Origin of the sequence: Pseudomonas sp. B14(2022), assembly GCF_012030485.1 — a bacterium.
Classification (GTDB): domain Bacteria; phylum Pseudomonadota; class Gammaproteobacteria; order Pseudomonadales; family Pseudomonadaceae; genus Aquipseudomonas.
The window spans coordinates 1-41,462 of the sequence record NZ_JAAUVM010000036.1; the positions used below are offsets into that span (position 1 = coordinate 1).

43 protein-coding genes and 5 pseudogenes are annotated in these 41,462 nt (G+C 58.9%); 27 read left to right on the forward strand and 21 right to left on the reverse strand.

Annotated features, from left to right (window positions below):
- Window positions 1-476: 476 nt before the first annotated feature.
- The gene (locus HCF10_RS29815) at window positions 477-1,226 is read right to left on the reverse strand and encodes a transporter substrate-binding domain-containing protein (protein ID WP_167656978.1); all 750 of its coding nucleotides are present in this window, start codon (window positions 1,224-1,226) and stop codon (window positions 477-479) included.
- 144 nt (window positions 1,227-1,370) lie between these two features.
- Between HCF10_RS29815 and HCF10_RS31585 the strand changes: the two genes are divergently transcribed.
- The 7 genes and pseudogenes from HCF10_RS31585 to HCF10_RS29840 all read left to right on the forward strand — a co-directional run bounded on the left by HCF10_RS31585 (window position 1,371) and on the right by HCF10_RS29840 (window position 4,813).
- Complete coding sequence (locus HCF10_RS31585; protein ID WP_237683206.1) at window positions 1,371-1,973, forward strand: hypothetical protein; 603 nt, start codon at window positions 1,371-1,373, stop codon at window positions 1,971-1,973.
- 270 nt (window positions 1,974-2,243) lie between these two features.
- Complete coding sequence (locus tag HCF10_RS29825) at window positions 2,244-2,984, forward strand: NAD-dependent epimerase/dehydratase family protein (RefSeq protein WP_167656979.1); 741 nt, start codon at window positions 2,244-2,246, stop codon at window positions 2,982-2,984.
- A 244-nt stretch (window positions 2,985-3,228) separates the two neighbouring features.
- A pseudogene (locus HCF10_RS31590) lies at window positions 3,229-3,473 on the forward strand (GNAT family N-acetyltransferase); the annotation flags it as partial.
- Between the two features lie 55 nt (window positions 3,474-3,528).
- The gene (locus HCF10_RS29830) at window positions 3,529-4,008 is read left to right on the forward strand and encodes a hypothetical protein (RefSeq protein ID WP_131699819.1); all 480 of its coding nucleotides are present in this window, start codon (window positions 3,529-3,531) and stop codon (window positions 4,006-4,008) included.
- A 12-nt stretch (window positions 4,009-4,020) separates the two neighbouring features.
- The gene (locus tag HCF10_RS29835; RefSeq protein ID WP_167656980.1) at window positions 4,021-4,263 is read left to right on the forward strand and encodes a hypothetical protein; all 243 of its coding nucleotides are present in this window, start codon (window positions 4,021-4,023) and stop codon (window positions 4,261-4,263) included.
- A gap of 67 nt (window positions 4,264-4,330) precedes the next feature.
- Window positions 4,331-4,411: pseudogene (locus HCF10_RS31745) on the forward strand (hypothetical protein); the annotation flags it as partial.
- A complete protein-coding gene (locus HCF10_RS29840) occupies window positions 4,412-4,813 on the forward strand; it encodes a hypothetical protein (protein WP_237683207.1) in 402 nt (133 codons plus the stop codon).
- A 10-nt stretch (window positions 4,814-4,823) separates the two neighbouring features.
- Here HCF10_RS29840 and pdxR read toward each other — a convergent pair whose 3' ends face one another.
- Window positions 4,824-6,320 (reverse strand): MocR-like pyridoxine biosynthesis transcription factor PdxR, encoded by a 1,497-nt coding sequence (gene pdxR / locus HCF10_RS29845; protein ID WP_167656981.1) that lies wholly within the window; start codon window positions 6,318-6,320, stop codon window positions 4,824-4,826.
- Window positions 6,321-6,421: 101 nt separating this feature from the next.
- On the opposite strand from pdxR, the gene HCF10_RS29850 reads away from it, so the two are divergent.
- From HCF10_RS29850 to HCF10_RS29875, 6 genes are all read left to right on the forward strand, one after another.
- Window positions 6,422-6,634, forward strand: a complete 213-nt coding sequence (locus HCF10_RS29850; protein WP_167656977.1) for a hypothetical protein — start codon at window positions 6,422-6,424, stop codon at window positions 6,632-6,634.
- Window positions 6,635-6,761: 127 nt separating this feature from the next.
- Window positions 6,762-7,994: a benzoate/H(+) symporter BenE family transporter gene (locus HCF10_RS29855; protein ID WP_167656982.1), complete on the forward strand. Its 1,233-nt coding sequence runs from the start codon at window positions 6,762-6,764 to the stop codon at window positions 7,992-7,994.
- Window positions 7,994-8,383, forward strand: coding sequence for a hypothetical protein (locus tag HCF10_RS29860; RefSeq protein ID WP_167656983.1), 390 nt, complete (start codon window positions 7,994-7,996; stop codon window positions 8,381-8,383). Before HCF10_RS29855 ends, HCF10_RS29860 begins: the two co-directional genes overlap by 1 nt.
- Window positions 8,384-8,412: 29 nt before the next feature.
- The gene (locus HCF10_RS29865) at window positions 8,413-8,721 is read left to right on the forward strand and encodes an aminotransferase class III-fold pyridoxal phosphate-dependent enzyme (RefSeq protein WP_237683208.1); all 309 of its coding nucleotides are present in this window, start codon (window positions 8,413-8,415) and stop codon (window positions 8,719-8,721) included.
- Window positions 8,722-8,876: 155 nt separating this feature from the next.
- Window positions 8,877-10,142 carry a serine hydroxymethyltransferase gene (gene glyA / locus HCF10_RS29870; RefSeq protein WP_167656984.1) on the forward strand — a complete coding sequence of 422 codons (1,266 nt, stop codon included), beginning with the start codon at window positions 8,877-8,879 and terminating at the stop codon, window positions 10,140-10,142.
- 690 nt (window positions 10,143-10,832) lie between these two features.
- On the forward strand, window positions 10,833-12,161 hold the full coding sequence (locus tag HCF10_RS29875) for an OprD family porin (RefSeq protein WP_131699814.1): 1,329 nt from the start codon (window positions 10,833-10,835) through the stop codon (window positions 12,159-12,161).
- Between the two features lie 227 nt (window positions 12,162-12,388).
- On the opposite strand, the gene HCF10_RS29880 is transcribed toward HCF10_RS29875, so the two are convergent.
- The 3 genes from HCF10_RS29880 to HCF10_RS29890 are packed head-to-tail and all read right to left on the reverse strand — an operon-like array spanning window position 12,389 to window position 14,975.
- Window positions 12,389-13,390 (reverse strand): NAD(P)H-quinone oxidoreductase, encoded by a 1,002-nt coding sequence (locus tag HCF10_RS29880; protein ID WP_167656985.1) that lies wholly within the window; start codon window positions 13,388-13,390, stop codon window positions 12,389-12,391.
- Window positions 13,391-13,528: a hypothetical protein gene (locus HCF10_RS29885; protein ID WP_237683209.1), complete on the reverse strand. Its 138-nt coding sequence runs from the start codon at window positions 13,526-13,528 to the stop codon at window positions 13,391-13,393.
- 10 nt (window positions 13,529-13,538) lie between these two features.
- On the reverse strand, window positions 13,539-14,975 hold the full coding sequence (locus HCF10_RS29890) for an NAD-dependent succinate-semialdehyde dehydrogenase (protein ID WP_131699812.1): 1,437 nt from the start codon (window positions 14,973-14,975) through the stop codon (window positions 13,539-13,541).
- A 221-nt stretch (window positions 14,976-15,196) separates the two neighbouring features.
- Here HCF10_RS29890 and HCF10_RS29895 point away from each other — a divergent pair, with 221 nt between their 5' ends.
- Window positions 15,197-16,123, forward strand: a complete 927-nt coding sequence (locus tag HCF10_RS29895) for a LysR family transcriptional regulator (protein WP_131699811.1) — start codon at window positions 15,197-15,199, stop codon at window positions 16,121-16,123.
- Between the two features lie 74 nt (window positions 16,124-16,197).
- Here HCF10_RS29895 and HCF10_RS29900 read toward each other — a convergent pair whose 3' ends face one another.
- The 4 genes from HCF10_RS29900 to HCF10_RS29915 form a co-directional block, all read right to left on the reverse strand.
- Window positions 16,198-16,449: a DUF2790 domain-containing protein gene (locus HCF10_RS29900; RefSeq protein WP_167657003.1), complete on the reverse strand. Its 252-nt coding sequence runs from the start codon at window positions 16,447-16,449 to the stop codon at window positions 16,198-16,200.
- 284 nt (window positions 16,450-16,733) lie between these two features.
- Complete coding sequence (locus HCF10_RS29905) at window positions 16,734-17,213, reverse strand: YbaK/prolyl-tRNA synthetase associated domain-containing protein (protein WP_131699809.1); 480 nt, start codon at window positions 17,211-17,213, stop codon at window positions 16,734-16,736.
- Between the two features lie 16 nt (window positions 17,214-17,229).
- On the reverse strand, window positions 17,230-17,988 hold the full coding sequence (locus tag HCF10_RS29910) for a sulfite exporter TauE/SafE family protein (RefSeq protein WP_027603982.1): 759 nt from the start codon (window positions 17,986-17,988) through the stop codon (window positions 17,230-17,232).
- A gap of 4 nt (window positions 17,989-17,992) precedes the next feature.
- On the reverse strand, window positions 17,993-19,078 hold the full coding sequence (locus HCF10_RS29915) for a TauD/TfdA family dioxygenase (RefSeq protein ID WP_167656986.1): 1,086 nt from the start codon (window positions 19,076-19,078) through the stop codon (window positions 17,993-17,995).
- A 109-nt stretch (window positions 19,079-19,187) separates the two neighbouring features.
- On the opposite strand from HCF10_RS29915, the gene HCF10_RS29920 reads away from it, so the two are divergent.
- A complete protein-coding gene (locus HCF10_RS29920; RefSeq protein WP_167656987.1) occupies window positions 19,188-20,120 on the forward strand; it encodes a LysR substrate-binding domain-containing protein in 933 nt (310 codons plus the stop codon).
- Window positions 20,121-20,410: 290 nt separating this feature from the next.
- On the forward strand, window positions 20,411-20,905 hold the full coding sequence (locus tag HCF10_RS29925) for an SMI1/KNR4 family protein (RefSeq protein ID WP_131699804.1): 495 nt from the start codon (window positions 20,411-20,413) through the stop codon (window positions 20,903-20,905).
- A 129-nt stretch (window positions 20,906-21,034) separates the two neighbouring features.
- On the opposite strand, the gene HCF10_RS29930 is transcribed toward HCF10_RS29925, so the two are convergent.
- Window positions 21,035-21,748: a class I SAM-dependent methyltransferase gene (locus tag HCF10_RS29930; RefSeq protein ID WP_167656988.1), complete on the reverse strand. Its 714-nt coding sequence runs from the start codon at window positions 21,746-21,748 to the stop codon at window positions 21,035-21,037.
- 285 nt (window positions 21,749-22,033) lie between these two features.
- On the opposite strand from HCF10_RS29930, the pseudogene HCF10_RS31600 reads away from it, so the two are divergent.
- Window positions 22,034-22,204: pseudogene (locus HCF10_RS31600) on the forward strand (serine hydrolase); the annotation flags it as partial.
- Between the two features lie 172 nt (window positions 22,205-22,376).
- On the forward strand, window positions 22,377-22,988 hold the full coding sequence (locus HCF10_RS29935; protein WP_131699802.1) for a TetR/AcrR family transcriptional regulator: 612 nt from the start codon (window positions 22,377-22,379) through the stop codon (window positions 22,986-22,988).
- Window positions 22,989-23,007: 19 nt separating this feature from the next.
- Here the strand turns inward: HCF10_RS29935 and HCF10_RS29940 are convergent, their stop codons facing one another.
- The 4 genes from HCF10_RS29940 to HCF10_RS29955 all read right to left on the reverse strand — a co-directional run bounded on the left by HCF10_RS29940 (window position 23,008) and on the right by HCF10_RS29955 (window position 27,391).
- On the reverse strand, window positions 23,008-23,487 hold the full coding sequence (locus HCF10_RS29940) for a DUF3237 domain-containing protein (RefSeq protein WP_167656989.1): 480 nt from the start codon (window positions 23,485-23,487) through the stop codon (window positions 23,008-23,010).
- A 42-nt stretch (window positions 23,488-23,529) separates the two neighbouring features.
- Complete coding sequence (locus HCF10_RS29945) at window positions 23,530-24,633, reverse strand: polyamine ABC transporter substrate-binding protein (protein WP_145336385.1); 1,104 nt, start codon at window positions 24,631-24,633, stop codon at window positions 23,530-23,532.
- 40 nt (window positions 24,634-24,673) lie between these two features.
- Window positions 24,674-26,011 carry an alginate export family protein gene (locus HCF10_RS29950; protein ID WP_167656990.1) on the reverse strand — a complete coding sequence of 446 codons (1,338 nt, stop codon included), beginning with the start codon at window positions 26,009-26,011 and terminating at the stop codon, window positions 24,674-24,676.
- Window positions 26,012-26,128: 117 nt separating this feature from the next.
- Complete coding sequence (locus HCF10_RS29955) at window positions 26,129-27,391, reverse strand: serine hydrolase domain-containing protein (protein ID WP_167656991.1); 1,263 nt, start codon at window positions 27,389-27,391, stop codon at window positions 26,129-26,131.
- Between the two features lie 138 nt (window positions 27,392-27,529).
- Here HCF10_RS29955 and HCF10_RS29960 point away from each other — a divergent pair.
- Window positions 27,530-27,778 (forward strand): annotated as a pseudogene (locus HCF10_RS29960) (pectate lyase); the annotation flags it as partial.
- Window positions 27,779-27,868: 90 nt separating this feature from the next.
- Here the strand turns inward: HCF10_RS29960 and HCF10_RS29965 are convergent.
- Both HCF10_RS29965 and HCF10_RS29970 read right to left on the reverse strand, forming a co-directional pair.
- Window positions 27,869-29,449 carry a GMC family oxidoreductase gene (locus tag HCF10_RS29965; protein ID WP_167656992.1) on the reverse strand — a complete coding sequence of 527 codons (1,581 nt, stop codon included), beginning with the start codon at window positions 29,447-29,449 and terminating at the stop codon, window positions 27,869-27,871.
- 64 nt (window positions 29,450-29,513) lie between these two features.
- Window positions 29,514-30,287, reverse strand: a complete 774-nt coding sequence (locus HCF10_RS29970) for an alpha/beta hydrolase (protein WP_167656993.1) — start codon at window positions 30,285-30,287, stop codon at window positions 29,514-29,516.
- 88 nt (window positions 30,288-30,375) lie between these two features.
- Between HCF10_RS29970 and HCF10_RS29975 the strand changes: the two genes are divergently transcribed.
- Window positions 30,376-31,815 carry an HD domain-containing phosphohydrolase gene (locus HCF10_RS29975; RefSeq protein ID WP_167656994.1) on the forward strand — a complete coding sequence of 480 codons (1,440 nt, stop codon included), beginning with the start codon at window positions 30,376-30,378 and terminating at the stop codon, window positions 31,813-31,815.
- Between the two features lie 23 nt (window positions 31,816-31,838).
- Here the strand turns inward: HCF10_RS29975 and HCF10_RS29980 are convergent, their stop codons facing one another.
- Window positions 31,839-32,756 (reverse strand): LysR substrate-binding domain-containing protein, encoded by a 918-nt coding sequence (locus HCF10_RS29980; RefSeq protein ID WP_131699795.1) that lies wholly within the window; start codon window positions 32,754-32,756, stop codon window positions 31,839-31,841.
- Between the two features lie 107 nt (window positions 32,757-32,863).
- Between HCF10_RS29980 and HCF10_RS29985 the strand changes: the two genes are divergently transcribed.
- The 3 genes and pseudogenes from HCF10_RS29985 to HCF10_RS31605 all read left to right on the forward strand — a co-directional run.
- The gene (locus HCF10_RS29985; protein WP_167656995.1) at window positions 32,864-33,196 is read left to right on the forward strand and encodes a nuclear transport factor 2 family protein; all 333 of its coding nucleotides are present in this window, start codon (window positions 32,864-32,866) and stop codon (window positions 33,194-33,196) included.
- The gene (locus HCF10_RS29990) at window positions 33,190-33,966 is read left to right on the forward strand and encodes an SDR family oxidoreductase (protein ID WP_131699793.1); all 777 of its coding nucleotides are present in this window, start codon (window positions 33,190-33,192) and stop codon (window positions 33,964-33,966) included. Before HCF10_RS29985 ends, HCF10_RS29990 begins: the two co-directional genes overlap by 7 nt.
- A 52-nt stretch (window positions 33,967-34,018) precedes the next feature.
- A pseudogene (locus HCF10_RS31605) lies at window positions 34,019-34,177 on the forward strand (IS4 family transposase); the annotation flags it as partial.
- A 70-nt stretch (window positions 34,178-34,247) separates the two neighbouring features.
- Here HCF10_RS31605 and HCF10_RS29995 read toward each other — a convergent pair.
- Entirely contained in the window at window positions 34,248-35,903 is a 1,656-nt protein-coding gene (locus HCF10_RS29995; protein ID WP_167656996.1) for a methyl-accepting chemotaxis protein, read from the reverse strand.
- A gap of 301 nt (window positions 35,904-36,204) precedes the next feature.
- Here HCF10_RS29995 and HCF10_RS31610 point away from each other — a divergent pair, with 301 nt between their 5' ends.
- Window positions 36,205-36,744, forward strand: a complete 540-nt coding sequence (locus HCF10_RS31610; RefSeq protein WP_131699791.1) for an AAA family ATPase — start codon at window positions 36,205-36,207, stop codon at window positions 36,742-36,744.
- A gap of 151 nt (window positions 36,745-36,895) precedes the next feature.
- Here the strand turns inward: HCF10_RS31610 and HCF10_RS30005 are convergent, their stop codons facing one another.
- A complete protein-coding gene (locus HCF10_RS30005) occupies window positions 36,896-37,240 on the reverse strand; it encodes a DUF6124 family protein (protein WP_167656998.1) in 345 nt (114 codons plus the stop codon).
- A gap of 442 nt (window positions 37,241-37,682) precedes the next feature.
- Window positions 37,683-38,618 carry an alpha/beta fold hydrolase gene (locus tag HCF10_RS30010; protein WP_167656999.1) on the reverse strand — a complete coding sequence of 312 codons (936 nt, stop codon included), beginning with the start codon at window positions 38,616-38,618 and terminating at the stop codon, window positions 37,683-37,685.
- A 96-nt stretch (window positions 38,619-38,714) separates the two neighbouring features.
- On the opposite strand from HCF10_RS30010, the gene HCF10_RS30015 reads away from it, so the two are divergent.
- Together HCF10_RS30015 and msrA are read left to right on the forward strand one after the other, a co-directional pair.
- Window positions 38,715-39,296, forward strand: a complete 582-nt coding sequence (locus tag HCF10_RS30015; RefSeq protein WP_131699788.1) for a CGNR zinc finger domain-containing protein — start codon at window positions 38,715-38,717, stop codon at window positions 39,294-39,296.
- A 94-nt stretch (window positions 39,297-39,390) separates the two neighbouring features.
- Complete coding sequence (gene msrA, locus HCF10_RS30020; protein WP_167657000.1) at window positions 39,391-39,897, forward strand: peptide-methionine (S)-S-oxide reductase MsrA; 507 nt, start codon at window positions 39,391-39,393, stop codon at window positions 39,895-39,897.
- A gap of 288 nt (window positions 39,898-40,185) precedes the next feature.
- Here the strand turns inward: msrA and HCF10_RS30025 are convergent, their stop codons facing one another.
- Window positions 40,186-40,692, reverse strand: a complete 507-nt coding sequence (locus tag HCF10_RS30025; protein ID WP_167657001.1) for a hypothetical protein — start codon at window positions 40,690-40,692, stop codon at window positions 40,186-40,188.
- 290 nt (window positions 40,693-40,982) lie between these two features.
- On the opposite strand from HCF10_RS30025, the gene HCF10_RS30030 reads away from it, so the two are divergent.
- Entirely contained in the window at window positions 40,983-41,342 is a 360-nt protein-coding gene (locus tag HCF10_RS30030) for an addiction module antidote protein (protein ID WP_131699785.1), read from the forward strand.
- The last annotated feature ends 120 nt before the right edge of the window (window positions 41,343-41,462 follow it).

A 41,462-nucleotide genomic window follows, 5' to 3' on the forward strand; every position in this document is an offset into this window, starting at 1 on the left:
GGGGGAGGGTGGGGGATGCGACGGATGGACGCGGGTGTAGGGAGTTTTCCTATTATTGACAGGCTGCTTTCGGCCGATTCTGTTGAAAAAGTCGGCTATGGTTTCCACGGCAGAAAAGTACGCGCTTGAGATTGAAATCTTTACTTTGAGCAGAGGGTTCCGGGCTCGGATTTCGCGTAGCAGCGCAGCGCGCAAGAAAGGCGTTTTCAGCGGTCAATATTCCGGCAGGCTGGAAGAACCGACTTTTTCAACAGAATCGGCCAGAAGCGGTCACCGAGCGTCTACAAAATCAGGGCCGATTCACTTTGGTGAAGCATCATCTGCTCCGCAAGCTCCTTTGGCGTGGCCGGGTCAAGCCATTCCCTTGTTCCAAGGCTGATGGCTGTATGTTGCAAAAATGTTCATGGCTTATCCTCCGCATTGAGTGAGAGCAAGGCTGGATAAGCGCGAAGCGGGCTTGCGCTGGTTCCGCGCTTTCATTGCTCGATGGGTTGGTTGTATCGATCCTGGATGCGCTCCAGCTCGCCCGAGTGGCGCAGTTGCTCCAGGGCGTGGGCCCAGGAGGCTACCAGTTCGTCGTCACAGTCGCGGCTGAAGGCAATGTACAGCGATGAGCGATAGAGCTCGATGGGAATCTGCCGCAGCGTGCCGGGGGCGATTTTCAACTGGCGGCTGTAGTAAGCCACCCCCGCATCGGTGTCGCCTATGATGATATCGGTGCGCCCGGCTAGCAGCATGCGATAGAGCTGCAGGCTCTCGGTCGCAGTTTTTTCGAGGTTGTTGAAGCCCCGCGACTGCAGAGTCTCGGGTATCAGGCCGGCATGTCTCGTCGTAATTTTTGGGGCGTGCAGTAGCTGCTCTAAGGAATTCACCGGCTGCTGCGCATTGGCTAACTGATAGGGGTGAATGGACTCTTCCACGATCGGTCCGACCCACTTGTATAACGGTTCACGCTCTGCCGTGCGGAATAGTGAATACATGATGGTCTTGGGTCTGGTCTTCAATGCACGGGCGCTTCGCATACTGGGCAGCAGCACCACCTCAAAGTCATCCCCGGTCAGCGCCATTATGCCTCGAACGATCTCCGTGGCCATGCCGGTAAGCTGATTGTTCTCCTGGTAGTTGTACGGCGCCCACTCTTCAGTAACGACCTGATACTGCTCGGACCTGACGGGAGTGCCAATTAATAGGCAGAGCAGCGCGGCATTAAGTGTCGAATGTTTCACGTGTTCTGCCTGGTGGGCTGTGCGGTGATCAAGGGTGGATCTGATTAAAATGGCGAAATTAGTATAGACCCTGACACAGGTCAAACGCCTGATGCAGTCCCGTAAACCGTCACCACGGCGATTGATACATACGAACCAGTACGCATGGCGCAGGTTTCTCAAGAGCGCTTAGCGGATTGCCTCTTATCGGTATCGGTTGGGACACATAGTGACCGTCCGATTCTGGCCGATTACTGCCGGTGGAGACGGGCAGCAATCTACCCATTGCAGCCGGTCAGCACCGGCAGAAATCGGCCAGAAGCAGACGTTCGCAACCGGCTCATCCTTGTAAGGAAAGTCTTAAAACATCAGTATGAATCCACAGATATTTTGAATGGCGAACACATGCGTACTTTTATTTCAGTGCTTCTCATGGGCATAAGCACCTTTGCGGTCGCCGGTTACGATCTACATATCAGTCGCAAGGGTTTCTGGGCTGACGACTTCGGCCCCGAAATCACCTTCGAAGAATGGCAAGAACATTTGAAAATCGACCCACAGGTCGTCAGGGATGTTGCCAATAGCCCTCAGGACTTCATGGTTTCCATACCTGGAGAGTCATTTCCGCTCTGGTATCGCTCAGATCTCGGTGAGCTGTTTACAAAAAATCCGACTGACAAGGCCATCACTAAGCTAGAAGAAATTGCTCGCAGCTTGAACGCAAGAGTTCAAGGTGATGATGGCGAGTTCTACCCAGCGGCACCTTGACTACAAATGTCTGCGCAGATGTTGGTGCTGGTGAGAGGTAGTGGTTGCGTAATGGCCGCTTAGGGTCGATAGCCGCCCTGCGCGAGTGACAGCTATCAACCCAAAGCTGCCCTTTGCGAAGGGCGGCAGTCGGCCAATAGTGGCCAGGTCAACACGAAAGCATTCGGCAGCTACAGCGCTCTCTGAATTCCCGATTACTCTTATCGGAGGTTGTAAACCAACCACAAGGCTGGGAGGCTAGCGCGACGCTTACAATAAGGACATGCCGAAATGAGCTCAGGAAAAATCCTCGTCACAGGCGCAGCAGGAAAGATCGGCAAGGCTTTTTGGGAAGAGCGCGACGATAAATCCGATTTGCGTTTAGCCGATTTAGACGTAACCCAACTTCCGGACTCGGCACAGCGTTTCGCTCTCGACGTCAGGGATCAAGCCAGTTGCCTTCGAGCTTGCGAGGGTATACATACCGTCATCCATCTTGCTGCTGACCCTAACCCAGACGCGGATTTCATGGCCTCACTGCTGCCAGTGAACATCGTGGGCACTTACAACATGCTCTCCGCCGCAAAGGCACAAGGCTGTAAGCGCTTCATATTTGCGAGCAGTGCCCAAGTGATCGAAGGATATCCAACAGATGTTCAGGTCCAAGAATGCATGGCACCTAAACCAGGCAATCTTTACGGAGTCAGCAAGGCGTTTGGAGAAGCTTTGGCTTCGATGTATGCAAACGATGGACAGATGACGACCATCGCAGTCCGTATTGCCAACGTAGCCAAATTTCAACCAGGGGAAACCCACAGTCCCAGAGACGTCGCTGCCTTCATCAGTTTTAGAGATGTTGTCGCACTACTCAATAATTGCGTTGAAGCCGAGATAAGGGGGTTTCACGTTATCCATGGGGTCTCAGATAACCGGTATAAGCGTCTCTCTATTGATCAGAGCAGAAGAGTTGTCGGGTATGCTCCCGTTGATGACGGGTTTGAGATTCTGGAAGGAGGAGCTCAATCTGATTGAGCGCAAATTACCTCCTGATCCGTTAGAGGTGATCCACTGTTCCGGCTGAAATGAGGCGTTTTTGCTCGGAGCTGATTCGATATTTTTCGAATGACCGCTTTTGGCCGATTGCAGCCCTTCATGAAAGGCGGTAATCGGCCAAGAGCCGCCAGTCGACGTCCCTTAAATAAGCGCTAGGCAGGGTAAATTTCGCGATGAAAAGCGGGATAGCTAATACGAAAATTAATGCGCTGTTAGGGGCTAGCACCTATACGTGAGGCCGAGCGCGCAGGGTTTGGGGATCGGCGCGGTTGTACTCGCACAGGTTTTCGAAGCAGCGGATGCAGCTGCACTGCCGATCACAGTAGGTGCCCTCAAAGAAAGTGCCTCGAACCGTTTTACACCCGCCACGGCTTCGTGTTCGTCGAAAGCAGTGAATTCGACAATTATTATGACCGTCAGCACCTTACGCCACGCTGTGCACCTTGCCAGCCAGGTGAAATGATTTGAATCCAGCGCCCGCCTTCTAGACAATCCCCGCCTTTGGCTCGAAAGGATGCGTGCGATGAAGTTCGAAGGGACTTTCCAATACATGGGCAATCACGGGATCGTGTTCAACGTCTCGCAGATCACCCTCACCGACAGCGAACGCGGGCGGCTGCGCGAGCTGCATTTTGGTGAGGCGAAGAGCGCGCACTACGAGGTCAACCGCAAGGTCGTCGAGGTGTACGACAAGATGCTGGCCAAGAACCTGCCGTGCCTGATGATGATCGGCATCTCCAAGCCGCTGACTCGGCAGCAGGGCGATGTGCTCAACGCCCAGCGCACCAGAATCGCCAACTTGGCGGCCTCGGCCTTCGCGGGCGTCACCTCTTACGTTGCCTCCCCCTACGTGGGGGCCCCCGTCGGCGCCGGTGTGCGCATGTACGTGAATGAAACCCTGCCCACCTATCATGCAGGCGACATACTGGTGAGCATCGAGGCGCAGGTGAACGGCGGTATCGGCCCGCAACGTACCGCCTCGACACTGATCATCAAGACCTGACGGGAGAAACCCATGTCTGACATTACCCAACTGGTCGCTGCTCTGGTGCTGTTCTTTCTGCTCGATCGGTTTCTTAAGTCGTACCCGCTTCGCAAGTGGTTAGGGGTACTGCTGGTGGCGATGGGGGCGGTCGGCTGCGTTGCGGCGAGCCACATCCGCTTGCTTGGATTTGACCTGGGGTTGCTGTCGATCTTTGCCGTTGCACTGGGGGTGGGGTTGTTCCTAAAGCGGCGGCGGTTCGCGCAGATGGGGTGAAGGTGGCAGGGCTCTTCAAGCTGCTTGCTGGTAGCAGATGGCCCGCCAGGAACGCCCGCGATAGATCATCGTCGGCGCTTCGGCCTATTCACGGGCGCTGGACTTCGCGCGCTTTCGCGCAACTGCCGACGAAGTCGGGGCCTTCCTGATGGCCGACATTGCGAACGCCCAGGCCTTGTGCGGGCGTTTGGCCGAAGGCGGGTTGTCGGTGGTCTCGGGCGGCACCGACTGTCACCTTGGCGTGGTTGACCTGCGGCCGTGGGGCCTGGTCGGCAATGTCGCCGAACAGGCGCTGGAAGCGATCGGGATTACCGTGAACAAAAATATCGTGCCGGGCGAAGAGGTCAAACCCAGTGTCACCTCCGGCATTCGCATCGGCAGCGCGGCCTGCACGTCGCGGGGCATGGGCGTGGATGAATTTCGCGAGATCGGCGACATGATCCTCGCCATGCTCGGCGGAGTGCGCAGCGGCGCCCTCGACAGTCGCACCGAGCGCTCGATTCGCGAAGGCATCGGCGAACTGACCAAGCGTTTCAAGCTGCCTTACTGAGCGGTTGCCTCTAGATTTTCAGCGCATTGGCCAGGCGCAGCATGGCGGCTTCGATTTCATACGCGGTCAACGACGAGTAGCCCAGCAGCCAGCCGTATTGCTGCGGTTCGCCTGCGTACAGCTTGCTGAGTCCGGACAATTGCACGCCGGCGGTGGCCGCCTGGCGGATGGTTTTTTCTTCGCTCCAGCCCGCTTTCAGCAGACAGGGAATCTGCAACCCGCCCGGCGGCAACTGGGCGGTGACGACCTCGCCCAGGTACTTGCCAATGGCGTCATGCATGATCGAGCGGCGCCCGGCATAGAGCTTGCGCATGGCCCGCACGTGGGCGTTGTAATGGCCGTCTTCCATAAACCGCGCCAGGGTCAGTTGCAGCACTTGCGGCGTATGCCCGTCCATCATGCTGCGCGCGTAGGCAAAGGGCTTGACCAGTTCGTGGGGCAGCACCATGTAGCCCATGCGCAAGCCGGGGTAGAGCGTCTTGCTGAACGTGCCGATGTAGAGCGTGCGCTGATACTTGTCCAGACCCTGCACGCAGGCGGTGGGTTGTCCGTCGTAATGGAACTCGCTGTCGTAGTCGTCCTCGATCAGCCACTTGCCTTTTTCCGCCGCCCAGTTGATCAACTCAAGGCGCCGTTCCAGCGGCAGCGTCACGCCGGTGGGGTATTGGTGCGACGGTGTGACGTACACGCAGTTGGCGCCGCTGCGGTCGGCGTACAGCAGGTCGGTGCGGATGCCGCGTTCATCGACATCGATGGGCAGCATCTTGGCTTCAGCGATCTCGAAGGCTTTGCGTGCGCCGTAATAGCCAGGGTTTTCCAGCAGGATCGGCTTGCCGGCATCCACCAGCAACTGCGCGCAGAGGTACAAGGCCTGGCGCGTGCTGCTCAGCACCAGCACCTGATCGGGCGAACACTTGGCCCCGCGCTCTAGGTTCAGGTAGGTGGCAATCGCCTTGCGCAGCGGCTCGGCGCCTTGCGGGTCGCCGTGCAAGAGCACGTTGGCGCGATAGTCCTTCATCACCTGGCGTTGCAGGCGTTCCCAGACATACGTGGGGAAACTGCGGGTTTCCGGCAAACCGGTGGCGAAGGCCTTGATGACTTGCTGGTCGCTGACGCCGCCCGTTTCGAAGATCATCCGCCCTCGCTGGCTCAGCGCGGCGCCGGGTGCGGCGGCGTTGCTGCGCACTTCCTGGGCCTTGATGCGCCGGCGTGTGGCGCCGCGCAATTCGACGCCGACCGTGTCGCAGACGTAACTGCCGGCACCCTCGCGGCGTACGATAAACCCGTCCCGATGCAACTGCACGTAGGCGTTCTCGACGGTGTCGCGGGCGCACCCCAGTGACTTTGCCAATACCCGTGTGGCAGGCAGTTTCAGGCCGGGGCCGAGGGCGCCGTCGAGGATCAGTGCGCGCAACGCCCGCTGGATGCGCTGGTGCAAGTCCAGCAGCTGAAACTCCACGTCGTTGAGGCGCATTTTCAGGGTTTCGAGCTCGAAGGTTTTTGCCATGCGGTCTGCTCCGTCCTTTGGAATTGGCCTGTAATGGCAGGCCAGTCTATCCGTAGAATCCAGCCCTCGCCAGCCCGGCCCCCACGGCGGTTCCGCTGGAAGTGCTCGCCCAGGCACACGAAGAATTTTTTGCCGGCACCGGTATGTCGGTGATGGAGATCAGCCATCGCTCCCGCGTGTTCATGGACGTGGCCCGCCCGACAGCGCCGCGCCGCTGGTGTGTGATGCGCGCCAGCCTCTACAACGCCGTCTCGTTAACCGCAGTCGAGGCGCTGACTGACTTTATGGCTGACTTCGCACGCGCACATGGGTAACCGCCCCTGCGCGAAAAAGTGGTCTGGTCTGCTGCGCACAAGCGTAGGGGCAACCCCCACCATTCAACGGCTATAAATGACCGCCTGGCCACGGCCTGATCCATTGTCCAGCAAGGAGCCAAGTCTTATGCCCTCTACTCAATCCCAGTCGTCCCTGCGTCTGCGGGATGTGCTGCACCCGGTGGTTGCCGGGCTGATTTCGGTGATCGTCAATTACGGCGGCACCTTCATTCTAGTGTTCCAGGCCGCCAAGGTTGCCGGCCTCAGCCCTGAGCTGACGGCGTCGTGGGTCTGGTCGGTGTCGATTGGCGTCGGTGCGACCGGGTTGTTCCTCAGTCGGGTGAGCCGCGAGCCGATCATCACCGCCTGGTCGACCCCGGCGGCGGCGTTCTTGATCGTTGCCCTGGCGACCACGCCCTACGCCGAGGCGATTGGTGCGTATTTGATTTCAGCGGCAGCGTTCGTGCTGCTGGGGGTATCCGGCTATTTTGAAAGGGCTGTGCGCCTGATCCCGCCTGGCGTTGCGGCGGGCCTGCTGGGCGGCATTCTCTTGCAGTTCGGCATCGGTGCATTCGCGAGTATGACGGTCGACCCGCTGTTGGTGGGGCTGCTGATCGGCGCCTACATCGTGTTCAAACGCTTGAGCGCACGCTACGCGGTGGTCGGCATTCTGGTGCTGGGGCTGGGCTTTTTGCTGATGCAGGGGCGAGTGGATTTTTCCGGATTGGCGCTGGAGTTCGCCACACCGGTATTCACGCGGCCCGAGTTTTCGCTCAATGCGTTGCTGAGCGTGGCGTTGCCGCTTTTTTTGATTACCCTCACGGGGCAGTACATGCCGGGCATGCTGGTGCTGCGCAATGACGGCTTCAAGACCAGCGCCAACCCGATTCTCAGCGTGACCGGGCTGGGTTCGCTGCTGATGGCGCCGTTCGGCTCCCATGCGTTCAATATCGCGGCAATCACGGCGGCGATCTGCACCGGCAAGGAAGCGTCCGAAGACCCTTCCAAACGCTGGATCGCCGGGGTAGCGGCAGGGGTGTTCTACATCCTGGTGGGGATTTTTGGCGTAACCCTGGCGGCGGTGTTCATGGCCTTTCCGGCGACGTTCATTACCACCCTGGCCGGGCTGGCGCTGCTCGGCACCATCGGCGGCAGCCTGGCCAATGCCATGGCGGACGTCAAATCCCGTGAAGCCTCTCTGATCACCTTTCTGGCGTGCGCCGCCAACATCACCTTGCTTGGCATTGGCGGCGCGTTCTGGGGCTTGCTCATCGGCCTCGCGGCTTATGCGGTACTCAATGGGCAACTGCCACGTCGTGAAAAAACCGATGCGGTGACCACTAAGGGAGCGACCAACTGATGACTGGACAAGCCGAACACCTCACCACGCTCCACGCCGATCATGGTCGCTATCCGCAGGCGGTCAGCGTCGAGGACTTTCGTCGCAACCTCGCCGCTGTGCAGCAACGCATCATCGATGCTTGCCACCGCGTCGGGCGTGACCCGGCCACCGTGCGGTTGCGTGAATTGCGCGACCGCTTGCTCGCGCAGGTGCCCGAGGGCTTGTCGCTGCAGGAGTTGTCGATGGGCATGTCGGGCGACTTTGAAATTGCCATTGAAGAGGGTGCAACCGTGGTACGCGTCGGCCAAGCCATCTTCGGTGCCCGCGCCATGCCCGATGCCTATTACTGGCCCACGGCCGACGCTAGACCGCGAAACGACGACGAGTTGCCGGCGCTCGCCCCTTAACGTTGATTGATCTCTATAGGAGGCCTGCAATGTCCGCTGCACCCGCTTACCTGATGCACACCTCGTCCCGTCAGCCGGTCTCGTTCAGCCGAGGCCTGGGCGCCCGCCTGTGGGACACCGATGGCGTTGAATACCTGGATGCCATCGCCGGCGTGGCCGTGACGAGCCTGGGGCACGCCAACCCAGAAATTGCCGCCGCCAGCGGCCGACGCCTGCTGGCCGCGCTCAAGCTGGCGCTGGGCAACCATCCCGAGGTGGTGGCCATTCGTGGTATCGGCTTGATGGTCGGCGTCGAACTCAACCGCCCGTGCGGCGAGCTGGTCGACGCGCGCGCGTGAAGAACAACGCCTGCTGATCACCGTCACCCGTGGCACCACCGTGCGCCTGTTGCCCGCACTGATCTGCGATGACACACAGATCGACGAGATCGCCGCACGTGTCATTCGCCTGCTGTCGCCCGCTGTTTGAATTTGTTAACCGAGGACGCCCCACCATGTACGACTCAACGCTCACCCTGGATGCTTTCGACCCTGAACTGCGTGAGGCGATTCATAACGAAGCGCATCGCCAGGAAGACCACATTGAGCTGATCGCGTCGGAGAACTACGCCAGCCCGCTGGTCATGCAGACCCAGAGCACGCTACTCACCAACAAGTACGCCGAGGGCTATCCCGGCAAGCGCTACTACAGTGGTTGTGAATACGTCGATGTGGCCGAGCGGCTGGCGATTGAGCGGGTCAAGACCCTGTTCAACTGCGACTACGCCAACGTGCAGCCTCACGCGGGTGCGCAGGCCAACGCGGCGGTGTTCCTCGCGTTGATCAACCCCGGTGACACGGTGATGGGCATGAACCTGGCCCAGGGCGGCCACCTGACCCACGGTAACCCGGCGAACTTTTCGGGCCGGCATTACAAGATCGTGCCCTACGGGCTGGACCCGAAAACCGGTTTTCTCGACTACGACGAGATGGAACGAATTGCCCTGCAGACGCGCCCGAAAATGTTGATCGGCGGCTTCTCGGCGTACTCGCGTTACAAGGACTGGGCACGCATGCGCACCATCGCCGACAAGGTCGGCGCCATATTCTGGGTCGACATGGCCCACGTCGCCGGGTTGGTCGCCGCCGGTGAATACCCGGACCCGCTGCCCCATGCGCATGTGGTCACCAGCACCACGCACAAAACCCTGCGCGGCCCACGGGGCGGTTTGATTCTGTCGAAGGGCCAGGACGAAGCCTTCTACAAGAAACTCGATTCGGCAGTGTTTCCCGGCGTGCAGGGTGGCCCGCTTATGCACCAGATTGCAGCCAAGGCCGTGGCGTTCAAGGAGGCGCTGACGCCCGAGTTCCGCGTCTACCAGACCCAAGTGGTGATCAACGCCCGCGCCATGGCGGCGGTGCTGCAAAAGCGCGACTACAAGATCGTCTCGGGCGGAACCGACAACCACATGATGCTGATCGATCTGTCCGACAAGCCCTACACCGGCAAGGACGCCGATGCGGCATTGAACAGCGCCTACATCACCGCGAATAAAAACTCGGTGCCGAATGACCCACGCTCACCCTTCGTGACCTCCGGCTTGCGCATCGGCAGCCCGGCGGTGACGACGCGGGGCTTCGATGTCGAGGCCTGTGAGCAAGTGGCAGGGTGGTTGTGCGACGTACTCGACGCCCTGGAATATGGCGACAGTGACAAGGTCGGCCACCACGTGCGCGAACAGGTTGTCGCACTGTGCCGGCGTTATCCGGTTTATCGCTGAATGGGTTTGGGGGGGCCGTGTGGACGGCCCCTGATTCACTTCTTTGCCGATAAGGACGCTCATGCAGCCTGCTTCCAGCTTTATCAGGCGTTCGATCTGGGGGAGTGGGTGCGTCGTGATGATCTGCCGGAGACTGATCCCGGTGAGCCCGAAAGTCACAGCCCAGGGTACGTCCCAAAAAAATGATCTCGATTTGCTGGCTCACCGGGGCCTGCCGCTTCAACTGCGTGTTGGAAGTGGAATCAACTTTTCATGTGATCGTAATGGCGGGTGGTCAGGGTTACATCGTGCACGTTCGTAACGGACTGCTCTTAAAGCACTTCGGTGGTGATATTGAGAATTTGATCCGCATCCCAGAGCTGGGTAGCACACTCGTTTCACATGGGCTGTAGCTTAGGCTTTTCAAAGGAGAGGCTGAGGCCTGGTGCACTGAGCGTTTGTCTTTAGATGGGATTAGGAATATCCAAGTCTCGCTCGCGGATGGGTTTATTACGGGGGAGGGATGGTACTCACCCAAAAAAGTAGTCAGGAATGACGGGCAGTAAGCGGCTAAAAGCAGCCGCTTTCGAGTGACACTACGGCCTGTCTGGGAGCCAGGTCTGATATCAAAATATTCATTCAGTTTCATTTGTTGATGGCCTGGGCTGTTGCCCTAATGCTCCAACACGAACTCGTGCATTGGAGCTAATAATGAAAAAACGCCAACCGCTACTTCAACTCAACACCTTGGCCGTGGCACTGGCATTTGCCTTGCCGGCCATCAGCTACGCAAGCGATCAGTCCGACTCCAAGGGTTTTGTCGCGGACAGCAGTTTAAGCATTCTCAACCGCAACGTGTTCTGGAACCAGAACGGCAGCGGCAACCATACCCGTGACTGGAGCCAGGCGCTGATGGCGACCTACAGTTCGGGCTTCACCCAAGGCACTGTTGGCATCGGCATCGATGCGTTCGCCGACCTGGCGTTGCGTATCGACGGGAACACCGACCGTGCCGGTGGCCCAACCATTCCATCCGACGCCAATGGCAATCCGGATCGAGGCTATGCGAAGGCCGGTGGTGACATCAAGTTCCGTGTTTCCAACACCACGCTCAAGATCGGCGACTTGCAGCCCACGGCGCCAGTGCTCGCCACTGCCGATAACTACCTGATGCCGCAGACTGCATCGGGCTTCCAGGTCGACAGCCATGAGATCACCGGCCTGAACCTGGAGGCCGGCCATTTCACCTCAGGTACCGGAAACACCACCACCTCGCGCAGCGGCGACATTCTTGCCAGCTATGCCGGTGTGGCGGCACCGTCGGCCAGCTTCGCGGGGGGCAAGTACCAGTTCAGCAAGGAGTTCACCGCGTCGCTGTACGGAGCGCACCTGGAAGACGTCTGGAATCAGTACTACGTCAACTTGAACCTTGTTCACCCACTGACGACTGACCAATCCGTCGCACTGGACTTCAACCTCTACCGCACACTGGACGACGGCAGCGCCAAGGCCGGGACCATCGACACCACTGCAGCCTCGCTGGCGGCGGCCTACACCGTGGGTGCGCAAACCTTCACCCTGGCCGGACAGAAGGTTAATGGTGACGAACCATTCGACTATGTCGGTTTTGGAGGGACCAACGCCGGCGTCGGTGCTGGCCGCTACGGAAACTCAATCAACCTCGCTGACTCGGTGCAGTACTCCGACTTCAACGGCCCGGGCGAGAGGTCCTGGCAGATGCGCTATGACTTGGACATGAGCACCTTTGGCGTCCCAGGCCTGAGCTTCATGGCCCGTCATATCCGCGGTTCCGGCATCGACGGAACGCACACTCCCGGCAATTCGGCCTACACCGGGTTCTATGGTGCCAACGACCAGGAACACGAAACCGACGCCGAAGTGAAATACGTAGTACAGAGCGGCCCGGCCAAAAAACTGTCCTTCCGGCTGCGCGAGGCTTTGCACGATGGCGATGCATCCACCGGGGGGCACCTGGTGCAGACGCGCCTGATTACCGAATATCCGTTGAATATCCTCTAAACAAACAGGCCAGCCCGGTTGCTGGACCAACCGGGCGGGCTACCTTCTAAAAACGCTGCGGTTTTGGTTGGTAAGCGGTGTCCTGCCAATTGAGCGTAAACCGTAAGCGGGCGACGAACACAACGCGCCGAGGCCGCTCGCCAAATGCTAACCGACAGCTGCTGTTGAATTGCCGTCATACATTCGCTCGCTGAAGCGGCGGCGTTGCCGGTCCTGAGAATTCATACTTAAAGCAAGTCTTCAGGTCGCATCGTCAAAATGATTTTCCCGACGTTCTGGGAAGATTCCATCCGGCGGTGAGCATCGGCAGCCCTTGAGAGCGCAAACGTGCTGTCGACAACCGGCTCAAGGCTTCCGGCACCCTCAAAACGATCAAGCCAGTGCTCGCGGAAACGCTTGATCATCGCGTGCTTCTCCGGCTGCGTGCGCGACTTCATGACCGTACCGATGATTTGCAAGTGGCGGTAAAGAATGTCCTCCAGCGCCACCGTGACGTTTCCGCCACCGGCGAGAATCCCCACCTGAACCAAGCGACCGCCCCGTGCAAGGGACGCAATATTGCGGGCGAAGTAGGGCTGTCCGATAAAGTCGATGATCACATCGACGCCGCGACCCAGGGTTTTGTCGGCGATCACTTCAGCGAAATCCTGGGTCTTGTAGTCGATCGCCACGTCAGCCCCCAGATGCTCGACACGCGCCAACTTGCTTCCTTCGGTTGTCGCATACACCGTGGCGCCGGTGGCGTAAGCCAACTGCACAGCGGCAGAGCCGACGCCGCCAGCGGCCGCGTGAATCAACACTGAATCGCCAGCCTTGAGCCGAGCCAGATGCATCATTGCTTCATGGGCCGTGACGAAGACCTCGGGAATGGCTGCCGCGTGTACATAGTCAAGCTGCGCGGGGATGTGCATGGCCATGCGGTAATCGATGCGGGCCAACTCGGCGTAGGCACCGCCGCCGACCACGCCCATGACTCGATCTCCCACCTCGAACCCTGTCACCGCGCTCCCTTTGCCGATCACTTCGCCGGCGATTTCCAGGCCGATGATCAGCGAGTCACCGAAGTTCGGATGGCCGTACCCACCGGTCCGGTGAGTCAGGTCCGCACGGTTCACCCCGGCGGCATAGACACGCACCAGCAGGTCGTCAGGACGGACTTCAGGATTGGCGACCTCTACTAGTTCCAGGACGTCTGGCAGACCAAACTCTTTGATGTTGATGGCTTTCATTCAGTTGTCCTCCGTTTCGCTAAACGTGGCATTGGCGATAGCCGATGCGGTGATGGCGCCAGGGAAGCCCACGTAAAAAGACAGGTGCGTGAACGCGCGCGCGGCTTCCCGAGGACTTTTGAAATTGAGCTTGGACATGGCGAGTTCCTTAAACCTGGCTGATGAATTTGTGGGTGAGATAGTGCTCGATGCCTTCAATGCCGCCTTCGGAGCCGTGACCGCTTTCTTTCATGCCGCCGAACGGGAGCTCGGTTGCGACGATGCGGTATTGGTTGATCCCAATCATCCCGGCCTCTAATCCATCAGCGACATCAATGGCCGTGCGCGCGCTGGAGGTGAACGCGTAGGCCGAGAGTCCGTAGGGCAGGCGGTTGGCCTCTTGCAGTCCATCGGCTAGCTCATCGAACGGCATCAGTACGGCGATGGGACCGAAGGGTTCTTCGTGCATGACGCGGGCGTTCATCGGCACATCCGCGAGAACGGTGGGCTGGAAGAAGTAGCCTTCGCCTGACAAGGCTTCGCCACCGACCAATACCCGTGCACCTTTCTCGACGGCATCGGCGACCAGTTCTTCCATTTTTGCCAGCTGCCTTGGGTTGGCCAACGGTCCGACCTGTGTGTCCGGATGCAGGCCGTCGCCGATTCTCAGCGCTTGGGTCGCAGCGACAAAGTGATCGACAAAGGCTTGATAGGCGCGACGCTGGATCAGAAACCGAGTGGATGAAATGCACACCTGCCCGGTGCCGCGAAACCGGTTCGCGACACCTTCGACGGCGGCTTTTTCAATGTCGGCATCTTCGAATACCAGCACCGGTCCGTGCCCACCCAGTTCAAGGGTGATGGGCTTCACGCCTTCAGCAGCTCGTGCAGACAGCAGACGACCGATGGGCACCGAACCGGTGAAGGTCACTTTGCGAATGATCGGTGAGGCGATCAGATGGCTGGACACTTGGTCCGGTACGCCGAAGACCACTTGCAGCACACCCTTGGGCAATCCTGCATTGTCGAGTGCACGCGCCAGGGCCAGCGCTGTGGAAGGGCTTTCTTCACCGGGTTTGAGAATGACGCTGCAACCCGCGGCAAGTGCTGCCGAGAGCTTGCGTGCCGGGGTGATGGCCGGGAAATTCCATGGTGTGAATGCGGCCACTGGGCCGATGGCCTGGCGTTTGACCAGTTGCAATACGCCTAGCCGGTTGGACGGGACCACACGGCCATCGATACGCCGTGCGCTTTCGGCGAACCATTCGAAATACTCCGCCGCACGGGTCACTTCATCCAGGCTTTCTTTCAGCGGTTTGCCTTCCTCCAGGGTCATCTGCGCGGCAATCTGCGGTGCACGTTCGAGGATCAGGTCGGCGGCACGCTTGAGGATCTTGGCGCGTTGGTCAGGCACGGTCTGGCGCCACTGCTCGAAGCTCAGGCGAGTCACTTCAAGGGCATGATCAAGGTCGCCCGCGGTGGCGAGTGGGACGCGTCCGATTTCCCGGCCGGTTGCCGGGTTAACGACGGCGGCAGTATCGCGCCCTTCGGCACTGATCCATTCACCACCGATGAAAAGATAAAGCGGGTCGTAAGAAGTCTTCATGATGTGCCCTTCAGTTGGTTGTCGGAGATTCAGATGAAACCCGGCGCCTGTTCAGGCGGCCTGTGCAACCCAGTCTATGGAAGGAGGGGCCATTGATTTAGACGGGCCAAAGGGAATCATTGTTGTCGCCAGAGGTAATATCGAGCCGCGGGCCGAACGAGTAGCATCCGGAAAAAATGCGCGTTATCACGGGTGAGCATCAGATCTACAGGAAGGTCGCGATGGATAAGCTTTCGAACATGTCGGTGTACATAAAGGTTGTCGAGATGGGCAGTTTCACGGCCGTGGCCAATCATCTGGACTCAACGGTCGGTAACGTATCGCGTGCTGTCTCCGCGCTTGAAAACGTGCTCGATGCGCGCCTGTTGCAACGCTCGACCCGACGCCTCTCGGTCACCGATGCGGGGCGACGGTTCTATGAGCGCTGCACGAAAATTCTGGCTGATCTGGAGAGTGCCGAAGCCGAAGCCAGCAATGCCGCGCTGGAGCCTCGGGGAACACTGAGGGTGCATTGCGTCCCCGGACTGGCCCGGCATCTGGTCACCGGGGCCGTGCTGGAATACCGCCAGCAATTCCCGGAAGTGACCGTGGATTTATTGCTCTCGCAACGCATGCCTAACCTGTTGGAAGACCAACTGGATGTCTCGATTCTGATCGCCCGAGCGTTACCCGATTCGGCGTATGTCAGCCAAAAGATCGGTGTCAGCCATTGTGTGCTGGTGGCGTCGCCAGACTACCTGGCTCGGAATGCGGCCCCCGAGACGCCTGAAGATCTGCGCGATCACCAGTGTCTGCTATTGGGTACCGTTGACTATGTGCGGGATGAGTGGCAGCTGAAGAGCAAGGCAGGGGACGCGACATTTGTCCCGACAGGGCCAAGTTTCAGCGTCAACGATATGGATGCGATGGCACATGCCATTCGAGAGGGGGCGGGGATTGGCTTGCTGGCCGGGTTCACGGCCGTCGACGATTTGCGTTCCGGCAAGCTCGTGCGGATTTTGCCTGACTACCATACCTATGAGCGCAACGTGTACGCCGTCTATACCTCCCGGCAGTTTGTCGATGCAAAAATCACCCGGTTTATTGAAGCGCTGAAAGATCGGGTTGGCAGTCAACTGGCGGCCACGGCCAAAGAACTTATCGATTGAAATGCCGCAGGGCAAAAAGGTATTTGTGCCTCGATGAACACGCTTCGAGGCGCAATGATTGGCGAACAGGTTGCTTATCCCTGGCTGCAACGGCCCATGACGCTATAGGCCAGTACGTGCTGTTTGCCTTGTGAATCCTGGTAGGTCATGTGCGTCGGCACGACTGCGCAAACATCCGGCACCGGGTCTTCAGAGATGACCTTCGCGACATCAAGGTGGGTGCCGTATCCATATTGCTCAACAGGTTTAGTCTTTGCAGTACCGTCCTGTGCCGCTACTACAGAGCTGAAGCCCAAGAGTGCGACGATGATCATTGCCGTTTTCATAATGAGATTTCCTAAAGTAAGTGTGATGTTGCTGGCAGGACGAACTTTAGGCTTGGGGGTTTTGCGCAAACAGGAGCGGATCAGGGAAAGACTTTTCTTAAGTCCGAACACAATCGTGAGGTGTCTGACGATAGCGCTTTTTTTATTTGTGGCCGTCCACTTTTGGGCGATTGCGGCCCTTCGCGACAGGCAGAAATCGGCCAAAAGCGGACTCTCGAGGTCTATCGCTTTCTACCCGTAGTAACCGGTCAGCCCGGTAGACATTGTCTAGTGAAAACGTCTGCTCAGGCCTGGCTGATATCCAGCAATCGAGGCATGGCAATCGCCAGATAATCCTGCGTATCGAGCACCATCGACGCATCCAGCCGCCCCGCGTTGAAGGCTATTTCGGCGTAGCCTGTGGTCAATGCCGGATCGACGATCAATTGAATCCGCTCATCGAAAACAAAAGGAGGGATGGCGCCGATCCGGCACCCGGTCAGTTCCATGGCGGTTTCGGCCTTCACCAGCTCGGCCTTTTTCCCGCCCAGGGCCGCTCCGACTTTCTTCATGTCCAGCTTCTGGTCGCCCGGCAGTATCACCAGTGCATAGGGTCCGGCCTGACCCTTGAGGGCGCAAAGCATGGCCTTCGCGCCTTGGCCGGGCTCGGTGCCACGGATTTCGGCAACGCGCGCAGACTGGCCCTCGGCGTCGTGCATCAACACCCGGTAGGAGGCTGAGTGGGCATCGAGTAGGGCCACGAGGCGATCGAACATGGGATGCATGTAGTTTTCCTCTGGTTTACAGGAACAGGTCGTAGGACAGTTTGCTGATCAGAATCACCAGTAACACCAGGAATAGAGCCCGGACAAAGGGCACGCCTTTATGAACCGCCAGCCAGGTGCCCGTGAGCGCGCCCAGGATGTTGAATGCCGCCATGGGGATTGCGATCAGGTAGAGCACGTTACCCGTGGGAATGAAGAATATCAGTGCCGCTACGTTGGTCGCGATGTTCACTAGCTTGGCCGATGCCGAGGCATGAAGAAAGTCGAAGGCGAAGCAGCGGATAAACAGGAAGATCAGGAAGCTGCCAGTGCCGGGACCGAACAAACCATCGTAGAAACCGATGGCGCCGCCGATGACGATCGCCAGCAGTTTTTCCTTGGTGCCGATGCGCATGGGTTTGTGCAGGGCGCCGAAATCTTTTTTCCAGAAGGTGTAGATCGCCATCAGTACAATCAACACCAGCACCGCCGGCCGGATCATCGACTGGGGTACGAACGACACCGTGGCGGCTCCGAAGAAGGCCATGACAAAGGCCGCGCAGGCGGCGGGGATCACAAGACCCCAGTCGATCACCACCTTGCGCACGAAGGACCGGGCCGCGAATGCGGTGCCGCAGGCGGCCGCGACCTTATTGGTACCTAGCAGCGCCGCCGGTTGAGCGGTGGGTAGCACGTTGAACAGCGCTGGAATCTGGATCAGTCCGCCGCCGCCCACCGCCGCATCGATCAGGCCGGCGGCGAAGGCGAACACGCAAAGGATGACAATGTCGACCATGAAATCAGGCTCTGACTATGTAGGGTTGATGAGGGTCCAGCGGTAACACGCGTGCCGGATCATTGACTCCGAAGACACGCAACATCCAGCGATCACGGCCGTCGTAGCGGGGTGTAAAACCATCCCGGGCATGCAGGGTTTGCTGGTTCTTGAAGATCAGCATGTCCCCTGGTTGCAGCATTACGGGGTGCACGACATCGGGATGATTGGCGGCGGCGGCGAACAGTTGGAGGGCAAACTGCGCATTGGCGCAGGTCGCTTCGACACTCGCTTTGTTGTAGCGGCAATAAAGGCCATCGGTTGCGCTTCTGTACAGCAAGGGGACATTTTCCAGCACATTCCCCTGTTTGCCGAAGGAGGCCGGTCGGCGAACGGTGAAATTCGGTCGTGACAATTCTTCTTCGACGTAGGCCGGCAGGATGGCCAGCACCTCGTCAATGGCGACGATGCGCGTCGGCACGTCGAGCTCGCAGCGCAGGCCGGTCAGGGACAGGTACTCCGGACAGGCCGACAACTGCGAGACCGGTTCGCAGGTCAAAGGCAGGTGAGGGTTGTCGACATGCATGTCCAAATCCGCGCGCGAGCCATAGGAGCTCTTTTCGGTCTCTCGCTTGTGCTTGGGCGATACGTGACGGAACACTGTGTCGTTGCTTTCACCCTCGTACGCCAGCGGACGGGTTTGCAGAGTTTGCAGCACGGACAAAATAGCCCCGGCCAGAATCGACAAGTTCTCGATACCCGGCTCCAGGTCATAGGGCGTGGCGGGCAGTTGCGGGTCCAGCGGCAGCCCCCTGACGATCATCGCCACTTCACGGGCCTGTGGAAAATTGCGTAGCTGCTGGATTTTCTCGCTGCACAGGACACTTTCCAGCAACCGCCCCAGGATCGGCATGTGGCGGATACCCGAGGCGCTATCGGTCACGTCCAACGATGCCAGACCAGCCTGAAGTGTGCGTTGTTCTTCGAGCGACAGATGAATTTGCGGTATCTCCCGTCGGGTCGAAGTCACTGATTTTCTTTCCAGCCATTCATGCATTACTTCATCAGCACAAGCTGCGGCTTTCCCGATTACTTCATCCAGCTTCGACACGTCCTTGCGCTCCTGTCTGCCCCATCCTTCTGGGTTGAGCGGGAAGGTTAACGGAAGAGCCTTTTTTGTGTTGCAATGCCGCGTTGTGAAAAATGCAATGAGGTGGAGAGTGGCATTGAATATGTTGGGGGAACTTGAAGCCTTCGCGACCGTGGCTCGCAAGCGCAGCTTCGTCGCCGCGGCACGGACGCTGGGACGCTCCCCCAGCGCACTGACCCGCGCCGTTCAAGCCCTGGAGGAAAGTGTGGGGCTTAAGTTGTTCAATCGCTCGTCCAATGCCGTGAGCTTGACCGAAGCGGGTGAATGCTTATTGCCCCACGCGTACAAAATGCTCGACCTGCAACGTGAGGTGGATGAAGACCTGGCCGGTCTCAGCGGCCTGGCCTCCGGCTGGATCCGTTTTTCCGCCCCCGAGCTTCTCGGACACGGGGTATTGCCCCGGTTGATCGCGCAATACTGCGAGCGCTATCCAGACGTTAACATCGACGTGATTTTCACCGATGAGATCATCGACCCGGCCAAGAGCAAGCTGGACTTCTCGATTCGCGGCGCGTTTCCACAATCCAGCGACTTGATCGGCTTTGCGCTCTGGAGTTACTCACGTTACCTGTATGCCAGCCCCGGCTACCTGGAGCGCAACGGCATGCCCGATTCCATCGAGGCACTGGAGTCGCATTCGCTGATCCTGCATACGGCGCCGCGGATTCTCAAGGAATGGAATTTTCGCAGTGAGGAGCAGGCCATCAGCTTTCGGGTTCATCCAAAATTTCGTTTCAGCTCCGGTCTGGCGGTATTCCAGGCAGCCTTGGCGGGCGTCGGGATCGCCCGCTTGGCGGATTGGATGGCGGAGCCCGAAGTGGAAGCGGGGCGCTTGCTCCGGGTTTGTCCTGAGTACAAGCTCACCTCCAGCAGCGGTGAGAGCCCACAGATGCACGCGGTGTACCCGGCCGGAAATTTGCCGCTGCGGGTGAAGGCATTCATGGAGATGATCCGTGGCTTAGGTGAAAACCTCGAATGTACACGCGGCTCAGCACTCATATGAGGTTACGGGGCGTTCAGGCAGGGTCGAGAGCGGATTCTCACGAATGGCTCCTCTTGGCCGCGAGTGTCCAGGGGCTTGTCTTGGTCAATTCGTATCTTTGGGACGAGTGTATGCTGCCAATTTTGATCGTGCCAATGGCAGCAACGGGTCGTTTTTTGCCAGTCACGACTGGCCGAAATCTACCCAATGCGATCATCGGAATCGTGGCCAGTGATCCTGAATTTCACCTCAAGGTGCCTTGGACGTTACTTCGACATGCGTATGCTTGTCGAAAGTAAAGCCATCCGCTTATGAGCAGCGACGGTAATGGTGTAAAGATAAGAGTTTTAGGCAGCCTTCGGCTGCCTGCGTCACGACTGACGATAAATCAACAGAGAGCTGAAGAATTGAAAATTTATGGAGAGTGGCATAGATCACCAGGGGCTTCTGATGATGCGTTGGCCGCGTTACGAGCGGTTGCACCGCATGTGCTCCCTGATGAGTACTACCAGTTGCTGACCTTCAGCAATGGTGGCGAGGGGCCCTTACCTGTTGGTCCATTTAACTTCGTTCTCGATTCCGCGGAGGTTACGGCCGACCCCAAGCAGGTTTTGTTCTATGAGCAAATAGCTCCAGATTTGTTTGTGTTCGGTAGTAACGGTGCCGGTGAGCTTGTAGCTTTCGATCTCAGAGGAAACTCTCCACCTTGGCCTATCGTTTGTTTCGATGGGATCGCTCCAGAAGAGTCCGTGGAAAGGATTGCAAATAGCCTTACAGGGTTCATATCGCTGATAGGCAAGGCATGATTGAGCCCGGCCTAACCTGGTGCCTCGCGCCCCTTTGAACTCGAATTAAGCTCCAGCGGCGGCTTCTGGCCGCTTGCTGCCCCTCACGACAGGCAGCAATCGACCCAGAGCTGCCACTCAGCTCGCCGTTCAGACCGTTTTACACGTTAACCAGGCACCCCAGAACAGACTGCTGAAAAAACGGGTAGCGTCCCCAAACCCCGCATCATGCAAAAGCTTCTGAACAGCCGCCTCAGAATGTGGAGGGTCAGCGCCTTGAAGAATTTTCCCAAGTTTGACTTTCACTTCATCCGGACTGGCTCCGTGCTGCCGCCAACGTTGCCCCCAGGCGGCGAGGAGCAACGGCTGGCTGGCATAGGCATATTGGTTGCCGGCGACAATCAGCGGAGCCCCCGGTTTCAGACGAGCCCGAATGGATCGCAGAATCTCTCCCTTGGCATCATCCCCATCGAGATGATGGAGTACACCGATCAAAGTGGCTGCGTCGTAGGACTCATCTGCGGCCAAGTCTTCAACGTGCCCAAGGTGCACGTCCGTTCTTTCAAGCATGTTGTTGACGACTAACTGCTGTTTCGCGGTTTCCAGCATCGATTCAGATGGATCAACGGCGGTGAAGCGCCAGCCCGGCTCAAGCCTGGCCATCGCGATGATCTCCTGCGCCGTACCGCCAGCGCCGACTACCAGTATTTTTGCCGAGCGAATATTTCCAAGACTTGCCGCGAGCATGCACGCCACCAAGTCCTGACAAGCGTCATAACCTGCCAGTGCGATACGGCTCTGTCGTCCATATTCACTAGCCCGAGCATTATCAAACTTTTCAGCAGAGTTAATTGGTGAGTTCAAGGTGGTTCTCCATGTCCTTGAATCAACTTAGGTCATAAAGAGCAATAACAAAAATTAATTAATTTTATTAGTTGCATTTCTGCTGGGAATACAAAGGCGCTCTGGTATTGTCCAGGCGACAGTTAGCTTAGGGTCGATTTCAACCGGTCGTGGCAGGCAGCAATCGGCCCAGGCCAATAGCAGTCGTTCAGTGCAGTACAAACAGCTGACTTTTCACTCTGATGAAGAAGAGTGAATGAGATCTCCTGTCGAGTTGTAGATCCGCTCGACATTCCAAGGGAGCCAATGCTCAGTTCACTCGTACCAAATGGTCAGCCACAAACGCCTGACCGATTAGAACTGATGGCCTCCTGGTGGGGTTTTACGAAAACAGTCTTGGCTGCGACAGCCTTATCGTTGGTACGTGGCAGGCTGATCAGATTGGACGCCCCAATTCTTGATCAGCCTTTCACGTTAACCCCGATACAGGCACTCAACGTTATAGTGTGCCCGCCACACTTTCATGCAAACGGCAGTGGCACACGGAATGGTTGGCAATTAGTGCTTTAAAAAATTTACTCAATTAAGTATTTTGCAGCGATACCGGGGCGATAAGCGCCCCTCTTTTTACTCGTGACAAGGATCTCCTGTGAGCGGACTGCGTGAACGTCAGAAAGCCGAACGCCGGCAAGCTATCAGCAAGGCCGCGATCGAGCTGTTTGAGCGCCAGGGTTTCCAGAACACCACCATCGAACAGATCGCCAGCCAGGCCGGGGTGTCGCCGCCGACGGTGTTCAAGTACTTCGGCAACAAGCAGGAAATCATCCTGGAAATCCTGCACCACGCCGATCAACGCGCAATCACCGACACCCGCAGCCGGATCCACGAAATAGACGACCCGGTCGAGGCGCTATGCCACCTGGAACGCCTTCTTACCGGCTATGCGTTGGAAGTCATGCACCCCAGCCTGTGGCGTGAACTGCTGCCGCTGATCCTGTTCGGCGGCAGCAATGAACTGCCCGCAGGCTACCGGGCCATGAATGATGCGCTCAGGGCCGAGATCAGCGAGCTGCTGCGGGAACTGCAACGGGCCGGCAAGCTACGCCCGCAACTCGATGTGGAATTGGCCGCGTTCCTGTTGAACGACTATTCGCACCTGCAACTGTTCAGGCTGGTGAACCAGGAACACCCGGATATCGACGCGCACTCTACCCAGGTCAGGCGTATCACCGAGCTGCTGTTCTACGGCATGCAGGCCTGACAGCTTCCAGGGTCGGGCCTCAGTAAAAGCGATAGCAGCGAATCACCACCTGGTCAGCGCCCGGGTAATGCACCAGGCCGATAAAACTTGAACGGGTGAGCCAGTCCAGCCGCCCCTTGGGCACCTGGAACACCGGCGTGCAGGTGCAGCGGTACTCCGTTTCAGGAATCGGCCATTGGCCGTCGCGCTCCAGCTGGCGTCCGTACTCAGTCATGGTCAGCACGCCGCGGTTACGGATGTTGATCACCTCGCCTTCGTCGGTCCTCACGCTGTAGCGGGCATCCAGTTGACCAATGCCATCCGGGCGCAAAAGAAAGCAATCTTCTCCGCCCGCCAGGACCTGGCCGCTGATGCCGACCCCATCGAAATCCCCGCCCACTATCGGGTAATTGCAGCGCAGGCCTTCAACGCTGGCGCCCAGCATCACACCTGGCCCTATCGCGACGCGAAGGGTCAGCACCCGCTGCAAGTTGGGGGCAATGTCCATCCGTTCAGTCATGGCAAGCTCCAAGCCCGGCGCGCACGCACCGGGCCACACTGATCAGCGGTTGCTCTTGATGGCGGTCCAGGTGCGGGTACGGATGCGCTCCGCGGCAGCCGGGATCGGCTCCAGGGCGAACAGGGTCTTGCGCGCTTCGTCCGGCACATACATGTTCGGGTCGTTGCGGATGCTGGCGTCCACCAGCACAGTGGCGTCCTTGTTCGGGTTGGGGTAGCCGATCTTGTTGCTGATGCGCGCAATCACGTCCGGGCGCAGGATGTAATTGATGAACGCATGGGCCTCCGCCAGATCGGGTGCCTTGGCCGGGATCATCATCACGTCCGACCACATCGGCGCGCCTTCCTTGGGCAGTGCCATCTCGACCTTGACGCCCTTGCCAGCTGCATCTGCCAGTCGTGTGGCCAGTGCGACACCGCCGGACCAGCCCACGCCCACACAGATATCACCGTTGGCCAGGTCCATGCCGTAGCGTGACGAGTTGAAGTAACTGACGTAAGGGCGAATCTTCATCATCAGGGCCTGGGCTTGTACATAGTCCTCGCGCTTCTGGCTATTGGGGTCGAGGCCCTTGTAGTGCAAGGCAATCGGCAGGATCTCGTTGGCGGCGTCGAGAAAACCCACGCCACAACTGGCGAGCTTGGCGAGGTTTTCTTCCTTGAAGATGATGTCCCAGCTGTTCATCTGCACGTCAGGGCCGAGGGCTTTGCGCACCTTGTCGACGTTGTAGCCGATCAGCGTGGTGCCCCACAGGTAAGGCACGGCGTAGCGATTGCCGGAGTCACCTGCGGTTTCCAGGGTTTGCATGAATTGCGGGTCCAAGTGCTGCCAGTTTGGCAACTGCTTGCGATCCAGCGGCTGCACGGCCCCGGCCGTGATCAAGCGTCCCAGGTTGGCGGAGCCGGGAAACACCACGTCATACCCGGAGTTGCCCGTCAGCAGCTTGGACTCCATGGTTTCGACGCTGTCGAACACATCGTAAACCGGGCGAATGCCGGTTTCCTCCTGGAAGCTCTTGAGCACCTCGGGTGGCAGGTATTCGATCCAGTTGTAGATCCGTACGGTGCGTTCTTCAGCCAGGCAAAAACCACTGATGAGCAACGAGGCGACAGTGCCCAGCACGGTGTTACGCAAAAATCTGTTCATGATCAAAACACTCCAGCGCGGCCGCGATGGCTCGCAGCACTTAATAGCGGTAGGTGAAATACAGTTCCAGCGCACTGAACATCTGGTCGTTGCCGAACACCTGTTTGGCGGCGGCCAGTGGCTTGACCCAGTTGTAGGACAGCGACGTATAGAACGACGGCGTGGGTGTCCAGTCGAGGAAAACCACACTTTCGTCAGCAAAGCGCCGATCGCTGACCGGTGCGCCCATGTAGTTTTTCTCGTCCAGCCAGAACTGGTAGTGAATCGCGCCGAGGGTCAGGGTGTCGTTGAGGTGGGTCTTGAGTGAAAACTGCTGAACGTTTTCGTTGCTGTTGAACAGCAGGTAGTTGCCGACCACGTCCCCGACCAGCCAGGTGCTCCAGTCGACGAAGCCTTTGCTCAGTGGGTCCCAGGCTTTTTGCCGGTTGTCGGTGAGGTTGTCGTCGCCGGAAAAGCTCGCGTAGCGGTAGCCGAGGATCGGCGTCAGCGGCAGGGTGCTGAAGGCGTAGTCGGCCTGGGCGTACCAGGCGTTGGCATCGTAGTCGACGCCCTCGCCGCTGCCACGCTCCAGCGCGTACTCGGCATTCAGCGTCAGCGCCTGTACGCCGGGCACCTTGGCGTTGAGCGCCCGCAGGTTGTACACCTGCATCCCGTCCCGACGGCGCGGGAGCGTGCTGCCTCTGGGGCCAAGGGCGTTGACCTTCATGGCCATGGCGCCGAGCGTCACCTGGTCATCGAGGTTGTAATCGAGGTTGACGCCGGTCATGCGGAAATCGCCCAAGTCGTCATCGGTACGCAAGGTGAAGGCCTGAGACTTCAGCGCGCCATGATCCCAGGCCAGGATCGCCGAATCCTTGAACGCGGTTCGCGGGCCGAGCCAGTAGGCGGCATCCTTGTACTGATCGAGGTTACCGTCCATGACGATGAACCCCGTACCGATCATGTAGTTCTGGCGGCCGGCGGTGAGCTTCCACTCGCCGGCGCGAAAACCGCCGTAGAGTTCTTCGGCTGCGGCCTTGCCATCGGAGCTGCGGCTGAAGCCACCCGCATCGCCATCGCCGAAGGTGCTCGCCGCCACCAGGGAACCGCCCGCCAGCAGGCTGAAATCCGGTTGCAACGCATACTCAAGCTTGACCCCCGGCTTTACGTAGACCTCTTGCCAGTTGATCCTGGCGCCGCCGTTTTTACCGTTGCGTGCATCGACCTGGCCGCTGCCGAAGTTGACGCCACGGGTAAACAGCGTCGCCCCACCCGCCGTGAGATTGACTTCACCCTTGAGATCGCCGTCCTCAAAGGTGTAGCCCGCCAACGCGACGTGGGTGGTCAAGGGTAAGCCGAACGCTAACAGCGCTCGGGAAAAACGCTTGGTGAAAACCATAAGAAGCTCCTGTGGAATTATTGTTGTTACAGGGCAGTCAATGGCGACGCAGGGCGCCGCCAACACCTGGGCAAGCCAGGTGAATAGAACGCAAGACTCTTATTGTTTGGGCGTGGATCAGTGACTCAGGTGCGCGGTGATCGCGCGCAGCATGCGCACGCTGTCGTTATCGAACGGGCTGACCGCATCGGTGAGCGACGATTGCTTGACGATCACCACGCCGGACGGCTTGTCGATGAACAGGTATTGGCCGTGGATCCCTCCGGCCATCAGGGCCTGGCTGTGGTCGTTGAACACGTACCACTGGCTGCGATAGGACGCACCAGGCGTCCAGCTGGAGAACTCGGCATTTTGCGCGTAGATCGCCGGATCAGAACCGGCGGCGATACGGGCCACGGTCTCGGGCGACAGCAGCTCAACACCGTCCTGGCGACCGTCGTTGGCGAGCAGGCGGCCGAAGCGTGCCATGTCTCTCAAGGTGGCACTGAAGCCCGCCCCGGCAACGTTACGGCCCCAGGGATCAGCCATGAAATAACCGTCGCGGTCGCACCCCAAACGCCCCCAGATTGCTTCCAGCATCTGACTGCAGGCCTTGCCCGAGGCACGTTCCATGACCCATGCCAAGACTTCGGTGGTGGCGGTCACGTAATGGAAAAAGCCGCCGTGTGCGCCACGTTTTTTCAGTGACGGCAGGTATTGGTACAGCGATTCAAACTGGGCGTATTGCGCCGGTGCCGGCTGGAAACCGCAGGCATAACCGTACTGCGAACTCTCGGAGGCGGGATCGTCATACACCTCGCTGTAGTCGATGCCCACGGCCATATCGAACAACTGGCGCACCGTGGCATCACCAAACGCACTGCCCACCAGCTCAGGCACGTAGTACGCGGCGGGCAGCTCGGGCTTGAGCATGCCGTTGGAAACCAGTTGTTCGCCGAGGGTGCCGATCAGCGACTTGGTCACCGAGAACATGATGTGCCGGTCATCCGCGCGCTGGCCGTTGAAGTAGCGCTCGAACAACACCGTATCGCCCTGCATCACCAAAAAGGCGTCGGTCTGGCTGGCCACAAGGTGTTCGATAACGCTGATGCTCAGCCCACACTCGCTGTCGAAATACAGGCGGTCCAGCGCCTTGGGCGCTTCCTTGAGCTGACCGGCAGGCGTTGAACCCGCCGCCACATCAATCGTGGGACGCAGCCGCGCCAGATGACGGAACCCCCACTGGCTGAAGGGCGCACGCATCCAGTTGTGCCACGTTACTCGGTGATTCGGCTCGGCCGGGAAGCCCTGCATCAGCGCAGGTGCCACGCGAGTTGCAAAGGACGACTCGTTGGCCTCGACGTAAAGAGTCGCCAGTACAGAGGGGATTTTAAGACTCATCGGGATAACCCTGAAAATGACTCTGCGTGTGAGCAGATGCACAGGAATAATTATCCGATATTTTATTTTAGTCAATAAAACATTTTACTCGATATCTATTCGATCAATTGTACGACAGCAAACCAGTGGCAAGGAGGTCCCTCGAGAAACGCCCATGGCGTGGGCAAGAACGCGAAGATCTTTTCCGAGGTCAATGCCTTCGCAATCAGCGGTATCAGCCGTTGCGACACGATCAGCGTCCACCTTGACACCGGCTCAATCCTCAACGGCAGCGCATTAAGCTGCTTGTGGAGTTCAAGCATCGGCTGGAGCCTGCCGTACAGCTGCACCCCGCTGGCCGCCGATAAGGTCGCCGCCGACGTCAAGGCCAAGGCCGGCGCGAACTGAGAACACCAAGCTTGAGCGATGACGAGCAGCCCGACGGCCTCTCGGCAATCAGCGTTCGCAGCTCCGACAAGCATGATTTTCAGCTGAATGTCATTCATAACGCAGCGCTGTGGCCGCGGCTGTTACACCCTGCGCAGCGAGGATAAGATCTGCTGCTCGTTCGGCGATGACGACGCACGGCGCCATCGTGTTGCCGACGGTAATTCGCGGCATGATCGAAGCATCAGCGACGCGCAGTTTATCGATGCCATACACGCGCAGTTGATGGTCGACCACCGACATCGTATCTCGGCCCATTTTTGCGGTGCAGGACTGGTGCCAGTAAGTCACGGCAGAGTTGCGGATGAACTGCTCCATAGCGCGATGTTCTTTCGGACCGGGCACGACTTCGCGTTTGACCAGCCCGTTGAAGGCTTCGCTGTTACCGAGCGCCCTGCACAGGTCGATCGACGCATACGCCGCGATCATATCTTCGGGCGCGCTCAACGAGTTCGGCTCAATGAGCGGGACATCCAGTGGCCCGGCACCCGACAGGCGCACGCGCCCTCGACTGGCAGGCCTGGCCAGCCCAGCGAACATTGTCCAGCCCTGGTGTGGCGGCTCAATCGCGACCTCAGGCGGAGAGGGGACTGCAAATGCCAGTTGACACTGCAACAGGTCCGGGACATCCAGGCGACTGTCGCTTTTCCAGTACAAAGTGGTTTCGCATCCGCCGCTACCGACTGCCTGGGGGCGTAGATACTCCCACGTACAGCCAAAGGCGAGATGGTCCTGAAGATTCTGGCCCACGCCGGGAAGGTGATGGGTGGGTGCGATGCCGTGGTTTCGCAGTTCATCTTCCGGGCCGACTCCCGATTGCATGAGCACCTTGGGTGTCTGCACCGCGCCCATGGACAGGATGACCTCGGCTGCGGCATAGAAGCACTGCCGTTCGCCGGCGATCAGCACTTCGACACCGATAGCCCGTGTACCGATAAGCAATAGGCGGGTCACCAATGCCCCTGTCAGCACCGTCAAGTTCGGATAGTGCAACCGTGGCCGGATGTAGGAGTCGTAAACAGATTCGCGCTTGCCCTGGTTAATGCGCAGGTCGGTAATAGCGATCCCGCCCGGGCCTTCCATCATCTCGCCATTGGGACTGTCGAACCGGGGGATACCCAGACGGCTGGCCGCCTCCAACGTTGCCCACGCGAGGGGTTGAGGCGTGGCCGGCTGTTCGACATGCACGGGGCCACCTGAACCACGCCGAGTGGCATCAGGGCTGCCTTGCCAGTTCTCGATCCTGCGGTAGTAATTGAGTACCGAATCGTAGCCCCAGGCCGGGTCGCCGGACTCGGCTGCGAAATGGTCCCAATCGGAGCGGTGCCCGCGCGACCAGACCATCACATTGATGCTGGAGCCACCGCCGAGTCCCTTACCCATGCTCAGGGATAGCCGTCGACCATTGAGGTGCCGATTGGGTTGCCCCTCGAATGCCCAGTCGCGCGTTGAACCTAGGTTCATCGGCCATTGCGCCGGTTCGACAACCTCAGGGCCCGAGTACCCCTCGCCAGCTTCAATCAGCAAGACGCGTGCGCTTTGCTGATCGGCGAGACGGGCTGCGACCACGCAGCCCGACGTACCTGCACCGCACACAATGAAGTCATAGTGTTGATCACGCAGATGATTCATGCGCACGCTCCGTATCGATGCAGCGATTGAGTTTGCGGTTATCAGTGGCGTCATTTCCCTGCGATCATTTCTCACCAACGCTGTGCACTGCCTTAAGAATCACTGCGGCGACCTCGGCCGGCTGTGACTGCTGGGGAACATGGCTGGTGTGCACCTCTGCCAGGGTGGCACCGATACGCTTGGCGGCAGAGCGCTGGACGTCGGGGTGGATCATCCGGTCTTCGGTGGCTAGCAGATACCAGGACGGTTTGGTCTTCCAGGACGCGACGGTCGTTTTATCGTCGAAGGCAGATGCCTTGATGGGACCTTGCGTGGCGGTCATGACGGCGGTCTGGGCTGCCGGGAGATCCTGGGCGAAGTCCTTGGCCATGCCTTCCGGCGTCAAATAGAGAAAACCGTTGGCGTCTGCCTTGATCTGACTGATGCCAGGGGGCGTGGGCGCGCCTTTACCTTGTTCGCCGCTGGTTTGCCCGGCCTCCGGCGCGAAGGCGGCGACATACACCAGCGCGCTGACCTTCGGGTCGCCACCGGCCTCGGTAATCACGGTGCCGCCCCAAGAGTGCCCGACTAGAACCACCTTACCCTGCTGGTTACTCAAGACGCGGCGCGTAGCGGCAACATCGTCGGTAAGTGAGGTGAGCGGGTTTTGCACAACCGTAACGGCCACCCCTTGGGCTTGGAGCAGTGGCACCACTTTGGTCCAATCGGAGCCGTCGGCGAACGCGCCGTGTACGATCACCACGGAGGGCGTTGTATCCTGCGCATGACTGGCGCTTGCGATGAAGGTGCCGGCTAGGGCAAAGGCGACGGTAGCGATTTTCGATTTGAATGTTTTCATTGGATGAGCTCCTGTTCGGGAGTTCAAATTCTGCTGACTAGCCTGCAGTGTGGGCATCGGTCAATTATCCGACCCTGGGACATTTTTCATGGATAGTGTGTTGCAACTGGACATCTCCCTGGACGGGGCGCTGGCGACGATCGCCCAGATCGGTGACCTCAGCATGGGACAACCACTCGGTCATTCCCGGCGTGTTGCCGCACTGGCGCGGATGCTGGCGCGGGCTCGGCACGGCGACGGTGAGCACCTGAGGGTAGCGGAACAGGTTGCCTTGCTGCGCTGGTCCGGTTGCACCGCCAATGCCGAAGGCTTTGCGGATTTGCTGGGCGACGACGTCGATGGCCGCCGCGCGATGCTCGATTTGACGCTGGGCAATGAGCAAATGAACGCGGTGCATCAGGCAACCCCGCTTGCCGTCGTGCACTGTGAGGTGTCTGGAGCAATCGCCAAAACCCTCCAGCTCGGTGCCGCCGTCGAGGCAGGCGTGTGTCGCGTGTTCGAAACCTACGACGGCACTGGCCGGCCACTGGGCCTGACCCATGAGCACATTCCAGAGGTCGCCTATCAGGTAGTACTTGCAGGTGATCTGGACATTCTCAGTCGTGCGCACGGCCTGGACGCGGCGCTACGCTGGATCAGAGAGCAGTCGGATCGGCGCTACCCGGCGTCGCTAGTCTCGTTGCTTCTGGGGAACGCAAAGGACTGGCTGGCGGATTTGGAAACGCTTTCGAAAACGGTTGACCACGCGCATGAGCAGCGTTGTGTCTCATTGACGTTGGTGGGCGACATCATCGACTTGAAGCTCCCGTGGTTGGCAGGGCATTCGCGGCAGGTAGCGCATGTCGCCGTGGAAGCTGCACGCCTGTGGGGGCTGCGGGAGTCCACTTTGACAGAAATTGGCAAGTCCGCGCTCATCTACGGTCTCGGCCGGGCGGCCGTTTCGAACCACCTTTGGAATACCGCAGGGACGCTGCCATACGGCGCAGCAGAGCGGGTGCGCCTTGTCCCTTACTGGACGCAACAGGCGCTTAGGCCTATCACTGAACTGGCCGTACCCGCAGAGATTGCATCCCATGCCTATGAACGGCTCAACGGCAGTGGCTATTTTCGAGGCGTGGCGGGTGATGCGCTGTGTGCCGAGCATCGCCTGTTCGCCACATCGGTAGCCTGGGTCGCGCTAACGGAAGCCAGGCCATGGCGATCGGCCCACGGCGAAGCGGATGCAGCCAGGTTACTCAAACAGGATGCTGGCAGTGGCTTGTTCGACAACGATATTTGCGAAGCAGTAATTGCCGCCGCAGGGGGGGAGCGTCGCATGCGTCAACCGAAGGCTTCGGTACTCACGACTCGCGAGTGCCGCATCCTGCTGGAGATCAGTCGTGGCGCCAGCAACAAGCAGGTGGCGCGGCTGCTGGACATCAGTCCGAGTACGGTTCGCACGCACGTGGAAAGCATCTTTCGCAAACTGGAATGCTCGACCCGGGCAGCCGCTACCTTGAAGGGACTGACACTGGGGTTGATTGCCTGAGCCTGGTCCCGGTCATGCCTGGATCATGCGAGCCCGTCCTCGACGGCCTGACTGGCGCGTGCCAGGTCGATGAACGCCTTGGCTGCCGCGCAGGGGTTGCGGCGGTTCGGGTAGTACAGGCACAGCTTGTCTCTGGGCGGTGTCCAGTCTTCCAGAGTCCGCGCGAACAGTCCCGCGCGGATTTCGTCGCGAACGTCCTGCTCCATGAAAAAGCCGAGCCCCATGCCTTCCTGCACCGCAAGCTTGACCACGCTGGATTCATCCAGCGTAAGCGGCCCGCTCACGTCGAGACGAATCACTTCTGCGTCCCGCTCGAAATACCACGGGAAAATCGCCCCATTCGGTAGTCGAACGCGGATGCATTGATGCTGGAGCAGCTCGGATGGCGTTCGCGGTTTGCCGTGTTTTTCGAAGTACGCCGGCGAACCGACCACAGCGTACCGTTGCGGCTGGCCGAGAGGGATCACAATCATGTCATTGGGAACGAGGCTTGTTGAGCGCACGCCGAAATCGAAGCCGTCAGCAACGATATCCACCAGACGGCCTTCGGTCACGAGATCGATGTGTACTTTCGGATGATGCTTCAGGAATTCCATCACCAGTGGCAGGAGCGCCGATCGGGCAGCGCTGGCGAACGCATTGATACGCAGCGTGCCCGAGGGCCCGGCGTTATGTGATCGCACTGCATCGAGTGCAGTGCGCAAATCCTGCAAGGCTGGTCCCACCTGCTCCAGAAATATCCTGCCCGCTTCGGTAATGGCCACGCTACGGGTAGTGCGATTGAACAGCCGCGATTCGAGACGGGCTTCCAGTTGGGCAATGGTGTTGCTCAACGCGGTGGTGGAGACGCCGAGATCGATAGCGGCTTGCCGAAACGACCCCCTGCGTGCGACCGCGATAACAGCGTCCAGCTCACTGAGGCCTATACGATCTTGTGACATTTATTGTCCTGAATTTCGGGATAGGTCATAAAGTTAGTCCCAGTTGAGCAAACTATCCGTCAGGTAGCAAGATCGCTTCATACAACCGCATTCTGGAGAACGAACACATGACACCTCAGCTTCCCGACGTCGTGCAGACGTACTTTGCAGTCAGTAATGGTGGCGATGCGGCACAACTTGCGAGCTGCTTCTGCGCTGACGCCACGGTTTGCGATGAGAGAAAAATATACGAAGGAACAGCTGCCATCGAAGCCTGGCAGCGGGAGGCACGCAGTGCGTTCATCTATCAGGTCCAACCACTGCAGGTCCTGCAAGGGCAGGGCAGACTGACGGTCATTGCGCACCTTGTTGGGAATTTCCCCGGTAGCCCGGTACAACTGAGTTACGTCTTCACGCTGGAGGGCGGTCGAATCCGTTCCCTGGAGATCACGCCATGCTGAATCTAGGTTTGACTGGCAAGCGGGTCTTGGTCACCGGTGGCACCAAGGGCATCGGCAAGGCTGTCGTCGAGTTGTTACTGGCCGAGGGCTCGAAGGTCATTACCTCGGCCAGGCAGGTGGACGTTGAAATACCGGGCGCTCTTCTGATTGCGGCTGATCTTTCGACCCGGGAAGGTTGTGACGTGCTGATCGCCGCGATCCAACAGCGGCTGGGGGGCGTGGACATAATGATCCATGTCCTGGGTGGTTCGTCGTCACCCGGCGGCGGTTTTGCTGCGCTGGACGAGGAACAGTGGCAACGAGAGCTCAGCCTGAATCTGTTGCCTGCGGTGCGCCTCGACCGCGCCTTGCTCCCGGGTATGCTGGAGCGCAAGGAGGGGGTCGTTATCCACGTCACCTCCATCCAGAGTCGGCTGCCACTGCCGGAAGCTACAACAGCGTACGCGGCGGCCAAGGCCGCACTTTCGACGTACAGCAAAAGTTTATCGAAAGAGGTTTCGCCCAAAGGCATCCGCGTGGTTCGGGTTTCGCCGGGCTGGGTTGAAACCGAAGCGTCGGTCGCATTAGCCGAGCGACTCGCGCAGGAGGCAGGTACTGACTATCAAGGTGGTAAAGAGATCATCATGAAAGCACTTGGAGGTCTCCCACTCGGCCGCCCGTCCACGCCTTCCGAAGTTGCTGACCTGATCGGTTTCCTGGCTTCGTCGCGAGCAGCATCTATCACGGGAAGTGAGTTTGTGATCGACGGCGGAACGGTACCAACGGTTTAGCCGTCTGTTTGCAGGAAGGCGCAAAATACTGCCATAGCGGCCATCGTTTGGCAGCACGCATACCGGCGGCTACTACAAAGCACGCCAGCGCTTGCCGGTTGAAATAGTCTCCAGCTTGGTTCGACGCAGCAGCCATCTGATCAGCGCGCACTGCGCTGATACGCAACTGTGGATGGGAAGACCGGTTCGCCTGGCCGATGGCACGACGATACCTGCGTCCTGCGCCTAACCGGGGGCCATTTCTCGCAGCAACGCGGCTCGCGATGAAACGGCAACAGACCCTAGAGCTGAAAGCGCGAGATGTTCTCTCGCAATGTCACGCTGGTGCGTGCCAATCCTTCGCTTTCCTGCTGAGCGCTGCGGAAGGCTGCAGCGGATTGCTCGGCGCTTTCGCTGACGGTCACGATGCCCCGGCTGATCTGCTCGGCAACGGTACTCTGCTGCTCGGCGGCAGCGGCGATTTGGTGGTTCATGCCGTTGATCCGCTCGATCATGGTGACGATCGTGCTCACCGCTTCACCGGCCTCGGAAACACCGGACACCGACTGCGCGCTGGAGCGCTTGCAGCGTTGCATATGCTGCGAGGTCTCGTCGGCAATTTTCTGCAGACTGGCGATCAGCACCTCAATCTCTGAGGTGGCCTTCTGGGTACGCTGTGCCAGGCTGCGCACCTCGTCGGCTACCACCGCGAAGCCGCGTCCGGCCTCGCCAGCACGGGCAGCTTCGATGGCTGCATTGAGGGCCAGCAGGTTGGTCTGGTCGGCCACCGACTTGATCACTTCAAGCATGCTGCCGATATTGCCGGTTTCATTCTTCAGCCGGCCCATGGCCATGTTGGACTGTTCGATTGTCTCGGCCAGCTCGCCGATCATGTTGACGGCATCTTTGGCCTTCTGCTGGCTGTACAGGGCCGCGCTATCGGCCTCGCTGGCGGCACTGGCGGCGGATTCGGCATTGCGCGCGACATCCTGCACGGTGGCGGCCATTTGGTGAACGGCGGTGACAATCTGCTCGACTTCACACTGTGCCATGGCCACGCTTTCGGCGTTTCTCAGGCTCGACTGGCTAAGCTCCTGGCTGGATTGGGCCACGGTCTGTGAGGACAGGTTTACGCCCCTGGTCATGTCCCGCAGGCTCTCCTGCATGCTCAGCAGGGCGGCCATGATGCTGGCTTGTGGTGGCTCAAGCGTGCGCCCGCTGGCGCGCAAATCGCCCTGGGCAACCCGTTGGGCGAGCTGGTTGAGTTCACTCGGTTCGGCACCCAGCGCGCGCAGCAGGTTGCGGCTGATGACGTAGCCCAGTACCGCTGCGAGTAAGACGGCCAGCGCAGTAATGGCGAGCAGCAGGTTGCGTTGTGACAGATAGTTTGCGTCATTTTCGCTGACCTGCCGGTCTGCTTTCTGGTTGGTGTAGCGCAGGTATTCGCCAATTGCCTGGGTCAGCTCGGCCAGTAAGGGGGTGCACTGCTCGCTGACCATGCGCAGGGCCTCGTCGTTTTCACCCTTGAACAGGTGTTCGGCAATGGTGTGCGCTACCGGTTTGTAGCGGCTCTCGACCTGCTCGATGGTTGAGAACAGTTCACGTGCCTTGGGCGACACATCACCATGGCTATCAATTGCCTGGCGTAGCGCGGCGAGGCTGCTGGTCACCATTTGTTCGTTGACGGCAATCGCGCCCCGCTGCTGTCCTCTCTCGGTGACATTGCTGTTCAAGGCGATGTTACGCAGGGCAATCGCGCGCTGGGCGGCGGCGTCGTTCAGTGTGTTGGCCAGGCGGGTGCGTGCATCAACGCCATTAACGTAGAGGAAAAATTCCTTATTGCTATTAGCCAGGGCGTACAGCGAGATAGCGGCAATCAGCAACATAAACGCGAGCAGGCTGGCATAGCCGGCATAGAGACTGGTCCGTGTCGAGAGCCGGGGAGGGTGCGATGGCATATGATGTACCTGCGTAATGGGAGGAGCAATTAGAGGCACCTGCAAGGGTATGTATTCGCCCTTGGTCCGCATCCTGCGCAGGTATTCTTTTGTTCGACGGCGACGGGTAGCCGCGTTATTTCCTGGTCAGTTGAAACTTGTACAGGTTTTTATGTTTGTACAAGTCTTGTACAACTATATTGGGATGATGTCGTCATGACATCATGCAATCCCGATGAACGGTCAGTAACCTCCGGTTTCCGGCATTGACGTAAAATCGCCACCCCAAAAAATTCAGCTTGAATAGCGAGAAGGTGCTTCGATGCAACGGGTGATGATTGTTGGTCAACCTGGGTCTGGCAAAAGCACGTTGGCGCGTAAGCTTGGTCAGCTCACGGGCTTGCCGGTCGTTCATATCGACACTATCCACTGGCAGCCAGGTTGGAGAGAACGAAGCCGGGACGAGAAGACGCAGCTTTGTCTTGAGGTCGAGGCCCGTGATTGCTGGATATTCGAAGGTGGTCATTCAGCCACTTGGGACAACCGGATGGCCCGTGCAGATGTCTTGATATGGATTGATCGTTCGGCGACGCTTCGATTCTTGCGCGTACTGCGCAGAACGCTGCTCCAACGCGGTCAGTCGCGGCCTGACTTGCCGCATAACTGCCCCGAACTGCTGGCGAACCTGCCGGAGTTTTTTAGATTCATGTGGCGGACGAAAAAATCAGCGCGCGCAAAAATGCAGCAACTCGTCGCAACTGCGCCGTCGGCTTGCCGTGTGGTTTATCTGCGGTCTAATCGGGATACTAGGATTTTTCTCGCGAGCATTGGACATTCGACTGGCCAGACTCCGCGGGACTGATCGACGGCTGACGGCTTCTCTACGGAAACTGCCGATCACGAACTCGCGTTGAGACGGGTTAGGGGATGGGTCTATTCATTCCGAAAGAAAATCGCCGAGTCTTCGTAAAGCGAGTCACAAAGACTCAGCGATCTATCGAGTGGGTGGAAGGTTAGCTGCCCGCTCCAGCCGCCTCCCGCTCCATCAACTTATCCACCAACAAAACCCCCAACTCACTCAGTTGGTGAATCGCCAACGCCACATCCCGCTGCTTCCCCGTCAGCTCATCCGACAGGTCAAGCAACAACGCAGTAACCGAAGAAAAAGTCTCATAGCTATTGGCAATCAGCACTTCAGTGCTGGCATCGTCAGCAACGCTGAACAGCGTCGTCGTGGGTGGGGGAGGCTGCTCTGGCGGTTCGGCGCCCGCGTTGAGGTAGTGATCAATCGCACGGTGCGCCGCCTGATTCAGTTTCAGGTCGGGACCGTTCGGAGGGTTAGGCGTGACTTTGTACATAACGGAATTTCCCTGTCAGGGCCGACACCGTTTCGCTACTAAACAAAAGGGTGGCAGCTGTACGCAGGTTAGTAGACCGGGGAATTCCGCAAAGCCGGCGCACCCGAAGGTGCCCTGCGCACAGCCGCCATCAAGCACAGACGGGAAGTCTGGTGGATGAAGCTTGTGCACTAAGCGAAATTCGACCAAGGGCTACTAAACCCGATCACTGAGTTGTCAGCGACCGGGCCACCTTAGAGACGCCCACTCAAGCGCACAAGCCGGCGGATTCTGACGCAACTGTAGGCAACGGAGCAAGGCGCTGCAGCTTGCTGTAGGACATGTCCACAAGGTAGGCGCGAGCTTGTTTGCGAAGAATCTTGGAGCGCCGCGTGAAACCAGAGTCGGCGTTATCGTTGACGTTTTTCGCGAGCAAGCTCGCTCCTACATAGGGTTGCGCTGATTACTGGAGGTTCTTGTCCAGGAACGCCCGTATAACCGGAATGATCTCCTTGCCATGGGTTTCAAGCGCAAAGTGCCCGGTGTCATAAAAACGAACATCCGCCTTGGGAATATCGCGCTTCCATGCCTCGGCGCCGGCCGGCAGGAAGAACGGGTCGTTCTTGCCCCACACCGCGAGCAGCGGTGGCTGGTACTGGCGGAAGTACGACTGGAAGGCCGGGTACATCGCTACGTTGGAGGCGTAGTCCAGCACCAGGTCGAGCTGGATGTCGGCATTGCCTGGCCGGGATATTTGCAGCCCTTCCAGCGTGTAGCCATCGGGTGAAACCGAGCTTTTGTCGGCCACGCCTTCCAGGTACTGCCACTTGATCGAGGCAGGGGTTGGGAAGTCGTGCAGGGCTTCACGGTTTTGTTGGGTCGGGGCGTGCCAGTAGCGTTGGATGGGGGCCCAGCCGTCGCCCAAGCCTTCTTCGTAGGCGTTGCCGTTTTGGGAAATGATCGCGGTCACTCGCTCCGGATGGGCGACGGCCATGCGCCAGCCTACGGGGGCGCCGTAGTCGTGGACCATCAGCGCGTATTTATCGAGTTTGAGCTGTTCGGTGAACTGGCCGATGGTCTTCGCCAGCTGGCTGAAGGTGTAGGCGTATTCGCCGCGCGGCGGGGCTTCGGTGAAGCCAAATGCCGGCAGGTCCGGCGCGATGACGTGGTAGCGGTCGGCAAGCTCGGGCATGAGTTCGCGGAACATGAAGGATGAGCCGGCGAAGCCGTGCAGCAGCAACACGGTCGGCGCGCTGGGGTCGCCCGCCTCGCGGTAGAACACCTTTACGTCACCGACCTGCTCGTAGCGGTAATGCACTGTGTTGTCTGCATGGGCCGTGCCGCTGATCAGCAAGGAGGCGGTGAGCCCGGCAGCGGCAATGGCGTTGGACGTGGTCATGGTGTGGCTTCCTGTGTAACCGTTAAAGTTTGTGTTTGAAGGTTATGCCTGGATTTGGTAACCTGTCAAACATATTTTATTGGTTACAGGCTGCCCATGAATCCGAACAGCACTGCTTCAGGCGCACTTTTTCTGGCTGACAACCTTGCCCTCGATTTCATCAACTCCGAGTACGGGGTGGGTGATCAGCGCCATGACTGCTTCGTCGATGATCACAGCGTTATGAGCTGGCTGACCCAAGCGGGGCTGTTGCCCGAGCAGGTTGACCCGAAGGCGCCGAATGGGCTGCTGGCCCTCGCTCGCACGCTTCGCGCGAGTTCAAGGGCGGTGGTGAATGCGGCAATGACAGGCGTTCCCGTCGATCTTGCGGTGATCAACCAGGTGCTTGAAGCGGGTCGCCCGGTGAGCAGGCTGGAATGGGCGCAGGAGCAGAAGGCATTTCGGCTTGCCACGCATCCTCGGGACAGCAGCCCGGCCAGCCTGCTTGGGCCGGTGGCCGAGTCGCTGGTGGGCTTGGTCACGAACGATAAGTTTGAATTCGTCCGCCAGTGCGAGGCCCACGACTGCGTGCTGCTGTTCCATGACCTGAGCAAATCACACCGCCGCCGCTGGTGCAGCATGGCGACCTGCGGCAACCGGATGAAGGTGGCGGCGTTTCGTTCCAGGAATAAACCTTGAGTCGATAGGGGGGCAGTTTTTCTTTGATTGAACTTGGTATTGCTCAGCATTGCCCCATAACTATCCCTGTCTCCATTAACCGCAAGGACAGACCATGACCAACCCAACCGAAACCGCCATCCTCGCCGGCGGCTGCTTCTGGGGCATGCAAGACCTGTTGCGACGCTACCCCGGCGTGCTGCACACGCGCGTCGGCTACACCGGTGGCGATGTGCCGAATGCTACCTACCGCAACCATGGCAACCATGCTGAAGCGATTGAGATCGTGTTTGACCCGGCGGTGATTTCCTACCGGCAGATCCTTGAGTTCTTTTTCCAGATCCATGACCCGAGCACGCCGAATCGTCAGGGCAATGATCTTGGGCCAAGCTATCGTTCGGCGATTTACTACCTGAGCGAGCAGCAAAGGGATATTGCCGAAGATACCGCGGCTGACGTGGATGCCTCCAAGCTGTGGCCTGGGCCTGTGGCCACGGAAATTGAGCCCGCCATGGAGTTTTGGGAGGCGGAGCCGGAGCATCAGGATTATCTGGAGCGGATACCGAACGGGTATACCTGCCACTTCGTCCGGCCGAATTGGAAGTTGCCCACGCGGGCTTGAACGTGAGTAGCGTCGGGTAGGGAAGGTCAACGGCGGCAATCCAGATCCGCCTATAGCCCCCAGGTTATGGCCATTTAGGCACAGCGCTGGTTGCCGCTGCGTCTTCTGCTTGTGCAGCGATCATGTCATCTGCACTGGAGCGCGCCTGAGTAGATGAAATACACCACATGCGTACGCCATAGAAGGCTGAAGGCCAGGGAACATCGCTGTTTTATCATCACTGCCTACGTCCTTGTCGTTAGGCAAATGCCATGGCCTTTCAGGTATGAATGGCCACGTCCGGTTGACTCAAATCCCTTCCTGCTCCATCAGCCTGGCCGACAGCGCTTTCAGCTTCAAATAGGGACCTGTGAAGCGCGTGCCCCCATCCAGTGGGGTGAGCGTGATCCGCTCTGAATCGCACCGATGAAATGGGGTGAACATGCGTTTGTTCGGGTAGTAAACGCCTTCCGGCGTCTTGGAATACTTCAAGGCGAGCATCGCGTTTTGCAGTGCAGTGGGGCTGATATGCCTGGCAATGCTCGACTCGGAAAGTGCTGCGTCGTGGTACAGCCTGTACATCGCCCCTATGCATCCACCCAGGGTGCCGCCATAGAGGACGTTGCTCTTGAATGTGTCGGTTATGCCGACGCTTTGTGCAACAAACAGCATAAGAGCCGTCGTTACAAAACAGAGGAGGGCGCTTTCCAGCAGTGCCAATGCCTTGTAAGGGTCTACGGCCAGTTGGTCTTTGAGCTTAAGTCGTGTGATGGCCGTGTCGGCGTGTTTTGGCGCGTGGGTGTCAAGCGGTTTCAAGCGTTACCCCTCCTGGGTTGAGTCTTCCTGATCGAGAACGGCTCGCATTTTACGCAAAGTGAAGCGGCTGTGCAGGACGTTTTCTTTGGGCTTCATCTCTATCGTTTGCCGCCTCAGCTTGGCCCCCGATGGCGGAGTGTCAGCCACCGTGATAGCGGGCGAATGCGCAGGTGCTGAGGCATGGTGAAGGTTAGACACAGGCGCTATTAGACACAGGCGCTAATAGTATCGATCGGCTGCTTATGCGAGCGGTGGACTAGGATTTTTCTTCCGGAGTGTTCCGGACTCACATGCCGATCCTCGATCTTGATACCTCCGGTACCAGCATCTATGAAGCGTCGCGCTTCCTCGATAGCCCGGAAACCATCAGCGCTTATCTGGCGCAGAGCATGAAATCTCAAGACCCGCAGGTGCTCATGAAAGCGCTTGCCGAGGTCGCCAAGGCCCAGGGCGTGAACAAGGTGGCGGAGTCTGCGGGGGTTAATCGCGAGAGCCTATATAAGACGCTGAAAGGCGGTTCTAAAACGCGTTATGAGACGATTCAGAAGTTGATGCTGGCGTTAGGCGTGGAACTGACTGTGCAGCCGATTGCGGCGGTGGCAGTCAAGAAAACGGCAAGTGCAAGACGGGCTGGGGCCGGTAAGTCCTGACGCGCGGTTTAGCGAGCGACCACAACCCTTGAAAAATACCGAGGCCCCCTGTGGGAGGGGGCTTGCTCCCGATAGCGGAGTGTCAGTCGATATATGTCTGGCTGACACACCGCAATCGGG

What these genes read in the sequence shown, in the direction of transcription:
- HCF10_RS29835 (WP_167656980.1), top strand. Translation starts at nt 4,021, where the DNA reads ATGTCTGACATTACCCAACTGGTCGCTGCTCTGGTGCTGTTCTTTCTG.
- HCF10_RS29900 (WP_167657003.1), bottom strand. Translation starts at nt 16,449, where the DNA reads ATGAAAACGGCAATGATCATCGTCGCACTCTTGGGCTTCAGCTCTGTA.
- pdxR (WP_167656981.1), bottom strand. Translation starts at nt 6,320, where the DNA reads ATGGCAAAAACCTTCGAGCTCGAAACCCTGAAAATGCGCCTCAACGAC.
- HCF10_RS29970 (WP_167656993.1), bottom strand. Translation starts at nt 30,287, where the DNA reads ATGAAAACATTCAAATCGAAAATCGCTACCGTCGCCTTTGCCCTAGCC.
- HCF10_RS29885 (WP_237683209.1), bottom strand. Translation starts at nt 13,528, where the DNA reads ATGTCCAAGCTCAATTTCAAAAGTCCTCGGGAAGCCGCGCGCGCGTTC.
- HCF10_RS30005 (WP_167656998.1), bottom strand. Translation starts at nt 37,240, where the DNA reads ATGTACAAAGTCACGCCTAACCCTCCGAACGGTCCCGACCTGAAACTG.
- msrA (WP_167657000.1), top strand. Translation starts at nt 39,391, where the DNA reads ATGACCAACCCAACCGAAACCGCCATCCTCGCCGGCGGCTGCTTCTGG.
- HCF10_RS30010 (WP_167656999.1), bottom strand. Translation starts at nt 38,618, where the DNA reads ATGACCACGTCCAACGCCATTGCCGCTGCCGGGCTCACCGCCTCCTTG.
- HCF10_RS30030 (WP_131699785.1), top strand. Translation starts at nt 40,983, where the DNA reads ATGCCGATCCTCGATCTTGATACCTCCGGTACCAGCATCTATGAAGCG.
- HCF10_RS29860 (WP_167656983.1), top strand. Translation starts at nt 7,994, where the DNA reads ATGACTGGACAAGCCGAACACCTCACCACGCTCCACGCCGATCATGGT.
- HCF10_RS29965 (WP_167656992.1), bottom strand. Translation starts at nt 29,449, where the DNA reads ATGAATCATCTGCGTGATCAACACTATGACTTCATTGTGTGCGGTGCA.
- HCF10_RS29875 (WP_131699814.1), top strand. Translation starts at nt 10,833, where the DNA reads ATGAAAAAACGCCAACCGCTACTTCAACTCAACACCTTGGCCGTGGCA.
- HCF10_RS29995 (WP_167656996.1), bottom strand. Translation starts at nt 35,903, where the DNA reads ATGCCATCGCACCCTCCCCGGCTCTCGACACGGACCAGTCTCTATGCC.
- HCF10_RS29905 (WP_131699809.1), bottom strand. Translation starts at nt 17,213, where the DNA reads ATGCATCCCATGTTCGATCGCCTCGTGGCCCTACTCGATGCCCACTCA.
- HCF10_RS29985 (WP_167656995.1), top strand. Translation starts at nt 32,864, where the DNA reads ATGACACCTCAGCTTCCCGACGTCGTGCAGACGTACTTTGCAGTCAGT.
- HCF10_RS29955 (WP_167656991.1), bottom strand. Translation starts at nt 27,391, where the DNA reads ATGAGTCTTAAAATCCCCTCTGTACTGGCGACTCTTTACGTCGAGGCC.
- HCF10_RS29925 (WP_131699804.1), top strand. Translation starts at nt 20,411, where the DNA reads ATGAGCAGCGACGGTAATGGTGTAAAGATAAGAGTTTTAGGCAGCCTT.
- HCF10_RS30015 (WP_131699788.1), top strand. Translation starts at nt 38,715, where the DNA reads ATGAATCCGAACAGCACTGCTTCAGGCGCACTTTTTCTGGCTGACAAC.
- HCF10_RS29990 (WP_131699793.1), top strand. Translation starts at nt 33,190, where the DNA reads ATGCTGAATCTAGGTTTGACTGGCAAGCGGGTCTTGGTCACCGGTGGC.
- HCF10_RS29945 (WP_145336385.1), bottom strand. Translation starts at nt 24,633, where the DNA reads ATGAACAGATTTTTGCGTAACACCGTGCTGGGCACTGTCGCCTCGTTG.
- HCF10_RS29840 (WP_237683207.1), top strand. Translation starts at nt 4,412, where the DNA reads ATGGCCGACATTGCGAACGCCCAGGCCTTGTGCGGGCGTTTGGCCGAA.
- HCF10_RS29910 (WP_027603982.1), bottom strand. Translation starts at nt 17,988, where the DNA reads ATGGTCGACATTGTCATCCTTTGCGTGTTCGCCTTCGCCGCCGGCCTG.
- HCF10_RS29830 (WP_131699819.1), top strand. Translation starts at nt 3,529, where the DNA reads ATGAAGTTCGAAGGGACTTTCCAATACATGGGCAATCACGGGATCGTG.
- HCF10_RS31585 (WP_237683206.1), top strand. Translation starts at nt 1,371, where the DNA reads ATGGCGCAGGTTTCTCAAGAGCGCTTAGCGGATTGCCTCTTATCGGTA.
- HCF10_RS29895 (WP_131699811.1), top strand. Translation starts at nt 15,197, where the DNA reads ATGGATAAGCTTTCGAACATGTCGGTGTACATAAAGGTTGTCGAGATG.
- HCF10_RS29980 (WP_131699795.1), bottom strand. Translation starts at nt 32,756, where the DNA reads ATGTCACAAGATCGTATAGGCCTCAGTGAGCTGGACGCTGTTATCGCG.
- HCF10_RS29880 (WP_167656985.1), bottom strand. Translation starts at nt 13,390, where the DNA reads ATGAAAGCCATCAACATCAAAGAGTTTGGTCTGCCAGACGTCCTGGAA.
- HCF10_RS29975 (WP_167656994.1), top strand. Translation starts at nt 30,376, where the DNA reads ATGGATAGTGTGTTGCAACTGGACATCTCCCTGGACGGGGCGCTGGCG.
- HCF10_RS29950 (WP_167656990.1), bottom strand. Translation starts at nt 26,011, where the DNA reads ATGGTTTTCACCAAGCGTTTTTCCCGAGCGCTGTTAGCGTTCGGCTTA.
- HCF10_RS29865 (WP_237683208.1), top strand. Translation starts at nt 8,413, where the DNA reads ATGTCCGCTGCACCCGCTTACCTGATGCACACCTCGTCCCGTCAGCCG.
- HCF10_RS29890 (WP_131699812.1), bottom strand. Translation starts at nt 14,975, where the DNA reads ATGAAGACTTCTTACGACCCGCTTTATCTTTTCATCGGTGGTGAATGG.
- HCF10_RS29855 (WP_167656982.1), top strand. Translation starts at nt 6,762, where the DNA reads ATGCCCTCTACTCAATCCCAGTCGTCCCTGCGTCTGCGGGATGTGCTG.
- HCF10_RS29940 (WP_167656989.1), bottom strand. Translation starts at nt 23,487, where the DNA reads ATGACTGAACGGATGGACATTGCCCCCAACTTGCAGCGGGTGCTGACC.
- glyA (WP_167656984.1), top strand. Translation starts at nt 8,877, where the DNA reads ATGTACGACTCAACGCTCACCCTGGATGCTTTCGACCCTGAACTGCGT.
- HCF10_RS31610 (WP_131699791.1), top strand. Translation starts at nt 36,205, where the DNA reads ATGCAACGGGTGATGATTGTTGGTCAACCTGGGTCTGGCAAAAGCACG.
- HCF10_RS29825 (WP_167656979.1), top strand. Translation starts at nt 2,244, where the DNA reads ATGAGCTCAGGAAAAATCCTCGTCACAGGCGCAGCAGGAAAGATCGGC.